Genomic DNA, 56,478 nt, shown 5'->3' on the forward strand with positions numbered 1-56,478 from the left:
CACATCCCTCGCCTTTTCGTTCTTCGCCGCTTCGTTCGCCATCGCGCCCGCCTCCGCGGCGCCCCCTGTGGCGAAGCCCGCCGTGGGCCCCGCGCCGGTGGCGGCGCCGGCTCGCCCCGCCGCGCCCGTCGTCGCCGCCGCGACCACCGACGATCCCCCGTCGATGATCGGCATCGCGTCGCTACAGACGGTGCCCGCCGCCGCCAAGCTCAAGCCGACCGACGCGGTGAAGCGCGTGCCGACGGCGGTGGCCCTCGAGGAGGTGGAGCAGTTGAGGCCCGTCATCACGAAGGCGGCCAAGCGCGTGGTCGCGGCAACGCGCTCCTGCAAGGCGCAAGATCTGAAGTTCGCGTGGCCCCTCGCCGGCGATGCCGCCAAGGTGTGGGCCACGAGCAACTACACGGACCTCGATAGCTCATCGGGCAAGAAGGACTACAAGGGTGGCGTCGGTCCGGCCGCGATCAACTACGACGGCCACCGCGGCTATGACATCTGCGTGGGTTCATTTCGCGAGATGGACACGAACGCGGTCCCCGCGCGCGCGGCCGCGCCGGGCAAGGTCATCGAGGTCGACGACGCACATTTCGATCGCAACACATCTTGCACGGGCACGTGGAACTACGTCCTCGTCGAACACGCGAACGGGTTCGTCTCGTACTACGGGCACATCAAGAAGGGCTCCGCCTCCGTCAAAGTGAACGACATGGTCACCACGGGTCAAGCGCTCGGCATCGTCGGCAGCGCCGGATGCTCCACGCACCCGCACCTCCACTTCGAAGTGCACGACTGCGACAACGCGTGGATTGAGCCGGCGCAACACGGCATGTGGCAGGTCGCCCCATCGTCTTACGAGAAGTCCGGCATCTTGGACGTCATGCTCCGCGCCACGGGAAACGAAAATGGCGGACTGAGCGTGGCATCCATCAAGGACCCGTCGCCGAACCCGACCACGGTGGCCAAGAATCAGTGGCTGCACGTGGGATTCTCGGCAGCCCTTCGTTCGGGTGACGAAGTGCACGTGCGCGTCACGACGATCGGCGGCGACATCAAGAACTCCTACTGGACGCCCGACGGACGCTACAGCCAACGCGTTGTCTACTTCGACAGCTACAAGATGGCGTCGGTGGGCCCTGCGTACATCTCCGTGTTCGTCAACGGTTCGCTCAAAGCGATCCGCATGGTCACGGTGCAGTAGCGACCGCATCGCGCGCCGGCCGAACGGTCCTCATTCGCCGCACGGCTCACGCCCATCCGCCTCCCCTGTCGCAGCGGAGCGGCCAGGGATCATCGCAAGAGCCTGCAGCTCGCACACGGAGCTCACGCGAGCGAATTCGCTCGTTCGGGGCGCAGCGCGCCCCGATGAGCTCAAGCTGCCCGTGCGGGCGCGATGAGCACCGCGGTCACTGAGGAAGAAGGACCGCGTCGACGACGTGAATGACGCCGTTGGAGCACGCGATATCCGCCTTCACGACTTTGGCGCCGTTGATCATGACGGCTCCTGCATTCTGGGAGATCTTCACGTCCGAGCCCTGGACCGTCTTTGCAGCGTTCAGCGCTACAACCTTGCCGGAGCTCACGCTGCCTGAGACGACGTGATAGGTCAGGATCCCCTGAAGCTTCGCTTTGTTCTCGGGCTTGAGGAGGCTCTCGAGTGTGCCCGCGGGCAACTTCGCAAACGCCTCATCGGTCGGAGCGAAGACCGTGAAAGGTCCCGGTCCCTTTAGCGTGTCCACGAGGTCGGCGGCCTTGAGCGCCGCGGCGAGGGTCTTGAACGAGCCGGCCCCGACCGCGGTGTCGACGATGTCTGACTTGCTCGAAACGGTCGCCGCCGTGTTCGACGTCGGCTCAGCGTTGGACGCGCCCCCGCAGGCAGCGACGAGAAGGGAGAGAAGAACGGACGGAACGGTGAAGAACTTGTTCATGAGAGCCTCCGCGAAGGGTGTGCCGGGTCTCTGGGTTTTGTACAACTTTTGTCAACTCTAGTCGTCCTCATTTCTGCCAATAGTTGAGCTGTAGTTTCGCCTATTGGCGCCGTTGACTAGTTTTTGTGCAGTTCTATAGTCCACCCGTGGCTCGCCCCCCGAGAACGCCTCCGTCGCGCGGAGCCAGAGCGCCTGCCCGTACCGCCGCTTCCGACACGGCCGGCGAGCGCCAGGCGCGCTACTCCATCCGTGTCACGTCGAGGCTCACGGCGATTGAGCTCGGCACCCTGCGCATGTGGGAGAGGCGCTACGGTTTTCCTCGACCCGAGCGCACAGACGGGGGGAGCCGGGTCTACTCCGAGTCCGACGTCGAGGCCCTGAAGCTCATCACCAGGGCGCTGGAGCAGGGCTACCGTCCCGGCGAGATCGTCGGAAAGCCACGCGAAGAGCTCTTGAAGCTGGTCGCCGTCGCGTCGCACGTCCCTTCCCGCAGCGGGGGCTCAACGCCGACTGTCGCCACGCTCCTCGCCGCGCTTGGTGGAGACGAGCTCGCGCTGCTGCGCGCTCAGCTGCGCCAAGCCGCGTTGACGCTCGGACCCAAGCGCTTCCTCGTTGAGGTGGCGCATCCACTTTGCCTCCGGATCGGCGAGCTTTGGGCTGACGGAAAGCTCGAAGTGCGTCACGAGCACATGGTGAGCGAGTGCTTGTTCAGTCAGCTTCGCGTGCTGGCTTCTGCCTATGAGGATCGCCCGGGCGCTCCCCGCGTCTTGCTCGCCACGTTGCCAAACGAGCGTCACGGCCTCGGTCTCGCCATGGCCGAGACCTACCTGGCGGCGAGCCAGGTCACCCCCATTCTGCTCGGCGTAGACACGCCAGCGGAGCAAATCGTCAAGGCCGCACGCGGTCACGATGTCGACGCCGTCGGCCTCTTGATCACCCAAGCGTCGGACCTAAAGGCAGCGAGAGGCCACGTTCGGTGGATGCTGGAGGAGCTTCCGCGACGCGTGAGCGTTTGGCTTGGGGGCGCTGGCGGAGCCGAGCTGGGGCTCCGTGACGCGTCCGTTCGCATCGTTGGCACTTGGGGCGAAATGGACGAGGCCATCTCGATGCTGATGCGGAGGGCAACATGACCGACACGTGGCATCCGCTCCGCAGCGCAGCGCCCTATGGGCAAGCGGTCCACCCGTGAGAAGGAAACTCGAACGCGAGCAGTTCGTGCCGCGGCCGAGGGCCGAGGTCTTCCCATTCTTCGCCGACGCCGCGAACCCCGAAAGGCTTACGCCGACCTCCCTACGCTTCCAGATCGAGACGGCGCTCCCCATCGACATGCGCGCCGGCGCGCTCATCGACTACAAGATCGCGCTGTTCGGCATCGGTCTCCACTGGCGCACGCTCATCGAGGTCTTCGAGCCGGAAGTGCGCTTCGTGGACGTCCAGCTCAAGGGACCCTATCGCCTTTGGCGTCACACCCACGAGTTCATCGAGGCGCCCGGCGGGACCCTCCTGCGCGATTCCGTGGAATACGAGGTCCCCTTTGGCCCGCTGGGTGATCTTGCGCGGCTGCTCTTCGTCGACCGGCAGCTCGCTTCGATCTTCGCTTTCCGACAGAGGGCCATCGAAGCGATCTTTGGCTCCAGCGACCGCCGAGGCGATGCCTCATCGAGGCGGACCTCGGCAACCGGGCAGGCATGAGAAGCGTCGAACCAGGCGGCGTCGCGCGGCGTCCTCGCGAGGGAACTGGCCATTGCCAAATCGGAAAGCGTCCCCACGTTCACCTCGTGGCGGCGACGCGAACGACCCTGCACCTTGCGGCCATCGTTACGTTTGCCGCTGGGTGCGCCGCCGTGGGCAACGTCGAAGAGGCAAAGCACACAACGACCAGCCGCCACGGCGCCTTTGAGGTGCGTCACTACGGCCCGCGCGTCGTCGCGGAAACGCGCGTGTCGGGGACGTTCGGCGACGCGGGCAACGACGCCTTTCGGCGCCTCTTCGGCTACATCTCTGGGAAGAATCGGACGCAGACCAAGATCGCAATGACGGCCCCCGTCGCGCAGCGCGACGCGGAGCCAAGCAGCAAGATCGCAATGACCGCGCCCGTCGGCCAGCGGCTCGACGGCGACGCGTGGGTCATCTCGTTCACGATGCCCGACGGCGAGAGCCTCGCCACGCTCCCTGAGCCCGAGGACCCCCGCGTCGTCTTGCGCGCCATCGGCCCGCGCGACGTAGCGGTCGTTCGATTCAGCGGTCGATGGACCGACGCAAACATCGACAAGCAGACCAACGCGCTCCGCGAGTGGCTCCCGACGCAAGGGCTCGTGGCTGAAAGCCCTCCGGAGGTGAATCGCTACGATCCACCGTTCGTTCCCTGGTTCCTGCGTCGCAACGAGGTATGGCTGACGGTGACGAAGCCCCGCTAGTACCTCGACCTATCGATTTTGATGCGTCGAGTACGGAAAACGAGAACGAGACTCCGGGACACCAACCTGTGGAATCGACGCAGGTTCGAGTTCGCCCCTCGCTCGTCGCGGGGCGAGTCGAATTCAGAGTGTCGGGGTTAGGTCGGCGACTTTGGTGCGGCCGATGAGCTCTGAGCCGAGCGAGGCAGCTAGTAGCGGCCTATTGAGCGGCGGCGGCGGCGCCCCGCAGGTGATGGACAAGCAGGACGAGGTCGGCGCCCGGATCGGGGATCACCGAATGAGGGACCCCCGGCGCCAGCGTGACGAACTTTCCGGGATCGATGTGCACGCGCGCCGCGCCGAGCACCACGGTCCCGGCCCCCGATGCCGCTTGGATGATCGCCGGCACGGGAGTCGCGTGCTCCGGCAGGTCCACGCCGTTCCGGAGGCGGATCGCGACGATCTTCACGTGGCCCGCCTCGAAGAGAACGTTCACCTGACGGTCGGCGCCCGGCACGAGAGCGGCGGGGATGGCGAGGGCGCGGAAGGGTTCGCTCGCGCCCGCGGCAGGGCTCACTGGGCTGGGCGAGCCGCCATGGTGTGAGGTTGGCGCGTTCGGCTCCGGTCGAGACGATGCGCAACCGACGAGAAAAAGCGCGCTCAACATCGGCGCGATCGATAGGCGGGCCATTCGCGGGGTCTCCTTCGCTGCGCGTGCAAGGTAACGCGGTTCGAGAAGGCCGGAAAGGCGGCGCTCAACTTGCGACCGTGCATCGCTCGTGCACGGTGACGTCATGTCATGCGCCACAAGCCTCGCTGCCGAGCCACGACCGCGCCGTGACCACGTCGCGTCCATCCCGCGCCTCAACGAGCGTCAACGTGGAGCACATAGTTCTGGCTGCCGTTCGAGTCATATTCAGAGCAGCCGAAGGCGCTGGTGACTTGGAACCAGAGCGCAAGGTCTCCCGCGGCCGTGAGCGGCACGCGCACCGGGCTGGTCGCCGCCCCGCCGATGGGGTTGAAGCCGGCGACGTGAAACGGCCGCGGTGTCCCACCGTTCGACATGGCGAAGCCGGTGATGGTCCATGCCGGGAGCCCGTTGGGCAGGCCCCCGCGGCAAGCCGGCAATCGGGCCGGGTCGTAGGAGAGTTCGAGCAAGTCGCCCGCGACCAATGCGCCGGCAACCTGAACCGGTCCGCTCGGACCGAAGGTCGCGTGAGCGCGAACTTGGGGCGGCGTCGGCGCACCGCCCGACACAGAGAAATGAAAGTTCTGTCCGTAGTTCGAGTCGTACGCGGAGCATCCGTAACGGTCGCTAACCTGGAACCACATGGCGAGATCACCGCCCGTCGGAACGTCGACCACGGGCAACTCGGAGACGGAACCGCCGCGGGCGTTGTGGCCCGCCACGTGGAACGACTGAGCTTCGCCGCCGTTCAGGCTCGCGTACCCCGTGATGACCCAAGCCGGCGAGCCGTCGTTGAAGCCGCTGCGGCAGGAGGGTAGTCGCTCCGGCGCATATTGAATCCGCACGCGTGAGCCTGCCTTGAGGGGCGCGGAAGCCGACTCCTTGTGGCTTCCATCGAACGTGAGGGTCGCTTCCGGGGCACGACCAAGGGCGCCCTCGGCGACAGCCGACGCTCCGTCGTCACCGCCGCAGGCGACGAGGGGCACCCACGCCGCAAGGAAACATGCCAAGCGTCCTTTCCGCATACGCTCAGGAGTGCACGACGCAGGCCAGCGGGCACGGCGCACGATTCTTTGGTGTTGCCCACCGATGCGAGGCAACCTCGGGCAGCGCTTGACGCGCCCGATCCACCGTCTAGTGCCACCCTCGACGGCACAGCCCGCAAAACACCTCCCAACCCGGCGGGCGGTGGAGCTGGCGGGACCGCGGCCAAGCCCGGGTGCGAGCGCGCGTGTTGCCACGCAGGGTCGAGGTCCGAGTCACGGCCGCGTCGCTCCGAAGCGGGGCGCGGTCACCCGAGGCTCGCGAAGATGCGACTCTTCTTCGCACCGTCGCGTTCGACGAGGCGAGCGAAGTAGGGCTCGACCTCATCGCGCGCAAGGAGATCACAGCGGACCGCCAAGCGAAGGCTGTAGCCCGCGAGCACGTCGGCGACGGTGAACGCAGGGCCGACCAAGTAGCCCTCCTTGGGGAGCCGTTTCGCGAGGACGCCGAGCTTGAAGCGGAGCGCGCGCTCGTGCAGGTCGAAGTATTCGGGGCCGACGATGCCGGCCTTGCTGATGGCGGCTTCCACGAGCCTACCCTCGACGAGCTCGCCGAATGCGGAGAGCCAGAAGAGGTATGCGGCACGCTCGGGCTCGCCGCGACCAACCCAGAGCTTCGGCGTGTCGAAGGCCTCTGCGAGCACGTGGCAGATGGCCGTACTCTCGAGGTACGTCGCGCCGCGAAATACGACGGTCGGCACTTGAGCGAAAGCGTTCAGGTCCGTGTACGGAGGCGAACGGTGCGCTCCGAAGCCGACGGGGCGTTCGTCCACGTCGAGGCCGAGCTCGGCCGCCACCCAGCGCACCTTGCCGCTGCGATCGTTGTCACCGAAACCGTAGAGCGTGATCGACTCGGACATGGAGACCTCGCGATGGGCGCGAGGGTAGCTCATTTGGCGAGACGCGGGCGCGGGCGGACTCTCAGTGCTTCCCGCAGACAAGCGCGTAGTGCGTACCGAAGCCCTTCACGGGGTGCTTCACGAGCTTCGCGCGTGCGCGGCGAACGAAGGCGGGGCAGCGCGTGCAGTAGTAGTAGTCGTCCTTGTCGTAGTCGGACTCGCGCATGGGGCGGGCCTCGTGCCAAAACCTCCACATAGAGGTCTCGAGATCCCCGGGGAGGCCAGTGGTCAGCTTCTTGGCTCCGAGCCACTGGAAGAACGAGTCGAAGGCCTCGATCTTCGTCTCGCCGCGAAACTGCTCCGAGGGCAACTTGTCACCGACAGCCTTCATCCACGCTGTGTAGTGACCGGGCAGAGCGCCGAAGAGCTTCGTGTAGCGCGAGGCGTTCTTCTCGAAGGGCCCGAAGAATGTCTTCGCCTTCGCCTCGAGGCGCGCGCACGCGTCGCGTAGCGCCGCTTGGAGTTCGGCCGAGTCCTTCCAGTAAACGTCGGGCCCCAGCGAGGTTCCATCGTTGAGCGTGTGCTCTCGCTCGCCCATGGCGCCGGGCCCCGCGAACGAGGGGAAGAGGTTCACGCGAAACCATGACGCACCGTGGAGTCCTTTTTGAAAGACCACGTGTTCGACAACGGACTTGGACGGTCGCTCGAAGCGCACAAGGGGGCCGGAACCGCCCGTCGTGTCGAGAAAGCGGTACGCCGGGTGGAGCTCGCTCATGGTCGCTCGAACGACCGACGCGAAGGAGGGCGAGGCGACCTTCTTGGACCTCGCATTCGAGGAGGCGCCCTCGGCCACAGGCTTCGTCGGGACGCGCGTCTTCCGTGCGGGGGCCTTCGTCTTCGCTTTGCGGGTCGCCATCCCCGTCTATGTACCATACACGCGCCCCGACGACCTCAACGGGCGCCCACCCGCGCTCGGCGCAGCGCCGCGAGCTGACGCAGCGAGATCACGTGTCCGAAGACCGCCAGCGGCACGAAGAACGCGGGCAGCCACACGAAAGGCCACCGGGCCACGATGGTGTTGGGCACGCCGGGCCAATCGAGGTGGAGCGGCCCCGGTATCGACGTGATGGCGATGGCGACGATGTTGACGAGCAGCGCGAGCGACGCGAGGTTCCAAGCCAAAAGGGCGCGCGCGCCCCATGTGCCACGTGCGACCAAGAGGGCTACCAGCGGCGCCGTGAGGCCTACGAGCACGTCGAAGTTGCGACCCTCGAAGGTCATCTGCTTGGGGAGCTCGCCGGCGACGCAGAGCGCCCACAGACCCAGCTCGATGGGAACGCGCATGGTGTGGAGGAGCACCGGCCACGTGAGTGGTGCGCCTCGGAGCGCGCGCCGAAAGGCCTCGGTGCGCGAGGCGACCACGACGAGGAAGAGCGCCGTCAGCGGCGCGAACACCAGGCGCGGCGGGCGCGCATCCCACGCCGTGAAGAAGCCCGTCGACGCGACGGCCGCCGTGACCGCGAGCCACAGAGCCATGCCGCCGCCGGCCCAGAGCGCCGATCGCGACGCCTCGGTGGCGCGCCCCCCTGCCCTTCGCGCCGCCGCACCGATTGCCAAGGAAACGAGCGCCACGAGCAAGAGAGCGAGAGCGACCGCGGAGACGCCGACGATGGAGACCATGCCCCGGGCCCGCAGCATCCGCCGTGCCCGAGCCATGCGTTCGGCCTGGCAGCGGTGAATCGCGCGCCGCGGCGCCGGAGCTGTACGGAATCCCTGACACCCTCGCCGGCCCCTGCCCGGTGTACCTTACAGCCCGTCACGCCTCGCTCGCGCAAACGCGCGCGCCATGCGCTGGCCTCGACCTTGCGAAGGAACTCTGGGTACTGGAGTGTTGGACCGGGTGTTGGACGACGCGTCACCAAGACGCCCCGCGCTGGGGAGCGTCGCTGCGCTGGAGGATTCGCGCCGGGCCGCCGAGCGCCGCGTCCGCATCGTGGCGTCGGAGTTTCTGAGAGCGCGCCCAGTCATCGTCCTCCCATTCCTGCTGTTCGCCGTGGCGACGTTCGCTTGGTTCGGCGTCGAGCGGCGCCAGCTCGCAGGGCTCTCATGCCTGGGCACCATCGCCATCGCGTTCTTCTTCCTCGAACGAGCCCGTGCCGCGCGGCAGTTGGTCGACGGCAGGGCTCTTGAGCGCTCGCTCTTCGCGACCCTCACGGCGCTGGGCCTGGCCTGCACCTTCACGGGGGGCCTCGCGAGCCCTGTATTGCCGATGCTCTTCGCCCCCTTGGGCGTCGGCTTCGCGGCGTTCGGCGCATCGCCCTTCAGCCGCCGGCTCCTCGCCTACCTGGGCGCGTTCGTGGCGCTATTTCTCGTAGCGCCGCTCGAGTCGTTCACGGTCCCCGACGTGCCGCGACGCTGGGTCCTCGCCGCCGCGGTCCTCGACGCGAGCTTGCTCTTGCGTGTGGGCGTCGCGAGCCTCACGGCCGCCCACGCGCGAGCCGGCGAGGCGCTCTTGCTCGCGGGCGATGAAGTGGCTCGCGCCGCCGAGAGCCGCACGCGTGACCTCGAAGAGCTGGGCTCGCGCGTAGCGCATGAACTGAAGAACCCTTTGGCGGCCATTCGGGCGCTGGTGGACGTCATGCGCGAGACGCGTGACGACCGCTTCGATCGACGCCTGGAGGTGACGCGGGGAGAGGTCGCACGCCTTCAGGAGATCATCGACGGTTACGGCGCGATGACGCGCCCGAGCACCGCGCTCGAACGAACCCCCGCATGCGTAGGCGAGTTGCTGGCGGGCCTCGTGGCGATCCTCGAGGCTCGCGCAGAGCGCGCGAGCGTCTCGCTGAGAGGCGTGCCCTCCGACGGCGTCACCTTCCACCTCGACGAGCGACGCTTCCGCGAGGCCGTCGTGAACCTTGTGCTCAATGCGCTCGACGCGACGCCAGCGGGCGGGACCGTGACGCTCTCGCACACGGTCGACGCCGGGGGGACGCTTTCCGTCGTGGTGGAGGACACGGGCTGCGGCATGGATGAGGCGACGCTCGCGAAGGTGGGGACGCCCTTTTTCTCGCGGCGCACGGGAGGCACAGGGCTGGGCGTCGCCATGGCTCGACGCGTAGCGGAACAACACGGCGGAGGGCTCGAGTTCGCGAGCCGCGTGGGACAAGGCACGACGGCGACGCTGAGGATTCCTCGAAACGGCGCGTAGCCCAGAATAGTCGCCGCTCGCGGTACGCTAGCCTCCCCGATGCCCACGGTTCTCATTTGCGACGACGACGCCGCCATCCGTTTCGCCCTCGGCGAAGCGCTCAGCGTGCTTCCAGTGGACGTGGTCTCCGTCGCCACGGGCCAGGAGGCCATCGCGCAAGCCGGCGACGCCGATGTCCTCATCACCGATCTGGTCATGCCCGAGATGGACGGCTTCGCGGTCCTCGGCGCGATCAGGAAGGTGGAGCCCGAGCTGCCGGTGATCATGCTCACGGCGCGCGGCAGCGAGCGGGTCGCCGTGCAGGCACTCAAGGAGGGGGCCTACGACTACCTCACGAAGCCTTTCGGCATCGACGAGCTGCGCGTAAGCGTGACGCGCGCTCTCGAAGCGCGCGCCCTACGTCGTTCCGCGTGCGAGCTCGCCGCGGCGCGCGTTCTCGGAAAACCCTTCGTCGGTCAAAGCCCCGCGTTCCGACACGTTCTCCGCGACGCGCAGCGCGTCGGTCGACGCGACGTCACCGTCCTCGTGCGCGGGGAGACAGGCACGGGCAAGGAGCTCCTCGCGTCGGTGCTTCACGCGGCGAGCTCTCGTCACAGAGGACCTTGCGTTCGCTTCAATTGCGCGGCCCTCAGCGAGAACCTCGCCGAGGCAGAGTTGTTCGGTCACGAGCGCGGCGCCTTCACGGGCGCCACCTCCGCTCGCCCTGGCTACTTCCGCCAAGCGCACGGGGGCACGCTGGTGCTCGACGAAGTCGGCGAGCTGCCGTTGTCCGTTCAAGGGAAGCTCCTTCGCGTCCTCCAAGAACGTGAGGTGCAGCCGCTCGGAGCGTTACGCCCCGTCGCCGTCGACGTGCGGGTCGTCGCGTGCACGCACCGCGATCTGCGCAGCGACGTAGTCACCGGCCGCTTTCGCGAGGACCTGCTTTACCGACTCGCCGTCGTTGAGCTCACGATGCCCCCGCTTCGTGAGCGAACCAGCGACATTCCTCTGCTCACGGAGGTCTTTCGACAGCGCTACGCCGCACGATTCGAACTAACCGACGTGACCTTTGCACCGGTGCTTCTGAGCGCGCTCGCATCGAGGCCGTGGCCCGGCAATGTGCGCGAGCTCGAGAACGCCGTGGCGCGACTCCTCGCGCTCGCGGAGCCGGGCAGCGTCCTCGATGAGCGCGCGCTCGGCATGCTCGAGGAGCACAAGGGCGGACCATCAAGCTCGATGGCGCGAGCGCCGGCCGATGCCAGCACGTTCCGCCAGCAGATGAGCGCCTTCGAACGGGGCGTCCTCGAACGCGCGCTCGAGGAGACGGGCGGCAACCAGTCGGAAGCCGCACGTCGTCTCGGGATCTCCCGCATGACGCTCATCGAGAAGATGAAGCGTCACGGTTTGCGGTAGGGCGCTTCGCAGCTCCCGCTTCTCGTCAGGCGCTCTTCCGAACCCGACGACGTCCTTCGCGGGGAGGCAATCGGCGCGGACGACGGCCTTGCCGGTCGCCTTCTCGGCGCCGACGCGAACGACGTAGATCTTGTATTCGCTGTCGGTCTCGAGCGTGCACGACTTGCCATCCTTTTGGATGAGCTTGTCGTATTCCTGACAGGCGGCGCCCGCCGAGCAGTCGCAGGCACCGGAAAAGAAGCCCTTCGCCATCTCGCCACAGGCAACGCCCTTGTCGGCGTACTTGTCGGGGACGCACGCGCCGCCGGGAGGCGTGGAGTCGTTGGTGCCGCAGGCGCGACGGCAAGAGTCAAACTTCACCTTGCTCGCGGTCTCGGCGCCCGACTTGCACTTGCCGAATTCGGAGTTGGTTGAGTCACCGAGCCAGCAGGACGCGAGAGCAAAGGCCTTGTCGGCGAAAATCCGGGTCCAGGCCATGGTTCCGAACTCTTTGCGGTACGCCTTGGCGGCGTCTGCGTTCTCGTCCACGAACGCGGCGAGCGAGTTGCAGCGCTCGAGCTCCGCTTGACGCGTGGTCACGCAAGAGCGTTCGGCGGCGGCGCTGACGCCACGGTCGGTGGACTTGAGCGCTTCTTTGAGCGACGGGACCAGATCGCCACACAGGCGCGCTTGAACCGTTGCGATGCAGCCGTCGACCTCCGCGGACTTCAGGCGCTCGAGCGCGTCGCCAGCGGCCTTGGCCCTCGTCCGGAAGTTGGCGACAGGAACGTCGGCGGCCGCGTAACACTGGTCCACCTTCGCCAAGGACTCCTTCTTCTTGGTCTCGCACGTCGTCATGCGCGACGCCTTCACCTTCTCCGCCTGGCCGTTGCACTCGGGAACGCTGAGGGCGCCCTCGTCGGCGTCCTCCTCCGAGTCGGCTTCGGAGGTGCTGCTGCAGGCGGCGAGCTGAAACACGGCCAGGGCGCCTAGCCCCAGGAGCTGAAACGAGCGGCGAAGCGCGGAGGAGGTCATGCCCTGGAGCAGAGCAACCTACATGCCGTGATGAACACGCAGAAAGCCCGTCAGTTTCGCGGGCCACCTGGATCGCCGATGCCCCTCCCTGGTGGCGGACCGCATGGGTCTTCCGGTGCGTAAAGGAGCGTGAACCCGGTCGCCGACGAGCCAGCGCGCTAGAAACGGTAGTTGCCGGCCACGCCGAGCACCGTCGCGCCAAACTTGTAGGTGCCGCCGTTCACGGCCTCCGACTCCGTCGGGTTTCCCTTCACGGGATTCACGCGCGGGATCTTCGCCGTCGCCGGATCAACCGACACCTCGCCCGCGAAGACCTGCGACACGACGGCGTCGAAGCGCCATGCCTCGCTGAGGTGAAAGCTCCCGCCGAGGCCGACGATGACCTTGTCGGCATCGAGGCCGACCGCCGAAAGGTACTCCTTCGGGATCGCCGTTGGCTCGTACATCACGCCGAGACGGCCCGAGATCGTTTTCTCCGACTCCGAGAGCGCGAAGCGCCGTTCGCCGCCGAGGCGGAACGAGTGCGTGTCTTGGTATCCCTTTGGGAGCGAAATGCCCGCGACGCTGAAGGGGCTCGGAAAGCCCGTGACGCCGATGAGCTTGATGTTCTCCGGTTCGAGGTCGATGGAGCGATGGCTCGACCAGAACTCGCGGACGTAAGCCGCCTCGATGCGAAGGTCGTCGTCGGGCCTTACCTCAACGCCGGCGCGAAGAATGAACGGAAGGTTAAACTTCACGCGTACGTCCTTGCCTTCTTGGCGCGCGTTGTCGAAGACGGGCGCGCTCGGCAAGCGAACGGACAACGTCCCCGGCGAGCGCACGAGGAACGGCAACTGCACCGAGAGACCGAGGTGCACGTGCTTGTCGGGCACGACGGTGGCGCCAAAGTTCGCGCTCGGAGCGAAGATGGGCCCGACCTTGAGCTGCGCCGTGGCGTCGTAGTTCGGATCTTCCGGTGCGCCGAGCAGCCGGTCGCCGGGGTTGGCGTTGAAGACCGTCTTCGCGACGAAGGAGCCGACGAGCGCCTGGAGGCCCGCGCCGATGCGGATCTCCTCCACGGGCTTCCACGCGAAATACCCCCCGACGATGGCGAGCGCCGAGCCCTCCAACGACAGGACCATGTACCGCTGCGGCGAGGGAGCGCCGCCGAGCTCTGCGGGCCAGCTCACGATGGGGCTGTTGGGCGCGTAGACCGAGATGGCCGCCGTGTATTCCTTCGACGGACCAAAGTTGAGGCTGCCGCCGATGAGCGGAATGGGCACCGGCAAGGTGGAACCACTCACCGTGGGCGAGCCGACGGTGCGAACGGCGCCGCTGCCGTCGACGACGCTCGTCTGCCGCGCGTAGTCAGCCGACAGGATCATCATCGACAGGTCGAGCATCGCGCTCGACTTTGCGTCGGCGAGCCCAGCGGGGTTCATCCAAGTCGCGTGGAGGTCGTCGGCACCGGCCACCATCGCGCCGCCGCGCCCGAGCGGGCGAACCCCGCGCTCGCTCAAGTACAGACCGCCCGCCTGCGCCGCCTTTGGCAAAGCAAACACGAGACTGAACAGCGCAAGGGACCGGAGCCCGGTCCCGAGAGTCCGGCTTCGCTTCACGGTGCCGTCCCGTTCTTGATGATCCGGTAGAACTGCTCGAGGCCGCGCTCCTTGTTGCCGAGGAACTCGTTCACCTCCGTCGCGACGGCGGCGAAGTCGCCTGGGTCTAGGCGACCAGCCTTCTGAGGATCGGCCCGGTTCACGTCACCGATGACGTCGACGATGACGTCGAAAGGCGTTCGCTTGAGCGCCCCGTTGGCCGCCTTGATGGGCGTCACGACATTGCGAAGGATGACGGTGAGCACCTGATTCGGGTCGATCTCGCGACTGCAGACGGGCGCGCCCTCCGCGTCACGGGCGCGCGCCGAGAGGCGTGACAACAGCGACGTCTGCGCGTCGGCGAGGCCCGTTTGCACAACGTTGCCGTTCTCGTCGCGGACCGAGTTCGCGAGGGCCTCGGCGAGGATGTGATAGAACGGCACCAGATCGTCGTCGTTTTGCAGGAGCTGCATGCCATCGGTAGCGGCGGCACGCATCGACGAGAGCGCTTCGTTTCGCGACGCTGGGTCCGTTAAGTAGAGGAGCAAGCCTTGGAGCTCCTTTCGCGCGCGTTCGTCCTTCCGGATCGTGTCGAGCACCGACATCGACGACGCGAAGACGGGGCTCTTGAGCGTGTCGTTCATCTTCTTGGTGAGCTCATCGCGAGCCCACGTGCATCGCTCGTAGGGAGCCACGAACGACTTTCCGCAGTGACTCCAGAGCTGGGCACGCAAGAGATCGATGAGCGTGGGCCCGAGCTTGGTCATGGCGGGGTTCTGGAAGGTCGCCGAAGCGCCGGTGCCGTTCACCTTCAAGAACTGATCGACGAGGGTCGAGCGCGCCGCCCGCCACTTCGCCAGTCGATCCTTGTCGGCGGGATCCTTGATGGCTTCCGCGAACGCGTCGTCGATGCCGGAGAGCGCCTGCAAGACGAGGTAGAGCGGCGTCACCTGCGGCGTGTCGCTGCCGTCGTTGCGCTTGCCCGTCGACTGGCCCTTCCGGTCCTTGAGCGCCACTTCTTTGGCGCGGCTCGCGCTAAAGAGCGACTCGGTGGCGTCGGCGAAGACGGTGATGCCACTGACGGGAGAGGTGGCCGCGCAGTTGCCGTCGCCGCCGAGCTTCGTGCAGTGCGGAATCGTCGCCGTTTGCAGCACGGTGGTGAGGTCGTGGAGCGCCTTGAAGATGCCGTGCGGCAAGGCTTCCGCGAGGAGCGGCTCGTACGACGAGATGTTGCTCTTGGAGCAATACGACGGGCTCTTGGGGTTCGAGCCGTCGCACTCCGGCGGCACGCCCTTTTCGCTCTGGTAGTGGCGATGAAGGACCTTGAAGAGCGCCACGATGAGGTCTTCACGGCCACGGTCGGTGAACGGCTTGATGATGGGCGCGAGGGCTTCGAAGGCGCCTGTGTTCTCGAGGGGGAAGAGCGCGTCGGGGTGACGCTCCTGGAGCCAGTCGCCGGCGGCGCAGCTCCGGAGGCCACGCACCTTGCCGTCGGACGCGGCGTCGGGCTGCGTCGGGTCGGGATCGTCGATGACGCGCTCGGGGCAGAGCAAGGTCCCGATGTGCGGGCCGACGAGATCCCGCAAGAACGTGTTGGTCGTCGCGTTCGCCGTGTCCTTCGCCTGGTCGAAGTAGACGATACGATTGAGCCACTCGGGCTTCGGGCGGAAGGTCTTCGCGTCGGGCGGATCCCAGAAGCCGGTCATGCCGCCGGAGAGCTCGATGGTGCTCACTGTGGCGGCGCCGATGCCGACGATCCCATTGCGGAGGATCGACGGGCGGAAGTAGAGCTGCGATTTTCCGACGATGGACCCGAGGTAGAAGCGCGCGAGGTCGTCGACCTTGAAGATCTCGCACTCCTTGTAGGTACCGATGAGCGGCAGATCGAGCTGGCCCGCCAAGGGAATGCCCTTCGCGTGGACGATGGAGCCGTCTTTGTTGCACATGGCGACGCCGGCGGCGTCGCTGACGATGTGCGCGAGGCGCTGAAAGATGCTGCGGTTCGTGCCCGTGTCGGCCTGCGCCCGGTCGGCGGGGGTCTTGGGCGACTCCACCTTGCCGGTCGTTTGGTTGAACGCCTCGCCGTTGAGGTTTGCGCGATCGTAGGTGATGCGATCCTTGTTCTTCATCATCGTGCCAACGACGTCACCGAGGCGGATGGTGGCCGGGTCGGCGAGGGCGTTGAGCAGGTCTTCGAGGAGCGCACGGTCCTTGGCGATCTCCGCCACGACGTCCAGGAGCTCGTCCCAAAAGAGCGACTTTTCCTTGAGCTTGGCCTGATCGTATTTGGTCCCGATCTCGCGGAACGCCAGCATCTCGCCGGTCACGCTCGCGAGCTTCGAGGTGTGGGCCGTCAGAAGGAGGCGCGAGAAGGCCAAGAGGTCGTCGGTGCCGCGATCACCGATCATCTGGCCTAGCGCGTGGACGAAGTCCATCATCGGCGCGGCGTTCACGTCGTAGGCGTCGAAGTCGACGGTGACGGGCTTCGTGCCGAGGTCCGACGGCGGCGGCTCATCGGCCCCGTGCGACAGCTTCCAAAGGTCCACGCGCCCCGGGTCCGCCGAGTAGCTCTTCGTCGCGGGCGTGCGCTTGCCGAACATCACGGTCATGCCGCCGAGGGCGTTCATGAGCGCGTCCTTGCTCGGATCGACGAGCGGGCGCATATCGCTCAAGAGCTGAGCGCCGGTGTTGTGGCTCGTGTCGACGTAGGCGTAGAGCGGCTGGTTCGCCACGACGGCGCGACCGAACTCGTCGCGCGGCGTCTTCGGGCCTGTAGCGGTCGGGAACGGCGTCGGGGCCGGGTTGCCATCCACCGTCACGAAGCGACCGAGCGCGTCGACATCGGGGAGGCCGTCTTTGTCCTTGTCGACGAAAGGCGCCGCGAGGGCACCAGCGAGCGCTGCGTAGCCGCGCCGGTCGCGCTTGACGATGAACTTGGGCGCGCCGCCGCCAAAGGCTGCATCTTGCACAAAGAAGAGCTCGGTCAAAAACTCGAGCGTCTCACGCGGCCGCGAGATGCGGTCGAAGCCAAGGGCAGCCTCACGGCTTAGCGTGAGCGGAGCCCGCGCCTCGGCTTTCGTGGTTCGCAGCTCCTCGTGGGCGACCTCGAGCAGCTTCGAGAAGGAGCCATAGGCCGCTCCCGGGACGCGCTTGCGCGAGCCATCGGCGTTGCGCGGCGGATCGGCCGCGTAGGGGTCGGAGTCGAACGAGACGAGCCGGAGCGTCTCGGAGGCGAGATCTCGAAACTTCGGATACGCGACGGCGGGCCGGACCACGCCGATGTCGATGTCGCTCGGCCGATAGCCGTCGCGGCCCGTGAAGCGAGCCACCGTCGCTTGCGCTTCGGGGCTGCGGCGAAAGAAGTCGAGGACCCGCGCTAGCGAGCGCGTCGACGCGGGCAACGTGTCGTCGTTGTAGAGGTCCGTCATGCGCGCGAACATGTCGGCCACCTCGAGGCCGAGAGCCCGCACCGCTTCGTCGCCCTGCGCCGGCTGGCAAGTCGCCTTGGGATCGCTCGCGCCGAGGTCGAGCACCGGGAGGTCGGCGTCGGGAATCGTGGCGTCGAGGGCTTCGATGAGCTCCGCGCGTCGACGCACGAGCGCCAGGATGCGAGCCTTGGCTTTCGCGCGCGTGGCGAGCTGCGCGTCGACGGGCACCGGGTTGCCGGCCTTGTCGCGCGCCGACTCGTCAGGCGCCGGTAGCGCCGCTTCGTTGAGCTCGTCGGCGAACTGGCCCGACTCCTTGTGGCACACACCGCGGAACGAGGCGCCCGTGAGGTCTTCTCGGAGGAGCTGCCCCGCCAAGCGATCGCAGAAGACCCCGAAGACCTCCTCGCCGATGGTGCCGCGCACCGGGGTGGGGCGCGACGTGGCGAAGTCTTGGCAGGCGCTCGCGATGGCGAGCAGGCCTACGAGGCCGAGCCTCCGACTTGTGGAGGCGGCGGGAGCACTAAGGAGAGAGCGTGCACGTGTACGGATCATGGGGCTTGGCAGGGCTTCGTAAGGACGCGGTCGAACTGCGGCTGCGCCGGCATGAGCCGTGTCGGCCGCCCGGTCAAGCGAATCAGGGCGGCGATGCGCGATTTTGTGTCTGACAACGCGCCTCTGCACCACCCCCTGCCCGAGGACGGCATGGTGGATTCGTGGTCGAAATCGTGTTGAGGTTCGCCCCATGTCGTCTGCCGAGCCCCTCCGCGCCCGTACGGCCGCCATCATTCTCGCCGCCGGCCAAGGCACTCGCATGAAGAGCGCCACGCTGCCCAAGGCCATGTTTCCGTTGGCCGGCCGGCCGCTGATCTACTTTCCCGTGGCCGCCGCGCTCGGGGCCGGCGCCCACGAGGTCGTGGTCGTCGTCGGCCATGGCCGCGCCGAGGTGGAGCGCTACCTCGCCGCCACCTTTGGCGAACGCGTGAAGACCGCGGTTCAAGCCCAACAACTGGGCACCGGCGACGCCGCCAAGGCGGGCATGACCCAGGTCGGTACCGACGTCGCGAACGTCGTCATCTTCGTCGGCGATGTGCCGCTCATCACCGAGCAAGACATCGCGCGCGTCCTCGCCGGCCTCGAGGCCTCGCCGGCCCCAAACATGGTGCTCGCGACGTGCACCGTCGACGCGCCCGCGGGCTATGGCCGCATCCTTCGCGACGGCCAGGGTCGCGTCGTGGCCATCAAAGAGGATCGTGATCTCAAGACCCCGGAAGAGCGCGCCATCCGCGAGATCAACCCGGCCATCTACGCCGCGCCGCGAGCCCCGCTCGCCGAAGCGCTCCTCGGCCTCACGACGAACAACGCGCAAGGCGAGTACTACCTGACCGACGTCGTCTCCACGTTCGCAAAGGCGGGCCGCGTCATCGCGCCGGTGGAGTCACCGGCGGACGTCTTGGCGGGCGTCAACGATCGAGCTCAGCTCGCGGAAGCCGAGGCGCAGCTTTATGCGCGCATCCATCGAGAGCATCGCCTCGCCGGCGCCACGCTCAAAGAGGGAGCGCGCGTGGACCACGGCGTCGTCCTCGGGCGCGACGTAGTCGTCGAGACGGGCTGCGTCCTGCGCGGCGCGACGCGCGTCGGCGACGGCGCGACGCTCGATGTCGGGTGCGTGCTCACCGACGTGGTCGTTGAGGCCGGCGCGGTGCTCAAGCCCTACAGCGTGGCGACCGGCTCAACGATCGGCGCGCGCGCCCAAGTGGGACCGTTTTCGCATATGCGACCCGACAGTGAGCTCGGCGAAGAGGCGCACATCGGAAACTTCGTCGAGATGAAGAAGACGAAGCTCGGCAAGGGGGCCAAGGCCAACCACCTCGCCTACCTCGGTGACGGCGTCGTCGGCGCGGGGGCCAACATCGGCGCGGGGACCATCTTCTGCAACTACGACGGCTTCAAGAAGCACACGACCACCATCGAGGAGGGCGCCTTCATCGGCAGCGACTCGCAGCTCGTGGCGCCCGTTCGCGTCGGCCGCGGCGCCTACGTCGCGACGGGCACCACGGTCACGAAGGACGTCCCCGACGGGGCCCTGGCCATCTCCCGCGTGAAGCAGGAGAACAAAGAGGGCTACGCCGAGCGGCTGAAGGCGCGCCTCAAGGCGGCGAGCGGCAAGTAAGCAATCTCCGCAGTTACGCCGGGTATGGATGAAGAGGGATCCACCCCGTTCGTGACTTTTCCGAGAACTATCGCGGGATTGGGTTGCCGCTCCGCGGCCGCGAGCTAGGGTGGGCTGGCCTAGGGTCAGGTAGGAGAATTCCCACATGTCGCGACCGCGTAAAGTTGGACCGTCGTTCGTTGCCGCCATCCCTCTCCTCGCGCTCTTCGGAGTCTCGGCAGCCATGGGCTGCTCCGGCACACGCGAGATGGACAGCGAGCAGGCGGCCTCGGCGCTGACCGTCTCCCCCGACCTCGTGATCAGCCAGGTCTACGGCGGCGGTGGCAACACGGGCGCGCAATACACCAACGACTTCGTCGAGCTGTTCAATCGCGGTGGCAGCTCCGTCTCGTTGTCGGGAAAGTCACTCCAGTACGCGTCGTCGTCCGGCAACTTCCAGAGCGGCGCAAACACCGTCGCGCTGCCGAACGCGACCGTGGCGCCCGGCGCGTACTTCTTGATCCAACTCGGCAAGGGCGCGGCCACCGCCGCGGCTCTCCCGACGCCGGACCACATCACGACGGGAACCGAAGCGCTGAACATCGCCGGCGCCAATGGCAAGCTCGTCGTCGTCGACTCCGCCGCCCTCCTGAACTGCGGCACCACGGGCAACTGCGCGAGCGGCGCCTGGATCGATCTCGTCGGCTACGGCACCGCCACGCAGGCCGAAGGCACGCCCGCTCCGGCCGCCGGCAACACAACGGCCGCCGTGCGCAAAGGTGCAGGCTGCACCGATACCGGCGTGAACAGCGCGGACTTCGAGTCGCTGGCGCCGAACCCGCGCAACAGCGCAACCACCGCCGTCGACTGCGGCAACCCACCCGTCGACGCGGGCCCCGCCCCCGACACGGGCTCGCCAACGCCTGACGGCGGGACGCCGTCGCTGGTGCTCCTCAACGAAGTGAAGATCAACCCGCCGGGCAACACCGACTCGCCGTGGGAGTACGCCGAGATTCTCTGCACGCCAAACGCGTCGCTCGACGGCTACTCCTTCGTCGCCTTCGAGGGCGACGGTGACTCGGCCACCGGCTCGCCGGGCACCGCCGACGTCGTCGTCGACCTCTCGGGACAGAACTGCGGAGCCAACGGCCTCGTTTACCTCAAGGCCGCCGCCGGCGGCGCTCCGGCGCTCTCGGCGCAGACGAAGGTGATCACGGTGCCCTTCCTCGACACCGGCTCGAGCCCCTTCGAGAACGCGACGACCTCCTTTGTCATCGTCAAGAGCGGCTCGCCGCTCGTTCAGGGTACCGACTACGACACCGACAACAACGGCGCCCTCGAGCTTCCCGGCTCGGGCTCCGTCATCGACGGCGTCGCGACCTTCGATCAGAGCGACGCCGCCGTCGACGTGACGTACGCGCCGCGCCTCACGGGCAACCTCCTGTCGGACGCCGCCACGCGCGTGCCCGGCGACGAGACGCCCATGAACCTCGGCTCTTGGTACTACGGCGATCTCAGCGGAACGACCGGCGACTCGGTGGCGTACGACCCGACGCGCACCGGCCCGAACTTCCCCAGCGACGGTCAGCTCACGCCGGGCGCTCCGAACGTGGGCACCGGCCCCATCATCTCCGCCGATGGCGGCATCATCACGCCGAGCGACGCCGGTGCGCCGAAGAGCGACGCTGGCAAGAAGGACTCGGGCGGAGCCCCCGTCGACGAAGAAGACGCAGGTTCGGCGGCCTCCGGCGACGGCGGAAAGAAGGACGCGGGCAAGGCCTCCACCACGCCCTCCGAGTCAGGCTCCGCTACGCCGCCCGCGGCCAGCGGCTGCTCCGCCACCGGCGGCGCCGAGACGTCGGGCCTCCTCGGCTACGTGGGCATGGCCCTCGCGGCGCTCTCGGCGCTGGGCCGTCGCCGCCGCAAGGGCTGAGTCTCAACTCACGCCCCCTCGCGCGTTGCCGCGCAGGCAACGCGGGCGATGCGTCAGGCGGACACGCCCTTCGAGGGTGCGTTCGCCTGAACCTGCTTCACGGCTTCGAACTCGTTCTCGAACGAGGCGAGCTGCTGCGTGACGATCTCGATGTTTCGATCGTTCTGGTCGCTCGGTTCGACGCGGCCTAGCTCGAGCATCTGCTTGCGGATCTCGACGAGGCCGTCGCAGATGCGACCCAGCCGCGCGAGCTCGACGGCGCCGCGGTCCTTGCCCGCGAAGTTCTCGCGGTACTCCGCGAAGAGCTCGTTGGCTGCCGTTCCGAGCATGCCGAGGATGTCACCCATGGGCGTGCCCTGACGCGCCTTGCGGACCTCCGTGAGCTCCTTTTCGTACATGCCGAGCTGCTCCTCGACGATGCCGATGTTCTTCACGTGGAACTCTTCCTTGAAGCCAGCGTCGCGCAGCTTGTGCATGTCGCCGCGGATGCGCCGCAGGTTGTCGATGACGCGCTGAAGCAAGGCGGGCCGTCGCGTGATGCGCGACTTGCCGGCGAAGTGATTCGCGTAGACCTCAAACTGAGCGTTGGCGAGGGCGCCGAAGGTGTTGGCGCGCTCCTCCTCGGTGCCCATGGTGAGGGTCTTTCCGATCTCGACGAGCTCGCGTTGGTATTGCGCGAGCGACGTCTGCACGACCTCGATGTCGCGGGCGAAGTCGGGGAGCGGCTTCTCTTTGTAGACGAGGGCCATGCGCTTGTCGCAGCCCTTGAGATCCTCGATGAGCTCAGCCAAGAGGCCCTGATCACGCGTCGCGCGGTTCTGGCCGGCGTAGTGGCGCCCGTATTGCGCGAAGGTGAAGTTCGCCGTGCTGGCGAGCTCGCCGAAGACCTCGATCTGCGGGCCGGCCTCCTTGGCGCGGACGATGGCGGCGCGCTCCGTTTGGTACAGGCTCAGCGACTCGCGCGCGCCGGCAAGGACCGCCACGAGATCGGCGCCGCGGATCGACGCCGGCAGCTGGTCGACTTGCGCCACCACCGCCTGCACGCGCCGCACGAGCGCGTCCATCAGGGCGAGATCGCGCGTGGCGCGAGACTGGCCCGAAAAATTGGTCTCGTATTCGGAGGTGATCTGATCGAGCTCGCGTTGGAGCTTCTCGGCATTAACGGCCATGGGCGCTTTATATCGCAGCAGCGGCGGCCATGTACGCGCGAATCGGGGAGGTCGTGGCGCGGTCGAGCTGAGCCGCCGGAAGGCGCCGGCTTGCCCCGCGGGAAGCGAGGCGCCCGGAAAAGCGTTTTGTTTGTCGCCGCGAGCAGAAATCCGGCATGGTCGGGGACCCGGGGGCGGCTCGCTCGGCGAATTTGCCGGTCAAAACGCCCCTTACGCGAAAGGTCGAACATGGACGCCATCCGGATTCGTGGAGGAGGGCCCCTTCGAGGGACGGTGCGCATCAGCGGCGCGAAAAACGCGGCGCTCCCGATTCTGTGCTCGACCCTGCTTTCCGACGGCGAGAGCCGCCTCCGGAACGTGCCAGCCCTCCGCGACATTGAGACCACGGCCGCGCTCTTGCGGTTCCTCGGACGCAACGTCGTCGTGCGGGCGCCGGAGGTGGTCGTGGGCGCCGGCAGCGATGTCAGGCCGGAAGCGCCCTACGAGCTCGTCAAGCAGATGCGCGCGAGCGTCCTGGTCTTGGGCCCCCTGCTCGCCCGCTTCGGTCGCGCCAAGGTGAGCCTCCCGGGCGGCTGCGCCATCGGGGCTCGCCCCATCGACCAGCACCTGAAGGGCCTCGAGGCCATGGGCGCCAACATCCGCCTCGAGCGCGGGTATGTCATCGCCGAGGGTCCGAACGGCGGCGGGCGGCTGCGCGGCGCCGAGATCATCTTCGACATCCCGACGGTGACGGGCACCGAGAACATCATGATGGCGGCGGCCCTCGCGAAGGGTCGCTCGACGCTCGTGAACTGCGCGCGTGAACCCGAGGTCGAAGAGCTAGGCCGCGTGCTCAACAAGATGGGCGCCGAAGTGACCGGCGCCGGCACCGACACCATTCACATCGTCGGCTGCGAACGCGGCGCCCTCGAGCCCTTCGACCACGCGATCATTCCCGATCGCATCGAGGCCGGGACGTACATGATCGCCGCCGCCATGATGCCGGGCGGCGACGTCCTCGTCGAAGGCGCCGAGATGGCCGACCTCGAGCCGTTGGTGCTCAAGATGCGCGCCGCCGGCGTGGAGATCAGCGCCGAAGGCCGCGCCATCCGCGTCGTGCGCAAGGGCGCGCTCCGCCCCGTCAACGTCACGACGGCGCCGCACCCCGGCTTCCCGACGGACATGCAGGCGCAGTTTCTGGTGCTCATGAGCCGCGCCGAAGGCGAGAGCGTCATCACCGAGACGATCTTCGAGAACCGCTTCATGCACGTGCCCGAGCTGGCGCGTATGGGCGCCAACGTCACGCTTCGCGGCAACACGGCCGTCGTGCAAGGCGTGCCGAAGCTCTACGGCGCGAGCGTCATGGCGACCGACCTCCGCGCGAGCGCGTCGCTGATCATCGCGGGCCTCGTCTCCGAAGGCGAAACGGAAGTGCGCCGCGTCTATCACCTGGACCGTGGCTACGAGCACATCGAAGCGAAGCTCGGCGGCCTCGGTGCTGAGATTCGCCGCGTCGCGGGCGCCGAGGCCTGAGCCGCGAACGCTCGCGCCGCGACTCGCCGTTCCAACGCGGCAACGCTACGAGCGGCGGCGAGTCTTCTTCGTCGCCGCGCCAGCCTTCTTGGATGGCTTCTTCGATGACCTCTTGGACGACGGTTTGGCCACGGCCGCCGTCGGCCGCGCGCTCGTGGTGGTCGCCTTGCGCGCCGCAGGCTCTATCCCCGCGAGTCGGAGGACATGCTCCCGCACGTCGGCGGGCCAACGCGCCGTGAGGCGAGCGAGCGCTCGGTCGTCTTTGGCGTAGAGAGCGCGCGAGGCCTCCTCGAAGCCCGGCAAGTCGCCGGCGAGGGACCACATGAAGCGGCCCGCCGCTTCGCGAGCGCGCCGCTCCTGCTCCGCCCCTGACGCGTCACGGCGAGCCTCTTGGACGAGGCGCCGCAGCGCGCCCGAGATCCCCTGCGGCTGGGCCTCGAGCCACTCCCAGTGGGCTGGCAAGAGCGACACCTCGCGGGAGACGACCCCGAGCTTGGGGCGGCCCGGGCCGACCTGCGCGCGAGCGGGTGCGACCCTTTCGATGACCTCGCCGACGGTGCCGGAAAAGTCGAAGTCAACCTGCCGGCCGGTCTCGTTCTCGAAGATGAGGATGGGCCCCTCCTCCCCTTCGTCGATGCGCGCCTTGGTCTTGGTGAGCACCGAGACCAAGTCGCCGGAGGCGATGCGAACCTTGCTGGCGAAGGAAGCGTAGCTGCGAGGCGTGTCCATACCGCGTTATTATTACCCGGGTAATTTAAGTCAATAGCTCCTGGGTATAATTAGCGGGGCGGGGCCGCCGCCCCGACCGTGACAAGCGGTCGAAGGCGACGAACGGCGGCGCGGCCAAGGCCGCGAATGCGCATCAGGTCTTCGACGCGGCGAAAGCCCCCGAGCCGCTGCCGCAGCTCGACGATGGCTCGTGCGCGCCGCGGGCCGATGCCCGGCAAGCGACGGAGCGCCGCTTCATCGGCAAGGTTGAGATCGACGAGCGGGGCCCCTGCGTCTTCGCCAAGGGAGGCTGGTACCGAGGCACTCGCGGTCGCGGCGAAGGCGCCCGCATCGGCCGGAGCGACAGCTGCGGCGATGGGAGCGGTCCCCGTCGGAGCGATGGTCGGCGGTGGCGCGCTTAATTCGGCGCGAGTCAACGTCGCCGCGGCAGCGTCAGTCGCCGGCATGAGCGCTGCGGCGGGTCCCGGTTGCGCGCCGAGGACACGCCCCATGACACCAAGTACGACGAGCGCGACGACGAGCCCCACGACGCGCGCGAGCGCGGCCTTGGGACCGATGAACGAAGCGAGGGCGCCGGCGATGCGCGCCGCCACGGTTGGCGACGCAGTCGTGAGAGCCAGCGGCTCGCGGGCTGGGAGGCCCCCGCGCGATGCGGAGGCCTCCCCTTGATCGTGTGCCCGCATGGCTCAGAACGGCAGCTCCTGAGGGGCCACAGCCGCGCGGCCGCCGAATTGCGCCGGCCCCGCCACGTCGTCGCGCGGATCGGGATCGCGCAGTTGAAGGGTGCCCGAGACGGGGACCGCCTCGAGCTTGACGGTGATGGAACCATCTCGATTGACGAAGCCGCGACCGATGCGCGTCCAGTAGGAGCGGCCTCCGCGCTCCGTGATCGAGTAGGCCACCTTGGGGAGTGCCTTGTTGTCCTGAGCCTTCGAATCCATCTGCGTGTCCATGATCGTGTCTCCTTCTGCAGCGGCGTCTTGCCGTGCTGGGAGAACCCTTCGCGAGGATTGTGCCGAGCCGCGCCGCGTGGAGTTCCAAGCGCTTGCGCGACGGCGCCCCTGTCCATGGCCGACTTGGGGTGTCCGTGGACAGGGGGCGTGCTCTTGAACGCCTTCGGCCTCGAGTTCAGCGTAGCCTCGGCCCATGCCGAAGACGCGATTCGTCCTCTCCGCGGTGCTGGTCCTTGGTGCGCTGGTGGGCGTTCACTGCGCCGGGGACGACGAGGCGCCCGTCGACGCTGGCGTACCCGACGTCACGCTCCCTGGCGCCGACGCCGGCCGCGATGCGAACGTCGCTGACACGACGGTCCCTGATGCTGGTCGCGATGCGGCAGAAGACGCGACCGTCGCCGACGCGGGGGCCGACGCTCCGGTAGAGGCTGCGGCGGACGCTGCCTCTGACGCGCCCGTCGACGCCCCCGCCGACGCTGCCCTCGACGCGGCGGCGGTGTTCGCCCCGCTCACGGGCGTGAGCAACTGGGAGGCGTTCGATCTGCGAACGCTTGCCACGACACCGTCGGGCCTCGAGGGCGCGCTCTTCGATGGCCGCTACGTCTACTACGTCCCGTACGGCAGCGGCTCAACCACTCCCAGCGGTCTCACGGTTCGCTACGACACGCAGGGCGCGTTCACGAGCGCGAGCTCCTGGGAGGAGTTCGATCTCTTCGCGCAGCTCGGCGCACGCGGGTACACCGGCGCCATCTACGACGGGCGCTACGTGATGTACCTGCCGACCAACAACAACGGCACCATGACGCGCGTCGTGCGCTACGACACGCAGGCCTCGTTCACGGCGCCCGCTTCGTGGGAGAGCTACGACCTCACGAACGGCGCGGGGCAATTCGTGGGCGCCGCGTTCGACGGTCGCTACATCTATGCGGCGCCGTACAACACGAACGTCGTCGCTCGCTTCGACACCACGATGGCCTTGTCCGCCGGGTGGACCTACTACGATCTCTCCTACGTTCGCGCTCCGCTCGGCTTCAGCGCACCGTCGTTCGACGGCCAGTACGTCTACTTCACGCCGCTCCAACCGGGCGCGAAGCTCGTGCGCTACGACACCAAGGCGGCGTTCCTCGCCGCCGCCAGCTGGGTGAGCGTCGACCTCGCCGCCCAGGACGTGCACGCGACGGGCTTCCAGAGCAGCTCCTTCGACGGCCGCCGCATCACGTTCGTCCCTTCCAACGATCCCACCGGCACGACCCTTCGCTACGACACCACGCAGCCGCTCGACGGCGGGCCCTACGAGCGCTTCGCCATTTCGTCGCTGCTCGACGGCGGGGCCGTTTCGTATTGCGGCTCCCAGTTCGACGGCAAGTACTTGTACTTCGCACCGCTGACTTCGCCCTTTGCGCGCCTCGACACCACCATGGCCATGGATGCGGCCGGCGCGTGGTCGCTGTTCGACGCCGTCGACGCCGGCCTGCTCGGCGACGCGGGCGTTGCCAAATTTTGCGGCGGTGCGTTCGACGGCGAGTACGTCTACTTCTCACCGTTCGGGCAGCCGATCGCGCTGCGCTTTCACGCCAAGACCCCGCGCTCATTGCCCCCGCGCCTAGGCTCGTTCCTCTGACTGCCTAGCTCGATGCCGGCACCCCCTGGAACGGTGAAGGGTGCTTCGCCGCGCGCCTGGTTTCGCGTCCTTCTCGGCGTGGGCGGGCTCGCCTTGCTCGGCGCGATCGTGAGGCACATCGGCGTCGAGTTGCTCATCCAGACGTTGTGGCCCGCGCTGCCATGGGTCGTGGCGCTCGCAGCCATCGAGCTCGTTCGCATCGCCTGCGCGACGAAGGCGAGCGTCTCTCGCCTTCGGACCGCTCGCGCAGCGCATTCCGCGCGGGCCGCTGTTTCGTGCGCACCTGCTCGGGCAGTCGCTCAGCGCCTTCGCGCCGGCGCCAACGGTGTGGAGCGAGACCATCAAGGCCACGCTCGTTGCGCCGTTCGTGGGCGCAGGACCGGCGGCCGCCGTTGGCTTCGTCAACCAGGCCGCCACCTTGATGTCGAACGGTCTGTTCACGCTTCCATGCGCGCTCGCGATCCTCGCGTTGCAGGGCGCGTCGCCCTGGTTCTGGGCGTGCGTCATCCATACCGTCGTGCTCTTTGCATCAGGCCTCGCCGTCCAAGCGGGGGCGCGCGCGCCTGGACTGGGCGGCTGGCTCATAAAGAGGTTCCCGCGCTTCGAGGAGCGCGCGAAGGCCTTCAGCGAGCACTCGCGTGGCATCGGCGTGGGGGCCCGCGGCCCGACGGCCATGTTGTTCGTGAGCCGATGCCTTCAGATGGCTCAATACGGGATCGCGGCGCACGCCGTCGGCATCCACGTTGGCGCGCTTCACGTCGTCGCCTCGGAGGGCGTGCACCTCGTCGCGATGGCCGTGGGCGTGCTGGTCCCAGGCGGGCTCGGCACGACGGAAGGCGCGTTCTCGCTCGCGGCAGACCTCCTCAACACCACCGCTGCGCGTGCGACGGCGACCGCGTTGCTCATGCGCTGCACGCAGCTCGTATGGGTGCTGATCGGCTCGAGCGTCGCGCTCTTCACGCGCGAACCGGCGACGGCCGCGACGAGCTGATCCCGAGTAGAACGCGAAGCGCGCCACGCAGTCCTCGACAGCCGACCTCGACGCCGCGCCGCCGCCCCATGCGGCAACACGCGACCTGCGCTCGCGGCGAGCATCCCCCACAATTCCGCGGCAATTTCGCTGGCGCTACCTTTGCTTCGCCGCCCCCATGGGCCCTTCTCGCTCGAGCTCTCGCACGTCGCGTCGACCGCGCTCCCCTTCTCTGCCGCCGTCTCTGCCGAGGCGGCCATCGGCCCCGCCTCCAGCCACCGAGGCCGGCGGCTGCGTGGTCGCCCCCGGCGGCGGCGGCGCGCACGGTTGTTCGAGCTGCACGGGCAGCGAAGCGCGGCCCCACGCAGAGCTGCAGCGGCTCATCCTCCGAGGTGACGTTGGGCGCTACGACGACGTGCGGCGACAGCTCTTGGACGTCTACGGCCGCTACATGCCGCAAGGCGCTCGGCACCACCCGATCCGCGTCTACGACCGCGCCTCCTGGGTGAGGCTACTCGTCATGTTGGGGACAAACCCCGACGCAGACATTCTCGGTCTCTTCTTTCCGATTCCCCAACAAGAGTGCTTCTACGGCATCCAGCCGAGCGTGCTCGTCCCCGAGGGCGCAACGCCGCACGTCGTCTTTCACGAGCTGGTCCACGCGTACACGCACGAGCGCTTCTGGGGAATGACCCAGGGCGACGCATCGCAAGACATCATGCCCGCCTTCGCTCGCACGTTCGCGTTCCGCGAGAGCTGGACCGAGGCGCTGACGCGCAAGGCCGGCCACGCGGCGAGCCAAGCGCTCGCCTACGACGACGACGTACGCCGCATCCGTCACATGGGCGGAAGCCCCGGCGACGCCGCCGAGCGGGCCGTCTTTCAAGGCGACGTGACGGCGCTCCTCGCCCACGTATCGAACAACCTCGACACCTCCGAGAACGCGCTCGGCGGCGCGCGCAACCTTTGGGAAGCGTGGAACGGAGGGCGCGAGGGGCCCTCGTTCGAGCGCGACCCGGGCATCCCGCGCGAGTGAGCGTGTCGGTCGCCACGCGCGAGTGAGGTCGTCTCAACGCTTGCGAGGCTTGAAGGGCACCACGTTCGACGCGCTCTTCTTGCTGGTCTTGCTCGTCGCCGTGTTTCCCTTCGGCTTGCCTCCTTTTGGCGCGGGCGGCGAAGAAGTCCGTCAGCGCGTTGGCCTTCTCGAAGAACGCCCGCTGGGCCGCCACCATCGCTTCCATTTGCGATTCAAGGCGCGCCTCGAGCGTCGCCATGAACTCCGGTCCCATGGCCTTCGAGAGCGGCGCGACGTGCTCGTGGTATGTCGCGAGCGTGGCCGTGCGGTCCGCCCCGCCGCTCACGACCTTCGTCGGGTACGTGAACGACGCGAGCTGTCGTCGATTCCCATGAGGAAGGCTACACTAGCGCGGAACCGACAAGACAGCCGACCCTGCGGCCCAATAGACCGCGCCGGCGGTCACGACGATCTGGGTGAGCGCGCTCTGCCCCAAGGCGATGGGCTCGAGGGCCCCCGTGCCGTCGATCGCCGTGCGGTAGACGGCCTCGTCGTCGCTCGAGGCGATCCAAACAAATGACCGCTCCGCGAAGACGCTCACGGCGCCGGGGACGGAGAGCAGGACCGTTGGTGCTCCGCCCGCGGCAGTCAGGCCCTTCAGGCGGTGGCGGCCCTGGGACGTGGGCCCCTCCGCAAGGTGACCCGCTCCACGTAGCTGCGGGTCAGCACCACTGGTGCGGCGGTAGAGCGCCGTGGGCCCGGCAACGTCGGCGGAGGCGTTGCGTAGAAGAGTTCAGCGCCCACGACGCCGACGGACGTGATGGGCGAGTCGTTTTGCGAATGCACGAGCGTTGCGGCGCCACCGGCGAGCGGCTGACGCCAAATCTCGCCATTGGACGGCAGGTAAAGGCTCGTCGCGTCTGCGCTCACCTGTCCGAGCGCCCCGATATCGGAGACCTTCGTCAGACACCGCCATCGAGCGGCTGCCGAAGAACTCGCCCTCCCTCGGCGATGTAGGCTCGGCGCCGATGACGGCGAAGCCCGCAACTCCGCTGCTCACGCGCCCCCCGACGGGCTTCGCGAGGCATCGTCCGCCGACGCACGACTCGGTGCCCTGGCAGGCCGCGTCAGCGGTGCACGCGCTGCTGCTCCCGTCAGCGATGCCCGCGTCGCCCGTCACCTGACCGAGCGCGTCGACAAGAGACGACGCGTCGCTCCCCGCGGTGCTTGCGTCTCCCGCGGTCGACGCCGAGGCGTCGCCGCTCCGACCGGGGTCACCCCCGCTCAGTCCGTCGGTGGCCGTGAGAAACGCGCAGGCCCCGACCGAGACGACCGAGACGCCGCAGGCGAGCATCATCACGACCGCCTGGAAGACCCTCGCCGCGCGCCTCATGGCCCCCGTCATTGATCTGGCCCGATGCCAGCGCCGATCTCGTAGTGAGCCTTGATTCGCGCCGCCGGTAGACATGGTCGTAGACCGCGATTTCGTCGATCTCGGTTCGCGCGAAACCCGACGTCGCGTCACGAAGGCCAATGTAAAACGACCCAGCGATGCCCCCACCCAGGTTGCTGTCGGCATCGACGCCGAGAAGCAGTCCGTTCTTGTACATCAGCAACTGCGCGCCAGTGAACACCGCGACGACGTGCTGAAAGCCTGTCACCGGCGTCGCAAAGACCAAATCCGTCGTGCGCGAAAGGGCGCCGGCGCGGCGCGCAAAGACCGCGTTGACCCCCGTGCCGGGCGTCGAGAGAAAGACGCTGAAGACGTCCGTCGGGGCGCCGCCGTCGGGCAGCGCGTCGCCCTTGCGAACCAAGTACCGCGGGTCGCCGACCAGGATGTCGTCGGGGATGCGAACCCGCTCGATCAAGGTCTCAGCCCCGTGAAGTTGAAGCGGGCCGAGGGCCGTTTTCTCAGGCACGGCCGTCGGTGTCCCCGCGTGGCGCCAGGGCCCGAACTGCGGCGTACCGATGAGCGTCGGCTGCAAACGGCCCGTCAGGTCGGTGACCGACGTCGCGCCGGGTGACTCTCCGAACGGAAGGTACAACGCCGGCTGATCGGAGAGCACGGCGGCCGCGTAGCGGCGTGGCGACGGCACCCGAACGTCCGGGATTGGCGCCGCATCCGGCGCGTCGTTCGGAGCTGCATCGGCGCGCGGCGCCTCGCCGTCGGCCCCCAGCGCGCTGCCGTCATCGAGCGAGCTGCCTGCGTCACGCAGCGGCGCCAGCCCCTCGTCGCCGCCGGCGAGCCCGCTCGCGTCGACCAGAACGAAGCGGCTGAGCCACCAGGCGAACGCGCGCGTGAGCACGCATCAGTGTGACAGGCGGTAGCACGGGCGTCAGGACCTGGGCGATCGCAAAGCCGCGCAAGTCGCGCCCGTCCATCGTCGCGCAGTGCTCGGCGAAAAAGTGCCCCGTCAGCGTGCCGCCTTGAGGAAACGACATCGACGCCTCGATGGCAAAGGCGGAAGGGGCGCCCGCCGCGAGCTCGACGGCCACGACGCGGAACGACACGTCGGTCGCCTTCGCGAGCGGCGTCGCCGGGAGGAGCGTTCCCGCAAAATCGAAGAACGCGGCGCGGACGCCGTCCTTGCTGGCAAGCGTGGCGCCTTCTTTGGGCACGGGCAGATCTTCCACCACGAGCGTGCGATCGGGCGACGGAGACTTCGACGTCGGGCAAGCCGCGTCGCCGCCATCGTGCGCCTCGAGGTGGAGCAGCGGAGACGCGCCGTCGCGGCGCACGAACCCAAACTGCGCACGCGTCAGCGACTCGGATTTCCCACCGAACGAGACCGTGAGTGCGGTCGTTCGGCACGCGCCCTCGCAGGCGCCGCTGGCGTCGGTTGCACCGCTGACTGCCGCATCAGAGACCGAAGCCGACCCGCCATCGCTGAGCGTGCCCACGCCGACGCTGCCAGTGCCGGTGGGCTCCGACGACGAGCATCCCGCGAGAAGGCGGAGCAAGATCGTCGCGCAGAAGAGCAGCGAAAGCTTCATGGGCGCTTGAGATAGCGGAAGCGTGGTCTCCCGCAAATGCCTCACCGGAGGCGCTTGCGCTTCGGGCTCTCGGAGGCGCGCGGGATCCAGCAAGAAAGTCCCGCTTTCCCCAGTCGACCGGCGCCCGTGTGGAACTTTTGCGGCAATCGCGTTGGCACGACGTTCGCTCGAGCGACGCGAGGAGAACGGTCATGAAGAAAGCCCTTTGGTTCCTCGTAGCGGCGATGGCGACGGTGGCGTGTGGCAACACGGGCGAGAGCGACGAGCCGAGCACGGGAACGACGGAGGGCGCGATCGTTCAGCGATGCGGCCGTGGCGGGCGCGCGGTCGTTCGTGAGCCCTCGCTCTCGAGCCTTCTTGACGAGGTCGAGACGCTGAAGCTGGCGACGGCGGCGCGCGATCCCGGGGCGCTGCCCACGGGGGCGCGAAACCAGAAGTACGTCTCGTCGCTCGAGCTTCACCAGGACGGCAAGTTCAAGGCGAAGCTCAACAACGGCACGCGGCTCAAGGGCACCTACCAAATCATGGCGCCTCGCTGCATGTCGAACTACGAAATCATCTCGCTCGATCCGGCGGGCGAAGAAGCCGAAGGCATCACGTTCAAGGTGTTCCGCGGCAAGGGCGCCGACTTCGAGCTGCCGACGCGCACCTACGGCTTCATCGGCGAGGGCTTCACGCCCTTCAACATGAAGGTCGACGGCTGGGAAGAACCGGCGGCGGAAGAGCAGTCATGCAACTGCGACGACCTCCCCAGGCCGCGCTGCATGGGCGCTTACGTCTGCGAAGACAACGCCTGCGTCTGGCGCTCCCCCGTAGGCGGCGCACGCTGCGGCGGATGAACTCTGGCGCGACCGACCCGATCGCGGCCAGCTTTCAGCCTCCCGCGAGCGCTTGGTCCATGGCCTGACAGAGGATCTCCGGCGGCTGAGCGCCGGAGACGCCGAGTCGATCGTTGAACACGAAGAAGGGCACGCCGCGGATGCCGCGGGACGCTTGCTCGGCGGCGGCCACCTGAATCTTCGCGAGCTCGCCCTCGTCGGTGAGGAGCGCGCGCACGGTCGCGTCGTCTTGCCCGTGGTCCTTCGCGAGGCTCACCAAGACATCGACGTCGCTGATGTCTTTGCCTTCGAGAAAATAGGCAGCGAAGAGAGCCTTCGCGAGCTTCGCCCTTTTTGATGCATCTTGCACATGCTCGAGGAGCACGTGAGCGCGCCGCGTGTTGGGCGTGCGCCGCACCTTCTTGAAGTCGAGCTCGATGCCGGCCGCGCGCGCCACCGACTCGACGCGCGCGAACATGGCCTCCGGGTCGGCGCCGTACTTGGTACGCAAACGCTCCCTCAAGTCCGCGCCTTCCGGCGGCGTCGTGGGGTCGAGGAGAAACGGCTGGAACACGACCTCCGCGGCGACGTCGGGACGTAGCGCGAGCGCCTTCTCGAGGTTCATCGTGCCGATGAAGCACCACGGGCAGATGACGTCGCTGACGACTTCGATGCGGAGCGCCTTGGCCATAGAGAGGATGATGGGGTCAACGGGGGAGCAAGGAAAGGCTGACAAGGGCGCTGCGGCGGACAGCGTGAACCGACGCGTCAGCGAAACAGAGCCTTCTGGGTCGCGCGGGCCATCGCACCGAGGTCTTTGACCTTGCCGAGGCGCGTTCGACCGCCCAAGAGCTCACGCACGAGCGTCGCCGACGACACCACGAGCGACGAGGCGCTCGCCTGGGCCACATCGCACAGCGCAGCCGTGCGCGGATCCGACACGACGTAGCTGCGGAAGAGCGCGTAAATCAAGTCCGGCGGGAGCAGGCCTTGAGGGCGACCGAGGCGAGCGACGAGCGTCCCGTCGAGCGCCGCCGCCTCCTGCGTCTCGTATTGATCGACGATGAAATCGAGCGGCTCACCGGCGAGCAGCTGCGTGAGCCAGGCCGAGCGGCGAAGACGCTTTTGAGCCTCCGTCTCTTTCGCGTCGAAGGGCGCCTCACGCCAGCGCACGTCGCCGAGCTGCGTGTGACGAAGGTGGCCGGCGAAGAGACGCGCGAGGTGTGCCCGTGCGCGGGATGACAACATGCCCTCCCCGTTGGCCTCCGCCGCGGCGCTCCACGCGAGAAAGAAGAAGGCGTTGTCGCTCTCGACGAGGAGGTCCCCCTCCTCGCGCCCCACGGAGTAGAGCGCGCACTCGTAGTCGTCGTGGACCGAGAGCGAAAAGACGTTGCCGCCGCCGTCGAGGGCGATGGGCACGAGGCCCGAGAAGAGCGCGCCCGCCGGCAGCGCCCCGACACTGCGCTGCGCTTGGAGCAAGAGGAGCTCCGCCGTGGCACCGGCGCCTTGGCCCGAGAGGGCGCTGACGGTGTCGACGTTGAAGTGGTCCAAGTACTTGGGGAGGCGGGCGCGCTCCAAGAGGGAGAGCGCCACCTTGAACGACCCCCGCGGCTTGACCCCCCAGAGGGCCGCGACCGACTTCGTGAGGCCCGCCTGCTTCGGCGCCTTGGCCCGCGCCGCCGCCGTGGGTGCGACCTTCAGGCGATGCTTGAGGTACGCGGGGAGCGTCTTCGTCGCGAACACTTCCGGCTCTTGCACCAAGAAGGGCGCGTCGCAGTGGAGCGCCGAGAGCGGCGTCCCCTGTTCGTTGCATTCGACAGCGCCCTTGAGGAAGAACTTCTTGGGCGCGCCCTTCGTCGCGTGATCGACCACCATGCGGACGACGGGCTTTGCGGCGGGGAAGATCTCGTCGCTCTTCTTCAGGGGCGCGAACATCTCCTCTTCGCCTTCAGGCTCCCCGCCCGCGTAGGTCGCGCGGCGGAAGAGGCTGCCATCGGGGTGAAACTCCACGCACGGCCCCTGGGTCGCGTCGTCCTTCACCATCGCCACGTACGCGAGCGCGCCGTTCTTCTTCCACCCGCACCAGAGGCCCTGCGCTCCACCCTTCGCGTCGAGGGTCCCGTATTGCCAGAGGGGCGCGACCCAGCGCGCGCCTTCGGGGACATTGGCAGGGCGCTTCGGCGTCTTCTGCATCGCGCCACGATAGAGCCCACGGTGGAGAGGGGGGCCGAATTTCGAAAGCGAGACGCGCCCTTTGCAGCGACTCGCCACGAGGACCGAGCCGGTCTAAGATCAGCCCTTCTGCCGGGTTGGGCCCTTTTCGCCCGGCCGCCCTGGAGCACAAAAGCCATGGCCCGAATCGTCGACGCCGGATCGGAAATCTTGAGCGCGGTGCGAGAAGCCCACAGCCTAAGCCGCAGGGATCTCTTGCAGGCCGTGCCGGCCGTCGCCACCTTCGGCGCGACGCTCCTCGGCGCCGGCGCCGCCGCTGCGGCTCCCGCGAAGGACGAGAAGCAACTGAACCTCGCCGCGTCGCCGCCCGCGGGCTTCGTGCCCTTCGCGGCGCCGGGCCGGGTGGTCAAGGTCGAGAAGCCCGGCTCGCTGCAGGCGAACCAGCTCTACCCCAAGCCAGAAGACGCGAAGGCGATGCTCACGAAGGCGCTGATGGAGTTCACCGGGGAGCCGGATCTCGTCAAGGCCGTGGGCCGCTTCGTGCACAAAGACGACAAGGTCTGCGTCAAGCTCAACGGCATCGCCAAAGAGAACATGGGCACCAACAAGGAGCTCGTGATTCCCTTTTTGGAGGCGCTCATCGCCGCTGGCGTGCCGGCGCAGAACATCACCGTCTTGGAGCAATACCGAAACTTCCTCCAGGGCACGCGCGTCAGCGATCGCAACGTCCCCGCCGGCGTGAAGACAGCGGTGCACCTCAACGAAGACGCCACCATGCCGGAGCGCATGATCCAAGGCACCGGCGTCCGCACGAGTTCGTTCGCGTCCTCACCGAAGCGACAGCCGTCATCAACTTCTCGCTGGTCAAGGATCACTCGATCTGCGGCTACACCGGCGCCATGAAGAACATGACGCACGGCTGCACCGTGAACCCGCACGACTTCCACGTGCACCACGCGAGCCCGCAGATCGCGCTCCTCTACGCGCAGGACGTCATCAAGAGCCGCGTCCGCCTGCACATCACCGACGCCTTCAAGGTCATGGCGCACGGCGGCCCCTTGTGGAAGCAGCCGCAATACGTGTCGAGCTACGAGTCGATCTTCGTGGCCACCGATCCGGTGGCGATGGACACGCTCGGCTGGGAGATCGTCGAAGCGCGGCGCGCCGAGAAGAAGCTCCGCTCGCTCACGAAGGAAGGCCGCGAGCCCGCCTACCTGAAGGCGGCGGCGGATCTGGGCCTCGGCGTCTACGAGCGGGCGCAGATCAAGCTCCAAGAGTTCAAGCTCAGCTAGACCCCCTAGTAGAGCCCCGAGTGCGCCCCGTGACCGAGGACGAAGAGACCCCGACGATCACGCCGATCGCGGCGCACGAGCCTCGGCCCATCCGCAAGGGCGACGCGTGCCTCGTCGTGATCTACGGCACCGATCTGGGGCGCCGCGTGCCGCTCGCGCAGTCATCGTTTGAGATCGGTCGGGCGTCGCGCTCCGATCTTCCCATCGATCAAGAGAGCGTGAGCCGGCATCACGCGCGCATCACCAAGTCCGCGGAGGGGACGTTCCGCATCCTCGATTTGGGGTCGACCAACGGCACGTACGTGAACGACGTGGCCGTCTCGGAGGCAAAGCTCAAAGACGCCGATCAGATCAAGATCGGCCGCTCGATCCTGAAGTTCATGACCGGCGACAACGTCGAGACCGCATACCACGAAGAGATCTACCGGCTCATGACCGTCGACGGTCTGACGCAGCTCTTCAACAAGCGCTTCTTTAACGAGGCCCTCGAGCGGGAGTTCAACCGGGCGCGCCGTTACGAGCGGCCGCTGTCGCTCGTGGTCTTCGACATCGACCACTTCAAGCTCAAAAACGACCAGTTCGGTCACGTCGCCGGCGACGCGGTGCTCCGGCAGTTGGCGATGCTGATTCAGCCGAAGCTGCGGCGCGACGACATCTTCGCGCGCATCGGCGGCGAGGAGTTCGCGGTGCTCCTCCCCGAGCTCCCGCTCGATGCGGCCTACGCCACCGGCGTTCGGCTCAAGGTCCTCGTGGAGACGGGCCGCTTCTCCTTCGACGAGGTCGACATCGGCTGCACGATCAGCGTGGGCGTGGCCTGCTTGGACGACAAGACCGAGTCACCGACGGATCTCTTCCGCGCCGCCGACTCGGCGCTCTATCGCGCCAAAGAAGAGGGGCGCAACGCCGTCCGCGCCTACGGCGCCGTCTCACCTCCGACGACTTGAATCGCGACCTGGCTAGCGGTTCGCCAAGAGCGCGTACAGGCGCTCGATGACGACGCCGACGAGCACGCTGATGAGGATCACCCAGTGGAGCGCCAAACGCCTGGCCGCAGGCACGGCGGCCCCGGCGGCGGCGACCGCGGCTGGCTTTGGGACGAGGACCTCGGCCGGTGAGCCGTCCGCACCGGCGCGCGTCGACACGGGAGCGACGAGGGTCAACGAAGTGATGGAGACCGGCGTGACGGGCGTGACAGGCGCCAGGCTCGGACTGCGCATGGCCCCCGGCGGCGGCAGCGACGACTGCGCCCCGTGGACTTTCTGCCAAGAGACGAGCTCTTTGACCATGTCTTCGGCCGTGTCGAAGCGATCCGCCGCCTTCTTCTGCAGGGCGCGCTCGACGATGGCGGCGAGGCCCGCGTCGATCTCGGGCCTAATTTCGCGGAGCGGCACCGGCGCCTCGAGCAGCACGGAGCCGTAGAGCTCGGCGCGAGACTTCTTGTCGAAGGGCTTCCGCCCCGTGAGCGCGTGGTACATGCACGCGCCAACCGAATACACGTCGGCGCGGCCGTCGACCTTGTCGCCGCGAGCTTGTTCGGGCGCCATGTACGAGAGGGTGCCGAGGATCGCTCCCGCCATCGTGAGGCCCTCGACGTTCTCACGCGTGAGCTTCGCGACGCCGAAATCGAGCACCTTCACGAAGTCGCGCATGGCCGTCGTGTCGATGAGGATGATGTTGTCGGGCTTCACGTCGCGATGAATGATTCGCTCGGCGTGGGCGGCGCCAAGCGCCGAGAGCACCTGCGCGCCCACGAAGGCGACGCGAGGCAGTTCCATCACGCCCGCCGCCTGGATGGCTTGCCGGAGCGAGACGCCCGTGAGCAGCTCCATCACGAGAAACGGCGGGCCATCGTCGACACTCTGCAAGTCGCTGACGCTGACGATGTTGGGGTGCCCTAGGGCGGCGGCGGCGAGGGCTTCGCGCCGAAAGCGCTCGAGCAGCGTCGGCTCGAGCGACAGGTGCGAATGCAGGACCTTGAGGGCGACGCGGCGTCCGAGGTCCGACTGGATCGCCTCGTAGACGGCGCCCATGCCGCCGGTGCCGATGCGGCGCACGAGCTGATAGCGATTTCCGAGGACTTCGCCGCTTCGATCCGCGCCACCGCCTGACATGACTGGATCGCAGCATACTCGCGTCCGAGCCCGAGTTGGCGTCTCGTTCGAGGGGCCGTCTCTTGCCGCCGGCGCCAGGATTTCGTACGGCACCGCATGCCCAGGACGAAGACCGATGCGGCGCTCGAGGCCGCGGAGCTTGAGTACCAAGACGATCCGGAGCGCGCGGAGCTGGTGCGACGCACGCGGCGCTTCAAGTCGAGCTGGATCGAGCTCGCGGAGGCGCTGATGCAGGCCCAACGAGACCATTCGTGGAAGCGTTGGGGCTACGACTCCTTCGACGACTACACCAAGGGCGAGCTGCACCTTCGGCCCGAGACGGTCCAGAAGCTCGTCGGCTCGTTCGTGTTCCTGAAGAAGCGGGCGCCCGAGGTCCTCTCGCGCGACGGGCTCCAAGCCCACATCCCGAGCTACCAGGCCGTGGACTTCTTGCGGCGCGCCGAGTCGGAGGACCGCGCGCCCGCCGAGGCCATGGGCGAGCTTCGGAAGAAGGTGCTCGAAGACGGCGCCACGCTGCCGACGGTCACGAAGAAGTTCGGAGATGTGGTCTTCCCCATCGACGCGACGGAGCGCAAATCACGCGACGCGGCGGGCCTAAGAAACGTGGCCACCCGCCTCCGCGAGCTCTTGGCCGACACGCGCGCCGTGCCCCGCCGCCTCGCCGACGAGGTGACCGAATCGCTCTCTCGCCTGCTCGAGGAGCTCGGGGCCGAAGAAGAGCGCGCCGCATGAGCGGAGCCGGGCCCGGCGCTCGGCATCCGTGGTAGACGCTTCTGGTGATCGAGGTCGAGCACCTCCGCAAGGTGTACCGCGTGCCCGTGCGCGGTGCTGGTCTTGTCCAGGCGGCCGTGTCGCTCTTTCGGCGCCGCTTCGACAACGTCGTCGCCGTCGACGACGTCTCGTTTCGCGTCGAGGCCGGTGAGTGCGTGGGCTTCTTGGGCCCGAACGGCGCCGGCAAGACCACGACGCTCAAGATCCTCTCGGGTCTCTTGCACCCCACGGCGGGGAGCGTCCGCGTGGCTGGACACGTGCCTGGCGACCGCGATCACGCCTACCTGCGGCGGATCATGCTCGTCCTGGGGCAAAAGCAGCAGCTCATCTGGGATCTGCCGCCGGCCGACACCTTCGAGCTGAACCGCGTCGTCTACGACATCGACGACGCGAGCTACAAGAAGACCCTCGCGGAGCTCACCGAGCTCTTGGGCCTCGCCGAACTTCTCACGAAGCCAACGCGGCAGCTCTCCTTGGGCGAGCGCATGAAATGCGAGCTCACGGCGGCCCTCTTGCACCGGCCCAACGTGCTCTTCCTCGACGAGCCGACCATCGGCCTCGACGTCTCGATGCAGGCCACGCTGCGCGACTTCATTCGCGACTATTGCAAGCGGCACGGCGCGACGTTGCTCTTAACCAGCCACTACATGGACGACGTGGCGGCGCTCTGCTCGCGCGTCGTCGTCATCGACAAGGGGCGCCTCGCGTACCAAGGTACGCTCGAAGCCCTCGCCCACCGCGTCAAGCCGCTCAAGCGCATGGTGCTGCGGCTCTCCCGCGTGGCCTCACCCGAGGTCGCCGCCACGCTCGGGACCGTCGTCAGTCACGGTGACGCCGAGCTCGTCATCGACGTACCTCGCGACGTCGTTAGCGAGGCGGTGGCGCGCGCGTTGGCGCAGCTCTCGGTGACCGATCTCATCGTCCTCGATCCGCCGCTCGAGGACGTGATGCGCGAGCTCTTCGCCTCGAACGCGGCGCCCAAAGCGGAGCCGCCGCCGTGAGCCGCGCCGCTGTCGTCGGGGCGATCCTCCGCGTGGGCTTCAAGGAGGCGATCGCCTACCGAGCTGAGCTCTTCGTGTGGATCTTGTCGACGACGATGCCGCTCGTCATGCTCGCGCTCTTCTCCGCCGTGGCGCGCGACGCTCCGCTCGGACCCTACGGCGAACACGAGTTCTTGGCGTATTTTTTGGCGACGTTCATCGTGCGTCAGGTCACGGGGTCCTGGGCCGCCTGGCAGATCAACGTCGACGTGCGGCAAGGAACGCTCGCGACGAAGCTCCTCCGCCCGGTGCATCCACTCCTCACCTACGGCCTCGAGACGCTCGCGTCGATCCCGGTGCGCTTTGCCCTCGCCGTGCCCGTCGCGCTGGTGGCGCTCCTCGTCTTGGCGCGCGATCGGCTCACCACGAATCCCTGGCTCTGGCTCTGCCTCCCCGTTTCCCTCCTCGGCGCGTGGCTCATCACGCTCCTCATCAACTTCGCCGTCGGTTGCCTCGCCTTCTTCGTCGATTCGAGCGCGCGGGTGATGGACATCTACCTGGCCGCGTATTTCGTCTTCAGCGGCTACTTGATCCCCGTGGATCTGTTTCCCGCGCGCTTCAAGGGCGCGCTCGACCTCCTGCCGTTCCGCTACCAAATCGGCCTCCCCGTCGACATTCTGACGGCCCGCTACGATCTTTCGCCGAGCGCGGTCCTGGGTCCGCTCGCGCTCCAGTGGCTCTGGGTCGCGATTGTCGGTGGGCTTGCCACGGTGAGTTGGCGGCGCGGCATCAAGCACTTTGGGGCCTTCGGCGGATGAAGACGCTGTCGGTGTGGTCGTCGCTGCTGTCGTATGCGCGCCTCCTCGCGTTGCAGCTGAAGACGAGCGCCTTGCTCGCGCTGCAATACCGCGTGGACTTTGCGCTCGACGCGCTCGTGGAGGTGGTCTGGGCCGTGAGCGCGCTGGTGCCGCTGCTCGTCATCTTCGAGACGCGGAACACCATCGCGGGCTGGGCCTTCGCCGAGGCGCTCTTGGTGGTCGGTTGGTTCACGATGCTTCAAGGCGTTATCGAGGGCGCCATCAACCCGAGCCTGTTGTCGATCGTGGAGCACGTTCGCAATGGCACCCTCGACTTCTTGTTGATCAAGCCGAAAGACGCCCAGTTTTTGCTGTCGACGTCGCGCTTTTCGCCGTGGAAGTGCGCCAACGTGATCACGGCCTTCGTGATCTTCGGCGTGGCGCTGCGCCGCATCGAGCGAACGCCGACGGCCGTCGACATCGCCTTCGCGACGATGCTCTTCGTGGCCGCCGTGGCGATTCTGTATTCGATCACGCTCTTGTCCGTGAGCGCGTCGTTCTTCGTCGTGCGCATCGATAACCTCACGTACCTGTTCTCGTCGCTCTTCGACGTGGCCCGGTGGCCGAGCAGCGTCTTCCGTGGCGCGCTTCGCTTCGTCTTCACGTTCATCATTCCCTTTGGCTTGATGACGACGTACCCGGCGGAGGCGCTCCTCGGCCGCTTGCCGGTGATGCGCCTCGCGGTGGCGCTCACCATCGCGCTCGCGTTTGTGATTGGCTCACGCGTCGTGCTCCGCCGCTCGATCCGGCACTACACGTCGGCGAGCAGCTAGTGCTCCGGCGGGCACCCGTCCTTGCGCCTCGCCTCGATGCCTGAGAAAATTGCGCTCCCGCGAGACCATTGGGGACTTGTCCGGTGCGGGTTCCGTTCTTGCGTGTCGGCTGGGCATCGGCGACCCTCGCTCACCGACCATCCCTTGTCAGGAGCTCCCATGAACCATCGTCTCTTTGCGCGCCTCGCCGCGCCTTTGCTCGTCGCCCTCACCTGTTACGCCGGATGTTCATCCGACGAGGAGACGGCAAAGAAGCCCCTGTCGACGGCCGACAGCGGCGCTTCGGGGGACGCGGGCGCGACCACCCAAGACTCGGGGGGCACGACCCCAACGGACTCGGGCACCACGGTGACCGACTCGGCGACGGTGGACACCGGCAGCGGCGGCGGCAAGGCCGCGCAGTGCCAAGCCTATTGCGCGTGCATGAACACGACGTGCAACGCCAAGATGCCCGCCAACTGCCAGACGGCCTGCGAAGCGCAGACGAACTGGGACCTCTCGTGCCGGACCACGCACTGCGGCCTCGCGGGCGGGGCTGGCCAAGCGGGCACGCACTGCCCGCACGCGGCCGGCGAGAACACCTGCCTGTAGCGGAGGCGGGGGGCCCTCCGCCAGCACACGGGAGGGAAGGCCCGAGCGAGCCGAGCGTTCAAATCTCAATGAAGCGAAGCCGGGCACGTGCGGCGCTGGCTAGCTTCGAGAGGTCCCGGATGTCCCCGGTCACCACGTCGGCGTGCCGATCGATGGCCAGCTCGACGACGGCCGCGTCGACGACGTCGTTCGTCTTCGACGAGGCGAGGAGCCGGCCCGCGGCATGAGCGGTGGCTTCGTCGAATGCGACGACCTCGCAACCGGCGAGCAAGCGCCGCAGCTGCACCTGCTTCGCCGAACGACTCACCTGGGCGACCACTGGCGCGGGAACGGCGACGGAGAGACCAAGCTCAAGCCGCACACGATGCTCCGCCCACATTCGGCGGTCGTTGCGCTCTGCTGCAACAAGAGCGCCCGCGTCGTAGACAACGCTCCTCAAGGACGCCGCCTCGCGCGCCCGCTGGTCCGCCCCTTCCGATGCTCCTTCGCACCCGACGCGACCCGCCTGCGCGCCGCTGCGAGCTCCTCCTCGGAGAACGCACCGTGCTCAGCTTCCCACTCCGCAACGGCGACGAGGCCCTCGCGAAGACGAATCGCCTGGCGCGCCGCCGCGGTCAGCCAAGCAGACACACTGACCTGGTCCTCGGCCGCGGCCCGGATGACCTTCGCGTGAACGTCACGATCGACGGTGATGGCCAGCTTGGAAGCGGGAGCGCCACGAGGCATGGCTAAACAATACTACCGTGGTATGACTGTTTCAAGTCGCGCGGCGGCGCCGGCGAAGCGCAAGCAAGGCAAGCGCGAGCTCCGGTCCGGGCCCGCTAGACGTTCCCGCGACAGTGCAGCCATCGCTTGCGTTCGTCGACTCCGTCGCGAGCGACGCGTCAGCGACCGGCCCGACGGGCGGCGCCGGCGGGTGACTTGCACCGTCGAGATCGCCCCGACCAACGGCTTGGCTCCCATCCACGGCGGAGCTCTGCGCGTCGTTGACGGTCGCGGCATCAAGCGTCGCGCCATCGCTGCCAGCCCCCGCTTCCGCGCCTGGACCGGCGTCTTCGAGCGCTCCTGGCGCGTCGGATGAGGCATCGGCGGAGTCTAAGCCGGCATCCGTTGACGCGTCGGGGGCTGGAGCGCCACACACTTGGGCGACGCAAAAGGTAGACGCACAGTCACCGTCCACGGAACACGCCTCGCCGTCTCCGGCGAAAGTGATGGCCCTCGTGAAGGCGCGCGGTGCGCCGGCGTCATCGTCGTATCGAAAGTAGGCCTCAACGAAGCCGCGCTCACCATTGCCGGAGACGACTCGACCGAGAATCCGTGAGTCGATGGGAGCTCCGGCCTGCGCTGAAGACGTCACCGGCAAAGCGGAGCCACGACGAATCCGCTCCCATCGCTCGCGCAACAGACCCGCGTCGTCGGCGTCTTCGGTCACGGCAACAACGCTCACGGAATCGAATGCCGCCAGCGTGCCCGCGCCTGTAAACGCCGCGCCGGCTAGTGAAGCAAAATCGGTGGGCCGGAGTTGAACGTAACGCGCAGGAACTCCCAATTGACCGAGCGCGACCAACTCGATGTTTCCGGAGGAGTCGCGCGCCGGAATGACGGGGGACTGGCAGGACGATCCAGGAAGGGTGGCGACTCCGCTGACCGCGCCGGTCTTCGCGCCTACCCGGCCCACGAGCCCAACACACTGGCTCACGGAGTAAATGACGAAGTCGTCGGCAAGAGCACCAAGGCTCAGGAGGCTTCCGATCTTTGGAACGCTCAATGGCACCGCGTCGAGCCACGCGCCCTCGCGGAGGCGCGCAGCTTTTCCGCCGGCAGCCACCAGCGTTGTGCCGCCGGTCGTAGCCAGCCTCGGCGTGGCGGCCATCCCGAAGATCAACGGAGCGGTATCGACGAGCGTTCCGTCGGCCTCGACCCGACGCACACTGGCACTCGTCCCGTTGAACCACGCTGCGAGGAAGTGGCTGCCGTCGTGAATCACCTGAGGCGGATCGGCGCCCGGGGTAGCGGCGCCAAGCAGCGTGGCGGACGACTGCGTCGGCACGCCTAGACGGTCCACGGGAAGTGCGAACGCAGCGCCCCGGCTGTCAACCCACACGACGAGACCCCCGTTCGGGCCGTACGCGAGCCCGAGCGGTCCTTGGCTCGCAGCGTGCACGATGACTTCCGTGGGTCCGCTGGCCACGCCCGTCGTCGTCGAAACGCGAAACAAGGACGGATAGGCGAGCACGGCAAACTCGGGACCACTCCCTGCTCCGCCGTAGAGTTGGCCCGCAGGCAAAGCGATGGGCGTCGAGTCCAAGGCCGCGCCGGTCGTAGCGTCGAAACGCGAAAGGCTCACGTTGCCATCCGCGTCCATTTGGAGGAAGCCAAACTGTCCCGTCGCCGCGATGGGCAAGCGCTTAGCGCCACGGAGGGCGGGCGCGAGGTCGATGGTATCGCCCGTCGCGGCGGCCACACGTTTGCTCCGCAACACCTGTTGGTCGACTCCCGTCACCAGGAATCGCTCCCCGTCGAAAGGGACGAGGCCCGGTTGAACGTCGACGAGACCGAGGGACACAGGCGCCGGATCCATCGTTGCAAACGTTCCAGCCGAAAAGCGCTGGTAGAAGCCTTCGCGGACGCCCGCCGGGGAAACCTCGCTCCAAGCGACGAGGACGGCGCCGCCGCCCACGCCAACCGCGCGCACCCCTGTTGCGGGAACCAGGCTCTTCACCGTGGTCACGTTGAGGTCCGCGTCGACCCGCTTCAACTCGCCCGCTAGGGAAACGAAGAATGGCGACACGCCGTCGTAGCCGAGCGGAGGATACGCGCAGGCGCCAGAATCCACTTGTCCGGCCCGGAGGAGTTCACCGTCGGATTCGCGGATGCGCGCGACATACCCAGCGCAACCTCGCTCGACCATGACCACGTAGGATGTGCCGTCGAACACGATGCTCGGCGGCGCGAACGATTGGCCCGACGCTACCTCGCGGGCCAAGACGCGGCGGGGGACCTCAAGGCGGGCACCGTCGGCAGCCCGCACGCGCGAGGCAAACAGATCACCGCTGCTGTCGCTGAACGCCACGAGATACGTAGCGGTACCGCGGGCCACCGTCGCACTCTCGAGGTACGCCGCCAACGCGACGTCCGGCACCTCAAGCGCCTGGCCGACGGAGATCGTCGGATCAAGAACCGCGGGATAGCTACTGCTAGCGAGCAGAAGCTCCGGTACGCGAAGGACGATGGTCGTCCCATCCCATTGCGTGTCGACCGATGTCTTGCGCCCTTCACGGTCGATCCAAACACCGTTCGTGATCGTCACCCGGCGAGAGCCCGCTCCCAAGACAAGGCCGTCGGCGCTGCGTCTAGGCTCGACAGCCAAGGTGCCCGCCACGCGGACGCGAAGCACGAGATCACCGGCCTCGTGCGGACGCGACGGAAACCGCCACGACTGCTCCACCCCAGACCAGCGATTGCGAATGTGCTCCTCAAAGGAGGAGAACTCGCGAATGGCCACACCGTCCTCGGTTAAACGCACACGGCGCGCGGGCGCCGCCTGAAGTGCCAGCGTCAGGGCACCGGCGGGAAAGCTAAGTTCGACGCCGTCCCGGTGTACGGTCGCCATATGCAGCCGGCCGTGCGCCGTAGCCACGTCGTTCACCGAACGAAACGCGAGCGCGCGCTCCGTTCGTTGGGCTAGCTCTAGCGCGACGACCTTGGCTACGGGTGCCTTGATCCCTTGGGCCTCGGTCGTGGAGCGGCATGCTAGGTCAGTGACAGCGGCGACGAAGACGCCGAGGCTAATGAACGCTGCGCGGCGGTGGCGGCCTGAACCGCGCCTCCGACGGCTGAAGAGCGCCACGCTTGCGAGGAGCCCGGACCAGAACGGCAGCGACCGCGAGCCTCGACCGACGGTGCATCCGCCGCCGGCCGTGTGCGAACCCTGACGCGAGACCGCGGGCGCACCGGACGGAGGCACACCGCACGGTGTTGCCGAATCCTGACACGGCGGCGCGGTCGCCGGCTCTTCGGCGGACGCGTCGAGCGAGACCGGGGTCGCGACAATAGCGCTCTCGTATGGGGCGTCCCCGATACCAGCATCGGGGCTAGCGGCGTCGGGCGCGGGAAGCGTGGCGTCGGACGCAGCGTCACCGGAGCCAGCCTCAGGGGACCCCGCATCAGCGGCGCCGCAGCCGGGCGCGTCGCAACACGCGCCGTTCACGCAGAGGATCGAACCGCACTCCTCCGCAACGGTGCACGCGTCACCGGGCTGACCGAAGGTGACCAGCCTCGCGTAGACGCGCGAATTGTTGACGGGAGGCTCGTGCTCAAACGCTTCGTACGCAACGAGGGCGCGACCAAATGGCAAGACTCCGACGCGCGCCGATGAGAGCGGTCTCGACGAAGTCGACACCGCCACCACCAGTGGCGCACCGAGCGTCGCGAGGTCCGATGCGCGAAGCCGGTGCAGCAGAACCTCACCGGACGGCGAGATGGACGAGTAGAAGACGTTGCGACCGTCGGTCGCCACGTTGTCGGGCGCCACGCCGTCGGGGATCGCGACGCCCGAAGGATCGAGGTTGGCTTGATCGGTCGGTCGGATGCGGTAGCCGCGAGAGGGACTGAAGTACCCGGGAGTGAGCAGGAGGTAGTTCCCCGCCGCGAAGAGGAGAGCCGGCGGTGCCGCGTTGAGGTTGCTGATGGGCGCCGACAGCACGTCGATGAGGCCGAGCGCCCCATCCGCCGCAACGGTTCGCGCGAGCCACTCAAAGTTGCCGCCGTAGTGCTGAAAGACGACGAGAAATGAGCTCCCGTCGCTCGCAACGACTTGCTTGTGTGGAAAGACGCCCGTGATGGAGCTGTGGGCTGACAGTAGCGCCCCTGAGCCGTCGAACCGCTGGCCGACCCCGCCCGGCTCCAAGGCCAGTCCAACGCGATTGGAGAGCGTCGCTAGCGACTCGGCGCAGTAGTAGGTCGGCTCCTGCGAAAGGAGGCCCCCGGTGGCAGCGGGAATTCTGCTGATGTCGCCACACCCCCTGCCTGCTGTAACGAGAAAATCTTCACCGTCGAACACGGCTAGGTTTGCTCGAATCCCGCCCGAAACGACGAACGGTACGGAGTCGAGGCGCGCCCCGGTAGGCCCGAAGCGTGTCCCCAGCACACCGGTCGCCTCGCCCACGACCGCCGCACGCGGATCGGACCACGCGACTAAGAAAGTCTCCTTGCCGGCCGCGACGAGCGGGCGTGTTTGGGCTTCGGTGCGGAGGGCCAGTGAAATGGGCGCAGCATCAAGCCACATTCCGTCGCTGACGCGCATGCGCCTAATTGCGGAGTGCCCGAGGGCCACAAGGGTCGAACCGTCGACCGTCAACCCGCGAACGGCGAAGCCCGGAGACAGGGGGGCGGCATCCAGGCGCGTGCCCGTCGCGCCTTCAAGGCGCAGCACTCCCGAGCCCGCCGTGCCGCTGCACGCCATCACGAAACGCCCCATGGTTCCCGTGAGCTCCACGTACCGACCGCAGTCGGGAAGCACGAGGGAGCCGCGTCGAGCAAGCTGCCTGTTGCCGGGTCCACGCGTCGCACCTGCAGGGTCGTGTCGGGAGCGCGCCACGCAACTCAGAATCGCGTTCCATGAAAGGCGACGCGTGGGGTGGCTGGCGGGCCGCCGTCGCTGGGTCCGAGAGCAAAGGGCATCGCGTCGACGAGCTGCCCGGTCGCGGCATCGTAGCGCTGCGCGACCGCTTCGCGATCGACGCCGTTCGACCGAAATCGGGTCCACACGACGAGCGCCGTCGAAGCGCCGAGCGCGGCGTGTACCTCGTCATACCCTTGGAACAGCGTGCCAAGGAATGTTGGCCCGGTCCCTTCCAGCGTTAGATCGGTACCGAAGCGGTAGGCGTAGATGCCCCAGCCCTGGTCAACGATTGTGTGGGGGATGAACGAGAAGCGCGTGCCGTCGAAGAGCCAATTGACGCCGAGTTGGGACGCGTAGACACCGAGATCCTTGCCGCCACCGTCGAGCAAGGTGCCGTCGGCTTCGCGCAAGCGCGACGCACGCATCGTGGACCCCGCCCTCCAAGCCATCGCGAAGTGCGTGCCGTCGAAGGCGACGCCGACATCGCTGCCGGCCGCCAATTCGCGATTCGGCGCGAGCGGAGCCCCATCGCTTTTGCGCAGGCGCATCCCGTAGATGCGCCCGCCGCCGTCGCGCGAGGTCACGAGGTAGCTGGTGGCACCGGCGGTGAGTCGGAGCTCCGCCAACGGAACACTCTCGGGCGCCGGCACGTCGACCTCCAGGTCAGTGCCGATATCGTGACGTGCGTAGCGAAGGACTCGACCGTCGCGAACCACCGTGCCGTAGCCCTCCCACCCCACGGCGTTTGGCGCTGGCCTCGCGAAGTCGTGAGCGGGCCTCGGGCCGGCCGAGGTTTGGATCGCTGCGCCGCGTCGCGACGACGTCACGTCCTTCTGGTCCCCGTCCAGACACGCGACGCCGGTCAGCACAGTCGTGACCGCAGCAACCGCCCCAAAGAGCCGCTTCACCATGCCCCCCCCCGTATCGAGCGCGCGTCCGACGCGGCCAGCCGGAGTCTAGCGGAATTCCAGTGAAGCGACCCGATTGGCCGGTGTCACCTTCGAGGAAGCAGCCACAGTCTTTCTTCGACCCCCGCGCGCAGATCTTCGACGATCCGGAAAACGCGGGATCGGAGATACGATTTCTGTTCATGGGACTCTCCGCGGCGAGACGCACCCTCGTCGTCGTGCATGTCGAGCGCGGAGAACACCTGCGCGTCATCAGTGCGCGAGAGGCAACAAGGGCGAACGGCGCCGCGTGGAAGAAGGGTGACCCGATGAAGAAGGAATACACACTCGGCAAGGCCCGGCCGAACGCATACGCAAAGCGGATTGGCGATGCAGGCGCACAGTCCTCTTAGAGCGGTTTCTCAAGGCCGAGCACTTCGTCCGGCTGGACGAAGACGTCGCCAACGCGTTTGAAGACGATGCAGCCGTGAACGAGGCTCTTCGCTTGTGCTCCGTGCGACGGCGCTCGTGACACGGCGCCCCGAAGGCCCGGCTCGGCGCCGTGGGCGCAAGTCGGCTCTCCCCCCGCCCCTCGCCCCTCTACGGCGCGACGCGCGCGACGTCCACCGCCGGCAGCACCACGAGCGCTTGCGCGACCTTTGAAAGGTCGGCCTCGTCGACGGTGACGTTGCGGCCATTGTTGGCGTCGTTCTGCACCACGACCTTGTAGCCACCCTCGGGCGCTTGCACGGTCGTCTCGGCGAAGGCCACCGCGCCGCTCGGCGTGTCCACAAGCGCCTGCGCGCGCGCGTTGCCGATGAGCTTTGTCTTCGAGACCGACACCGACGCCTGCGCGATCAACAGGCCGTCGCCGACTTGCGCCGTCTTGAGATCGATCAGCGTGGGGCGGAGCTGCGTGCCGCGGATCTCGGAGTTTTCGATGCTGACGCCGGCGGAGCGATACACCCCGACGCCGACGAGCGCGTTGTTCTCGATGAGCGACGTGCCGCCGATGGACAACGTGCGCGCGCCTTCGAGCCGTTGCGCCCAGATGCCCCGTTCGCCGTTGGCGCGAACGATGACGCCATCGAGCGCCGCGGTGGTGCCCTTGCCATCGACGAGCAAGCCCACCGCTTGGTTTCGTTCGATGGCCACCTTCGAGAGCGTTAGGCGAGCGCCCTCCTGAACCACGAGGCCCGCGCCGCCCGAAAGCGAGGGGCTGTTGCTTTCGGTCACCTCTCCGCCGGTCCATTCGACCATGGCGCCACGAAGCTGAACGCCAACGGCGGAACCGCGAACGCGAACGTCTGTGTAGACATGCTTCTCGGCGGCGCCGCAGTTGTCGCAGCTCGCGGCGAGGCCCGTCTTGGCGGACTTCTCGATCGTCACGTCCTTGATGACGACAGGTCCGCCGCGAACGGCCACGCCGAGGCCCAAGGACTCGAGCACCGAGAGGCCACACAGCGCAGAGCCGTCGCCACCGACGAGCGAGATGGCCGGCTTGTCGGCCGTCGCCCCGGTCAAGATGGCGCGCTGGTTCTTGGCGCTCGCCAAGGTGACCCCCCGCGGCACCACAAAGCTGCCCTTGTACGTCTTGCTCACGACCACCACGCACGCCCCCGGCGCGGCCGTAGAAAGGGCCTCCTCCAAGGCCGAGCCGTCATCGCCGCCGGCGACAATCTCGGTGCAACGAAGCGCGTCGGGCGCGTCGGGCGGCGACTGCTTGAAGCCCTCGCACCCCGTCACCAGGAAGCTGGCGAGGCCGAGCAGCGCGCTTCGAAAGAGCCGGCGGGACGGGGTTGAAGGGGCGGGGCGCATGGAGGGCTCCCCAGTATACGGCGCCGAGTCCGTGGGGCTTCCCTCCTCGGATCAATTAACGGGCGGGACCCCCGACCTTTCGAAGAATTCGAGCATCTCACGGGCCGTTTGGCGGGCCGAGGCGAGGTCGCCGGCTGGATGGCTGCGGACCATCCAGACGTGCGCGTAGGGGACCGTGCAGACCTCGAGGGCGCGGCCCATCTGGCACGCCGTGCGACGGCAAACGGCGTTCACGGGTGAACGCGTCACCCCCGCGTCTTCGGTGCAGCCGCTCACGCGGCTCCACGTCCGAACGGTCTCCGACAGGGGGCGCGTCCGGAAGGGCCCGCCGCCGTCGGGCGGGATCACGTCGTCGCCGATGCCATTAACAAGGAGGACGCTCACGGGCTCGCGGGGCTCGCAGGGGTGCACGCCAAGCACGGCGCCCACACTGGCCACCGCCCCGACACGCTCCGGATGGGCGCAGGCGAACGCCTGCCCAAGAAAGCCACCGTTGGAGAACCCGGTCACGTAGAGGCGTTCGTCGTCGATGCATGCACGCTCGCGAAGGTCATCGGCGATGGCCAAGAGGAGCCCAACGTCGTCGAGTTTGCTCTTCGCCGCTTCACCACAACAGTCGCCCCCGTTGAAGCTCTTGCGAACGCCCTCGGGCGCCACCGTCACCCAGTTTTTCGTACCGAACACCTCGGCGAGATGCGTGTGACGCAAAAACTCGTTCGTCGACGAGCCGAAGGGGTGGACCGTAAAGAGGATCTGTGCTGGCGCGTCGTACCGGTTCATTGGCAAGCGCGCTTCGTAGCGCTGTTCGCCTTCGGGCCGCGACACGGTGCCGTGGAACTCGCGTGGTGCATCACGCCGCTCGCAGCCGGGCGCGCGCGCGCGCTTGGGCGCCGCCGCGTCGAGGGCCGCGGCGTCGACGGGCGCGGCCTCGGGCGCTGCATCCGCGATAGCCTTCGGCGACGAGGGTGCCGGCGTGACGACGGTCGACGATGCGTCGCCGCGGCCCGCGTCACGCTGTTCGCAGCCTCCACACGCCGCCATCGAGAGCGTCGTTCCCAGGAACACCAGGGCGGCGACGATCGGCTGCGCAAAGGCAATTTTCACACTTGCGAATCTATCCGATGGGCCCGGAAGACGACGAATTCGGCGATCGTGTCGCTCGAAAGTCGCTCTAGAGTTCGGCCGTGGAGCTCGTCCGCCTCTCCGTCCTCCCGCTCTCCGTGCCCTTGCTCGAACCGTTCGCCATCGCGACGGGGACCATGCACGAGACGCGCTCGGTCCTCGTCGAAGCGCACGTTCACCACGACGGAAAGGTTCACGTCGGCATCGGCGAGGCGGCGGCGCTGCCGCCCGTGACCGAATGCGACCAACCGGAGCTGCTGCAGTTTGGCCGAGCGGCCGCGGAGGCGTGCTGTCCGCTTCTCCTCTCGACCGTCGAGGCGCTCGCGGCGGACCTCAAGGCTCGCGTCCCCTCGCCGGAGCTCCGGGGCGGCGTGGAGGCCGCGGTCCTCGACGCGTGGGCGAGGCACCTCGGGGTGGCGACCTTTGAGCTGCTCGGGGCCGGCGCGACTTCGGCGGCCACTTCAGCTCTAACCTCGGAAGCGCCCACGCTCGCGTTCGTGACCGACATCACCTTGCCCATCGGCGAGGCGCAGCACATGGCCAAGCTCGCGCGCCGGTACCGGGAAGCGGGCTTTTCGTCCTTCAAGGTCAAGGTCGGCCGCGCCCTCGACGACGACGTCCGAGCCCTCGAGGCCATCGCCTCGAGCGTGCCCGATGCGCGCTTTCGCATCGACGCCAACGGCGGCTACGCGCTCGCGGAGGCGCAGGCGCTCGTGAAGGCGACGGCGCACCTCACGCTCGAGTGTTTCGAGCAGCCTTGCGCCCGCGGCGCCGAGGACGACATGGCGCGCCTGCAGCGCGAGGTCCCCTTCCCCGTCGTGGCCGACGAGTCGCTCCGGAGCGACGACGATCTGACGCGCATCCTGGCTTCGCGCTGCGCCCGCGGCGCGAACCTGAAGCTCGCCAAGCTCGGCGGCTTGGTCGCCGCGCGCGACGTCGGGCGCCGTGCGCAAGCCGCGGGGCTCCACGTGATGACCGGCGCCATGGTGGAGACGCGCCTCGGCCTGTCGGCGATGCTGCACGTGGCCGCGTCGCTCGGGACCGTCACGTGGATCGACCTCGACACGCAAATGCTCTTGGCGGAAGAGGCCTTCGTCGGCGGCTACGATGGCGACGGCCCGCAGATGACGCTGCGACGGGGCGTCGGCTTGAACGTGGAGAGGATCGCGCGATGAGAGACTTGCGGATCGACGAGGCCGCTTGGAGCGCGGCCAACGCGGCGCGCCGGGCCGAATGGCGCACCGTCATCGACGACCTCCTCGAAGACGGCGACTTCGCGTCCCGACTCCAAGGGCGATACGGCCTCGTGACCGTGGCGACCGACGACGTGCACTTCGAGTTCCTCGACGACGACGGCTTCGTCGTCGAGACGATCTCGCTCCCGGTGCCACTCTTGCGCCCGCGCATCGACGAATACCTCGCGGTCATTCGTCGCCTCGATGAAGGCGCCGGGCACCGCGAGTCTTCGTGGATCGAGTCCGTCGACATGGCCAAGAAGGTCATCCACGACGGCGCCGCCCGCGCCCTCATCGCTGCGGCCCCGAGCTTCGCAGCCGATCACGACACGGGGCGCCTCCTATTTTCCCTCGTCGTGTCTCTCCTCGTCGACACGACGAAGCTCGCCCACGCGCACGGTCACCGGCGCGCTTGAGCGCGGGTCTCAACGGGGGTCGCCGGCGGCACGGGGAGATCGTCCGCCGCGCGGTAGGCGGCATCGCGGGCATCGCGGCCCGCGTCTTTGAGCTGCGCCTCTTTCCACGTCTTGCCCGGCGGTGACGCGTCGAGCCAGTGGTAACTCTGATCGCGCACGTCGACATGAACGTATTGCGTCTTGGGATGCGTGTAGATGCCGACACCGACGCGCGGCAGCTTGCGAAGGTACGACGCCAACGTGCGCGCCGGGACGCCCACGAGCTGGAAGTCGATGGCCTCGCCGGTCGTGTGATAGCCGCCGCGGCCGCGGCGATCTTTCGGGCGGATCGTCGAGACGAGCGTGATCTGCCGAACGCCGAGCTCGTAGGCCGCCTTCGCGACGATCTGAACGACGCGTGCCGCCAGCGGCGCGGGCTCGCCGTAGCCGGCGGTCCGACGGAACGCGTCGACGCCCGCGTCGTCGAGGGCCCCGCTCGGTGAGTAGAGGCCGACGAGGGCCTCGGCGCCGGTGTTGATGTTGCGCACGAGGAGCGGCGGCAGCGCCCCGGCCGTCGTCGGAGGCCTCGCCGGGGCGACCGGCGACGCGACCGGCTCCGCCGTCGCTCCGAGCGCCGGCGCCGCAACGGTGACCGACGGCGTGGCGGGCCTCGCGATCGCGAGCACCTGCGCCGACGCCTCCTTCACGTGACCGGGCGTCAGCGCCGCGAAGGAGATGGCGAGCGCCATGGGCCTGGCCGAACGCATCAGCGCTTGAGCATAGCGCGGACCGAGACAAAGTCGTTGGCCCTCAAAAGATTGTGATATGACGCGGACATGCGCGTTCGTTCGTGTTTATCCATGGCGTGTTTGTGCCTCGGAGCCCTGGCCCTCGTTGCGTGCGACGACAAGAAAGCCGCGACCGACAAGCCTGCCGCCAGCGCGACCGCGAGTGCCGCAGCGAGCGCGGCGCCCAAGCCGGCGACCCCGAGCGCCACGGTGACCGCGTCGGCGAGCGCCGCACCGGCCGCCGCCAAGTCTCTCGCGGAGCGCTTGAAGTGCGACGCCCTGCTTCCCGAGACGCCGCGCAACGCGGCCGGCTTGCTCAACTACAAGCTCACCCAGCAGGCCACGTGCCCCGAGTGCGGGCCGACCTGTTCCATGGTGAAGCCCGACAAGCCGTTCGAAGGCGTCGCCGTCTCCTACACCTGCAACGCGCCCTACGAGAAGGCGTCCGCTGACAAGCAGATCGACGAGCTTAAGAAGGCGCTCAAGAAGCCCGTCGCGGTCACCCTCGGTCGCGGCGGCGTCATGGGCGAGAAAGACGCCGGCGCCTTCTACTCAGCCACGGCCTTCGACGACGACAGCGACTGCAAGATCGTCGTCGACTGGATGCGCGGCGACAAGAAGCTCGTCGAGCCGCTCTTGAAGCTGGCGCTTGCGTCGGTGAAGCAAGCCGACCTCGCGGCCGCGAAGAAGTAGCGCGCCGGTCCAGCAACGGCCGTCGCGCTCGGCGGGACGAGGCGCATCGTTCGAACGAAAGGCGCTCGCGCCGGTGGTATGCTCCGCCGCCATGAGCGCACCGACCGACGGCAAGGGACCCGGCCTCCCTCACATCGACATCAACGAGTACGGCGGCAAGAAGGACGGCGAGCGCCAGTCCATGAACCGGCGCCTCTTCATGCAGCTCGTCGTCTTCGACGTGCCGCCGGGCAAGTCGCAGGCAGAGACCGGCGCGGAGCTCGTGCGGACCATGACGGAGCGAAAGCTCCCTGGCGTGGTCTACGCCGACGCCATGAGCCCGCGCGGCTTTGGTCTCCTCACCTTCGGCGAGGATCCGGCGCGATTTGTCCGCGAGGTGCGGCCGCTCTTCGACACCGGGTCGCTCCGCGACGCCGCGCTGCGAAACGACTGGGCCATGATCGGACGCACCTACTCGACGGGCCACGAGCCGGATCTCGACTTTTGGCTCACCAAGCGCCCCATCGAGAACGTGATGAACGAAGCGTACCCATGGCACGTTTGGTATCCGCTCCGGCGCACCGGCGCGTTCGCGAAGCTCGATCACCACGAGCAGGCAACGATCTTGCGTGAGCACGCGCAGATCGGCATGGCCTACGGTCAACAAGAGCTCGCCCACGACGTGCGCCTCGCTTGCCACGGGCTCGACGCCAAGGACAACGAGTTCGTCATCGGCCTCGTCGGCAAAGAGCTCTATCCGCTGAGCCACCTCGTCCAGGCGATGCGCAAGACGCGGCAGACCTCCGAGTTCATCGGCCAGATGGGCCCGTTCTTCGTCGGCCACGCCATCGGCCGCTCGAGCGTCAGCTAAAAGAATCGCGGGCCGAAGCCGATGGGCGCGTAGACGAGGCGGTTGTCGTTCGACGGCGTGGCGAAGTAGTAGCCGAGGCCCGCCGACACGAGCCACTGGCCGTAGTGTCGACTCGTCACGGCATACGAGATGTCGAAGACGGGGCTGAAG

The 56,478-nt window shown here is 67.9% G+C and carries 53 protein-coding genes and 1 pseudogene (1 of these 54 only partly in view); 27 read left to right on the forward strand and 27 right to left on the reverse strand.

Translation table 11 applies throughout. The annotated features are described in order from the left end of the window. Positions 1 to 1,195, forward strand: a 1,195-nt coding sequence (locus tag IPG50_31055; GenBank protein MBK6696594.1) for a M23 family metallopeptidase, incomplete at its 5' end; no start/stop codon positions are given. 205 nt (positions 1,196 to 1,400) lie between these two features. On the opposite strand, the gene IPG50_31060 is transcribed toward IPG50_31055, so the two are convergent. Then, positions 1,401 to 1,922, reverse strand: coding sequence for a fasciclin domain-containing protein (locus tag IPG50_31060; protein ID MBK6696595.1), 522 nt, complete (start codon positions 1,920 to 1,922; stop codon positions 1,401 to 1,403). 146 nt (positions 1,923 to 2,068) lie between these two features. Between IPG50_31060 and IPG50_31065 the strand changes: the two genes are divergently transcribed. From IPG50_31065 to IPG50_31075, 3 genes are read left to right on the forward strand one after another with little or no spacing between them, the layout of a single operon-like run. Then, positions 2,069 to 3,052, forward strand: coding sequence for a MerR family transcriptional regulator (locus tag IPG50_31065; protein MBK6696596.1), 984 nt, complete (start codon positions 2,069 to 2,071; stop codon positions 3,050 to 3,052). Positions 3,053 to 3,107: 55 nt separating this feature from the next. After that, entirely contained in the window at positions 3,108 to 3,614 is a 507-nt protein-coding gene (locus IPG50_31070) for an SRPBCC family protein (protein ID MBK6696597.1), read from the forward strand. Next, complete coding sequence (locus tag IPG50_31075) at positions 3,611 to 4,339, forward strand: heme-binding protein (GenBank protein MBK6696598.1); 729 nt, start codon at positions 3,611 to 3,613, stop codon at positions 4,337 to 4,339. The genes IPG50_31070 and IPG50_31075 overlap by 4 nt, the downstream gene beginning before the upstream one ends. A gap of 199 nt (positions 4,340 to 4,538) precedes the next feature. On the opposite strand, the gene IPG50_31080 is transcribed toward IPG50_31075, so the two are convergent. The 5 genes from IPG50_31080 to IPG50_31100 all read right to left on the reverse strand — a co-directional run bounded on the left by IPG50_31080 (position 4,539) and on the right by IPG50_31100 (position 8,568). Next, positions 4,539 to 4,895 (reverse strand): AraC family ligand binding domain-containing protein, encoded by a 357-nt coding sequence (locus IPG50_31080; GenBank protein MBK6696599.1) that lies wholly within the window; start codon positions 4,893 to 4,895, stop codon positions 4,539 to 4,541. 287 nt (positions 4,896 to 5,182) lie between these two features. Next, positions 5,183 to 6,031 (reverse strand): hypothetical protein, encoded by an 849-nt coding sequence (locus tag IPG50_31085; protein ID MBK6696600.1) that lies wholly within the window; start codon positions 6,029 to 6,031, stop codon positions 5,183 to 5,185. A gap of 266 nt (positions 6,032 to 6,297) precedes the next feature. Beyond that, on the reverse strand, positions 6,298 to 6,909 hold the full coding sequence (locus IPG50_31090) for a glutathione S-transferase family protein (protein MBK6696601.1): 612 nt from the start codon (positions 6,907 to 6,909) through the stop codon (positions 6,298 to 6,300). Positions 6,910 to 6,970: 61 nt separating this feature from the next. Beyond that, a complete protein-coding gene (locus IPG50_31095) occupies positions 6,971 to 7,804 on the reverse strand; it encodes a hypothetical protein (protein ID MBK6696602.1) in 834 nt (277 codons plus the stop codon). Between the two features lie 35 nt (positions 7,805 to 7,839). Then, a complete protein-coding gene (locus IPG50_31100; GenBank protein MBK6696603.1) occupies positions 7,840 to 8,568 on the reverse strand; it encodes a hypothetical protein in 729 nt (242 codons plus the stop codon). 211 nt (positions 8,569 to 8,779) lie between these two features. Here IPG50_31100 and IPG50_31105 point away from each other — a divergent pair, with 211 nt between their 5' ends. Further along, complete coding sequence (locus IPG50_31105) at positions 8,780 to 10,096, forward strand: HAMP domain-containing histidine kinase (protein MBK6696604.1); 1,317 nt, start codon at positions 8,780 to 8,782, stop codon at positions 10,094 to 10,096. A gap of 39 nt (positions 10,097 to 10,135) precedes the next feature. Then, the gene (locus tag IPG50_31110) at positions 10,136 to 11,488 is read left to right on the forward strand and encodes a sigma-54-dependent Fis family transcriptional regulator (GenBank protein MBK6696605.1); all 1,353 of its coding nucleotides are present in this window, start codon (positions 10,136 to 10,138) and stop codon (positions 11,486 to 11,488) included. A gap of 1,172 nt (positions 11,489 to 12,660) precedes the next feature. Here IPG50_31110 and IPG50_31115 read toward each other — a convergent pair. Both IPG50_31115 and IPG50_31120 read right to left on the reverse strand, forming a co-directional pair. Beyond that, positions 12,661 to 14,100, reverse strand: coding sequence for an outer membrane protein transport protein (locus tag IPG50_31115; protein ID MBK6696606.1), 1,440 nt, complete (start codon positions 14,098 to 14,100; stop codon positions 12,661 to 12,663). After that, complete coding sequence (locus tag IPG50_31120; GenBank protein ID MBK6696607.1) at positions 14,097 to 18,059, reverse strand: hypothetical protein; 3,963 nt, start codon at positions 18,057 to 18,059, stop codon at positions 14,097 to 14,099. The genes IPG50_31115 and IPG50_31120 overlap by 4 nt, the downstream gene beginning before the upstream one ends. Before the next feature lie 190 nt (positions 18,060 to 18,249). On the opposite strand from IPG50_31120, the gene glmU reads away from it, so the two are divergent. Both glmU and IPG50_31130 read left to right on the forward strand, forming a co-directional pair. Beyond that, a complete protein-coding gene (gene glmU, locus IPG50_31125) occupies positions 18,250 to 19,677 on the forward strand; it encodes a bifunctional UDP-N-acetylglucosamine diphosphorylase/glucosamine-1-phosphate N-acetyltransferase GlmU (protein ID MBK6696608.1) in 1,428 nt (475 codons plus the stop codon). Positions 19,678 to 19,822: 145 nt separating this feature from the next. After that, complete coding sequence (locus IPG50_31130) at positions 19,823 to 21,589, forward strand: lamin tail domain-containing protein (GenBank protein ID MBK6696609.1); 1,767 nt, start codon at positions 19,823 to 19,825, stop codon at positions 21,587 to 21,589. Between the two features lie 53 nt (positions 21,590 to 21,642). On the opposite strand, the gene IPG50_31135 is transcribed toward IPG50_31130, so the two are convergent. Beyond that, entirely contained in the window at positions 21,643 to 22,758 is a 1,116-nt protein-coding gene (locus IPG50_31135; GenBank protein MBK6696610.1) for a hypothetical protein, read from the reverse strand. Positions 22,759 to 22,986: 228 nt separating this feature from the next. Here IPG50_31135 and murA point away from each other — a divergent pair, with 228 nt between their 5' ends. Then, positions 22,987 to 24,270 carry a UDP-N-acetylglucosamine 1-carboxyvinyltransferase gene (murA, locus tag IPG50_31140; protein ID MBK6696611.1) on the forward strand — a complete coding sequence of 428 codons (1,284 nt, stop codon included), beginning with the start codon at positions 22,987 to 22,989 and terminating at the stop codon, positions 24,268 to 24,270. Positions 24,271 to 24,315: 45 nt separating this feature from the next. On the opposite strand, the gene IPG50_31145 is transcribed toward murA, so the two are convergent. From IPG50_31145 to IPG50_31155, 3 genes are read right to left on the reverse strand one after another with little or no spacing between them, the layout of a single operon-like run. Continuing rightward, complete coding sequence (locus IPG50_31145; GenBank protein MBK6696612.1) at positions 24,316 to 24,999, reverse strand: DUF2239 family protein; 684 nt, start codon at positions 24,997 to 24,999, stop codon at positions 24,316 to 24,318. 50 nt (positions 25,000 to 25,049) lie between these two features. Beyond that, on the reverse strand, positions 25,050 to 25,682 hold the full coding sequence (locus tag IPG50_31150) for a helix-hairpin-helix domain-containing protein (protein ID MBK6696613.1): 633 nt from the start codon (positions 25,680 to 25,682) through the stop codon (positions 25,050 to 25,052). Positions 25,683 to 25,685: 3 nt separating this feature from the next. Then, a complete protein-coding gene (locus tag IPG50_31155; protein ID MBK6696614.1) occupies positions 25,686 to 25,952 on the reverse strand; it encodes a hypothetical protein in 267 nt (88 codons plus the stop codon). A gap of 193 nt (positions 25,953 to 26,145) precedes the next feature. Here IPG50_31155 and IPG50_31160 point away from each other — a divergent pair, with 193 nt between their 5' ends. The 4 genes from IPG50_31160 to IPG50_31175 all read left to right on the forward strand — a co-directional run bounded on the left by IPG50_31160 (position 26,146) and on the right by IPG50_31175 (position 29,953). After that, a complete protein-coding gene (locus tag IPG50_31160; GenBank protein ID MBK6696615.1) occupies positions 26,146 to 27,573 on the forward strand; it encodes a hypothetical protein in 1,428 nt (475 codons plus the stop codon). Between the two features lie 253 nt (positions 27,574 to 27,826). Beyond that, positions 27,827 to 28,564, forward strand: a complete 738-nt coding sequence (locus tag IPG50_31165; protein MBK6696616.1) for a flippase-like domain-containing protein — start codon at positions 27,827 to 27,829, stop codon at positions 28,562 to 28,564. A 274-nt stretch (positions 28,565 to 28,838) separates the two neighbouring features. Then, a complete protein-coding gene (locus IPG50_31170) occupies positions 28,839 to 29,579 on the forward strand; it encodes a hypothetical protein (GenBank protein MBK6696617.1) in 741 nt (246 codons plus the stop codon). 236 nt (positions 29,580 to 29,815) lie between these two features. Next, positions 29,816 to 29,953, forward strand: coding sequence for a hypothetical protein (locus IPG50_31175; GenBank protein ID MBK6696618.1), 138 nt, complete (start codon positions 29,816 to 29,818; stop codon positions 29,951 to 29,953). An 11-nt stretch (positions 29,954 to 29,964) separates the two neighbouring features. Here IPG50_31175 and IPG50_31180 read toward each other — a convergent pair whose 3' ends face one another. Together IPG50_31180 and IPG50_31185 are read right to left on the reverse strand one after the other, a co-directional pair. Next, positions 29,965 to 30,159: a hypothetical protein gene (locus tag IPG50_31180; GenBank protein MBK6696619.1), complete on the reverse strand. Its 195-nt coding sequence runs from the start codon at positions 30,157 to 30,159 to the stop codon at positions 29,965 to 29,967. Between the two features lie 56 nt (positions 30,160 to 30,215). Then, positions 30,216 to 30,488: a hypothetical protein gene (locus tag IPG50_31185; GenBank protein ID MBK6696620.1), complete on the reverse strand. Its 273-nt coding sequence runs from the start codon at positions 30,486 to 30,488 to the stop codon at positions 30,216 to 30,218. Between the two features lie 98 nt (positions 30,489 to 30,586). Between IPG50_31185 and IPG50_31190 the strand changes: the two genes are divergently transcribed. After that, on the forward strand, positions 30,587 to 30,742 hold the full coding sequence (locus IPG50_31190) for a hypothetical protein (protein ID MBK6696621.1): 156 nt from the start codon (positions 30,587 to 30,589) through the stop codon (positions 30,740 to 30,742). 90 nt (positions 30,743 to 30,832) lie between these two features. Here the strand turns inward: IPG50_31190 and IPG50_31195 are convergent, their stop codons facing one another. Further along, positions 30,833 to 31,864, reverse strand: coding sequence for a hypothetical protein (locus tag IPG50_31195; protein MBK6696622.1), 1,032 nt, complete (start codon positions 31,862 to 31,864; stop codon positions 30,833 to 30,835). Further along, positions 31,767 to 32,552 carry a hypothetical protein gene (locus IPG50_31200; GenBank protein ID MBK6696623.1) on the reverse strand — a complete coding sequence of 262 codons (786 nt, stop codon included), beginning with the start codon at positions 32,550 to 32,552 and terminating at the stop codon, positions 31,767 to 31,769. Before IPG50_31200 ends, IPG50_31195 begins: the two co-directional genes overlap by 98 nt. A 191-nt stretch (positions 32,553 to 32,743) precedes the next feature. Between IPG50_31200 and IPG50_31205 the strand changes: the two genes are divergently transcribed. Next, entirely contained in the window at positions 32,744 to 33,391 is a 648-nt protein-coding gene (locus IPG50_31205) for a hypothetical protein (GenBank protein MBK6696624.1), read from the forward strand. Positions 33,392 to 33,425: 34 nt separating this feature from the next. On the opposite strand, the gene IPG50_31210 is transcribed toward IPG50_31205, so the two are convergent. Beyond that, the gene (locus tag IPG50_31210; GenBank protein MBK6696625.1) at positions 33,426 to 34,106 is read right to left on the reverse strand and encodes a DsbA family oxidoreductase; all 681 of its coding nucleotides are present in this window, start codon (positions 34,104 to 34,106) and stop codon (positions 33,426 to 33,428) included. A gap of 32 nt (positions 34,107 to 34,138) precedes the next feature. Then, the gene (locus tag IPG50_31215) at positions 34,139 to 35,563 is read right to left on the reverse strand and encodes a hypothetical protein (protein ID MBK6696626.1); all 1,425 of its coding nucleotides are present in this window, start codon (positions 35,561 to 35,563) and stop codon (positions 34,139 to 34,141) included. A gap of 116 nt (positions 35,564 to 35,679) precedes the next feature. Between IPG50_31215 and IPG50_31220 the strand changes: the two genes are divergently transcribed. Together IPG50_31220 and IPG50_31225 are read left to right on the forward strand one after the other, a co-directional pair. Beyond that, complete coding sequence (locus tag IPG50_31220; GenBank protein MBK6696627.1) at positions 35,680 to 36,834, forward strand: DUF362 domain-containing protein; 1,155 nt, start codon at positions 35,680 to 35,682, stop codon at positions 36,832 to 36,834. A gap of 29 nt (positions 36,835 to 36,863) precedes the next feature. After that, positions 36,864 to 37,778, forward strand: coding sequence for a GGDEF domain-containing protein (locus IPG50_31225; GenBank protein MBK6696628.1), 915 nt, complete (start codon positions 36,864 to 36,866; stop codon positions 37,776 to 37,778). A 12-nt stretch (positions 37,779 to 37,790) separates the two neighbouring features. Here the strand turns inward: IPG50_31225 and IPG50_31230 are convergent, their stop codons facing one another. Then, positions 37,791 to 38,945, reverse strand: a complete 1,155-nt coding sequence (locus tag IPG50_31230; protein MBK6696629.1) for a serine/threonine protein kinase — start codon at positions 38,943 to 38,945, stop codon at positions 37,791 to 37,793. Positions 38,946 to 39,041: 96 nt separating this feature from the next. Here IPG50_31230 and IPG50_31235 point away from each other — a divergent pair, with 96 nt between their 5' ends. From IPG50_31235 to IPG50_31255, 5 genes are all read left to right on the forward strand, one after another. Beyond that, on the forward strand, positions 39,042 to 39,677 hold the full coding sequence (locus tag IPG50_31235) for a hypothetical protein (protein MBK6696630.1): 636 nt from the start codon (positions 39,042 to 39,044) through the stop codon (positions 39,675 to 39,677). 44 nt (positions 39,678 to 39,721) lie between these two features. Then, positions 39,722 to 40,717, forward strand: a complete 996-nt coding sequence (locus IPG50_31240; protein MBK6696631.1) for an ATP-binding cassette domain-containing protein — start codon at positions 39,722 to 39,724, stop codon at positions 40,715 to 40,717. 95 nt (positions 40,718 to 40,812) lie between these two features. Next, positions 40,813 to 41,514 (forward strand): ABC-2 family transporter protein, encoded by a 702-nt coding sequence (locus IPG50_31245; protein ID MBK6696632.1) that lies wholly within the window; start codon positions 40,813 to 40,815, stop codon positions 41,512 to 41,514. After that, the gene (locus IPG50_31250; protein ID MBK6696633.1) at positions 41,511 to 42,326 is read left to right on the forward strand and encodes an ABC-2 family transporter protein; all 816 of its coding nucleotides are present in this window, start codon (positions 41,511 to 41,513) and stop codon (positions 42,324 to 42,326) included. Before IPG50_31245 ends, IPG50_31250 begins: the two co-directional genes overlap by 4 nt. Before the next feature lie 159 nt (positions 42,327 to 42,485). Continuing rightward, on the forward strand, positions 42,486 to 42,917 hold the full coding sequence (locus IPG50_31255; protein MBK6696634.1) for a hypothetical protein: 432 nt from the start codon (positions 42,486 to 42,488) through the stop codon (positions 42,915 to 42,917). 58 nt (positions 42,918 to 42,975) lie between these two features. Here IPG50_31255 and IPG50_31260 read toward each other — a convergent pair whose 3' ends face one another. From IPG50_31260 to IPG50_31275, 4 genes are all read right to left on the reverse strand, one after another. Beyond that, complete coding sequence (locus IPG50_31260) at positions 42,976 to 43,356, reverse strand: PIN domain-containing protein (protein ID MBK6696635.1); 381 nt, start codon at positions 43,354 to 43,356, stop codon at positions 42,976 to 42,978. Next, complete coding sequence (locus IPG50_31265; protein ID MBK6696636.1) at positions 43,353 to 43,643, reverse strand: hypothetical protein; 291 nt, start codon at positions 43,641 to 43,643, stop codon at positions 43,353 to 43,355. Before IPG50_31265 ends, IPG50_31260 begins: the two co-directional genes overlap by 4 nt. A 31-nt stretch (positions 43,644 to 43,674) precedes the next feature. After that, positions 43,675 to 48,438, reverse strand: coding sequence for a hypothetical protein (locus IPG50_31270; protein ID MBK6696637.1), 4,764 nt, complete (start codon positions 48,436 to 48,438; stop codon positions 43,675 to 43,677). An 83-nt stretch (positions 48,439 to 48,521) separates the two neighbouring features. After that, the gene (locus IPG50_31275; GenBank protein MBK6696638.1) at positions 48,522 to 49,451 is read right to left on the reverse strand and encodes a hypothetical protein; all 930 of its coding nucleotides are present in this window, start codon (positions 49,449 to 49,451) and stop codon (positions 48,522 to 48,524) included. Between the two features lie 73 nt (positions 49,452 to 49,524). Between IPG50_31275 and IPG50_31280 the strand changes: the two are divergent. Then, positions 49,525 to 49,840: pseudogene (locus IPG50_31280) on the forward strand (BrnT family toxin). 187 nt (positions 49,841 to 50,027) lie between these two features. Here IPG50_31280 and IPG50_31285 read toward each other — a convergent pair. Further along, complete coding sequence (locus IPG50_31285) at positions 50,028 to 51,245, reverse strand: hypothetical protein (protein MBK6696639.1); 1,218 nt, start codon at positions 51,243 to 51,245, stop codon at positions 50,028 to 50,030. 51 nt (positions 51,246 to 51,296) lie between these two features. Then, positions 51,297 to 52,349 (reverse strand): alpha/beta fold hydrolase, encoded by a 1,053-nt coding sequence (locus IPG50_31290; protein ID MBK6696640.1) that lies wholly within the window; start codon positions 52,347 to 52,349, stop codon positions 51,297 to 51,299. Positions 52,350 to 52,429: 80 nt separating this feature from the next. Here IPG50_31290 and IPG50_31295 point away from each other — a divergent pair, with 80 nt between their 5' ends. Further along, the gene (locus IPG50_31295) at positions 52,430 to 53,542 is read left to right on the forward strand and encodes a hypothetical protein (GenBank protein MBK6696641.1); all 1,113 of its coding nucleotides are present in this window, start codon (positions 52,430 to 52,432) and stop codon (positions 53,540 to 53,542) included. Continuing rightward, complete coding sequence (locus tag IPG50_31300; GenBank protein MBK6696642.1) at positions 53,539 to 54,018, forward strand: UPF0262 family protein; 480 nt, start codon at positions 53,539 to 53,541, stop codon at positions 54,016 to 54,018. The genes IPG50_31295 and IPG50_31300 overlap by 4 nt, the downstream gene beginning before the upstream one ends. On the opposite strand, the gene IPG50_31305 is transcribed toward IPG50_31300, so the two are convergent. Continuing rightward, a complete protein-coding gene (locus IPG50_31305) occupies positions 54,003 to 54,764 on the reverse strand; it encodes a DUF882 domain-containing protein (GenBank protein MBK6696643.1) in 762 nt (253 codons plus the stop codon). The two genes, IPG50_31300 and IPG50_31305, sit on opposite strands and share 16 nt — an antisense overlap. 69 nt (positions 54,765 to 54,833) lie before the next feature. Here IPG50_31305 and IPG50_31310 point away from each other — a divergent pair, with 69 nt between their 5' ends. Both IPG50_31310 and IPG50_31315 read left to right on the forward strand, forming a co-directional pair. Beyond that, positions 54,834 to 55,478, forward strand: coding sequence for a hypothetical protein (locus IPG50_31310; GenBank protein ID MBK6696644.1), 645 nt, complete (start codon positions 54,834 to 54,836; stop codon positions 55,476 to 55,478). 91 nt (positions 55,479 to 55,569) lie between these two features. Further along, entirely contained in the window at positions 55,570 to 56,328 is a 759-nt protein-coding gene (locus IPG50_31315; protein MBK6696645.1) for a chlorite dismutase family protein, read from the forward strand. Here IPG50_31315 and IPG50_31320 read toward each other — a convergent pair. After that, positions 56,325 to 56,478: the final stretch of a PEGA domain-containing protein gene (locus IPG50_31320; protein MBK6696646.1), read on the reverse strand. 974 nt of this gene lie beyond the right edge of the window; only the last 154 of its 1,128 coding nucleotides appear in the window; the start codon falls outside the window, past its right edge; it ends in the stop codon at positions 56,325 to 56,327. The genes IPG50_31315 and IPG50_31320 overlap by 4 nt on opposite strands.

The sequence above is a fragment of the Myxococcales bacterium genome (assembly GCA_016703425.1).
Classification (GTDB): domain Bacteria; phylum Myxococcota_A; class Polyangia; order Polyangiales; family Polyangiaceae; genus JADJCA01.

What these genes read in the sequence shown, in the direction of transcription:
- IPG50_31310 (MBK6696644.1), top strand. Translation starts at nt 54,834, where the DNA reads ATGCGCGTTCGTTCGTGTTTATCCATGGCGTGTTTGTGCCTCGGAGCC.
- IPG50_31120 (MBK6696607.1), bottom strand. Translation starts at nt 18,059, where the DNA reads ATGATCCGTACACGTGCACGCTCTCTCCTTAGTGCTCCCGCCGCCTCC.
- IPG50_31100 (MBK6696603.1), bottom strand. Translation starts at nt 8,568, where the DNA reads ATGGTCTCCATCGTCGGCGTCTCCGCGGTCGCTCTCGCTCTCTTGCTC.
- IPG50_31060 (MBK6696595.1), bottom strand. Translation starts at nt 1,922, where the DNA reads ATGAACAAGTTCTTCACCGTTCCGTCCGTTCTTCTCTCCCTTCTCGTC.
- IPG50_31215 (MBK6696626.1), bottom strand. Translation starts at nt 35,563, where the DNA reads ATGCAGAAGACGCCGAAGCGCCCTGCCAATGTCCCCGAAGGCGCGCGC.
- IPG50_31315 (MBK6696645.1), top strand. Translation starts at nt 55,570, where the DNA reads ATGAGCGCACCGACCGACGGCAAGGGACCCGGCCTCCCTCACATCGAC.
- IPG50_31255 (MBK6696634.1), top strand. Translation starts at nt 42,486, where the DNA reads ATGAACCATCGTCTCTTTGCGCGCCTCGCCGCGCCTTTGCTCGTCGCC.
- IPG50_31205 (MBK6696624.1), top strand. Translation starts at nt 32,744, where the DNA reads ATGAAGAAAGCCCTTTGGTTCCTCGTAGCGGCGATGGCGACGGTGGCG.
- IPG50_31150 (MBK6696613.1), bottom strand. Translation starts at nt 25,682, where the DNA reads ATGCGGGCACACGATCAAGGGGAGGCCTCCGCATCGCGCGGGGGCCTC.
- IPG50_31145 (MBK6696612.1), bottom strand. Translation starts at nt 24,999, where the DNA reads ATGGACACGCCTCGCAGCTACGCTTCCTTCGCCAGCAAGGTTCGCATC.
- IPG50_31155 (MBK6696614.1), bottom strand. Translation starts at nt 25,952, where the DNA reads ATGGACACGCAGATGGATTCGAAGGCTCAGGACAACAAGGCACTCCCC.
- IPG50_31190 (MBK6696621.1), top strand. Translation starts at nt 30,587, where the DNA reads ATGACGGCGAAGCCCGCAACTCCGCTGCTCACGCGCCCCCCGACGGGC.
- IPG50_31200 (MBK6696623.1), bottom strand. Translation starts at nt 32,552, where the DNA reads ATGAAGCTTTCGCTGCTCTTCTGCGCGACGATCTTGCTCCGCCTTCTC.
- IPG50_31305 (MBK6696643.1), bottom strand. Translation starts at nt 54,764, where the DNA reads ATGCGTTCGGCCAGGCCCATGGCGCTCGCCATCTCCTTCGCGGCGCTG.
- IPG50_31130 (MBK6696609.1), top strand. Translation starts at nt 19,823, where the DNA reads ATGTCGCGACCGCGTAAAGTTGGACCGTCGTTCGTTGCCGCCATCCCT.
- IPG50_31235 (MBK6696630.1), top strand. Translation starts at nt 39,042, where the DNA reads ATGCCCAGGACGAAGACCGATGCGGCGCTCGAGGCCGCGGAGCTTGAG.
- IPG50_31265 (MBK6696636.1), bottom strand. Translation starts at nt 43,643, where the DNA reads ATGCCTCGTGGCGCTCCCGCTTCCAAGCTGGCCATCACCGTCGATCGT.
- IPG50_31275 (MBK6696638.1), bottom strand. Translation starts at nt 49,451, where the DNA reads ATGGTGAAGCGGCTCTTTGGGGCGGTTGCTGCGGTCACGACTGTGCTG.
- IPG50_31090 (MBK6696601.1), bottom strand. Translation starts at nt 6,909, where the DNA reads ATGTCCGAGTCGATCACGCTCTACGGTTTCGGTGACAACGATCGCAGC.
- IPG50_31300 (MBK6696642.1), top strand. Translation starts at nt 53,539, where the DNA reads ATGAGAGACTTGCGGATCGACGAGGCCGCTTGGAGCGCGGCCAACGCG.
- IPG50_31095 (MBK6696602.1), bottom strand. Translation starts at nt 7,804, where the DNA reads ATGGCGACCCGCAAAGCGAAGACGAAGGCCCCCGCACGGAAGACGCGC.
- glmU (MBK6696608.1), top strand. Translation starts at nt 18,250, where the DNA reads ATGTCGTCTGCCGAGCCCCTCCGCGCCCGTACGGCCGCCATCATTCTC.
- IPG50_31110 (MBK6696605.1), top strand. Translation starts at nt 10,136, where the DNA reads ATGCCCACGGTTCTCATTTGCGACGACGACGCCGCCATCCGTTTCGCC.
- IPG50_31245 (MBK6696632.1), top strand. Translation starts at nt 40,813, where the DNA reads ATGCCGCTCGTCATGCTCGCGCTCTTCTCCGCCGTGGCGCGCGACGCT.
- IPG50_31160 (MBK6696615.1), top strand. Translation starts at nt 26,146, where the DNA reads ATGCCGAAGACGCGATTCGTCCTCTCCGCGGTGCTGGTCCTTGGTGCG.
- IPG50_31175 (MBK6696618.1), top strand. Translation starts at nt 29,816, where the DNA reads ATGAACTCCGGTCCCATGGCCTTCGAGAGCGGCGCGACGTGCTCGTGG.
- IPG50_31285 (MBK6696639.1), bottom strand. Translation starts at nt 51,245, where the DNA reads ATGCGCCCCGCCCCTTCAACCCCGTCCCGCCGGCTCTTTCGAAGCGCG.
- IPG50_31075 (MBK6696598.1), top strand. Translation starts at nt 3,611, where the DNA reads ATGAGAAGCGTCGAACCAGGCGGCGTCGCGCGGCGTCCTCGCGAGGGA.
- IPG50_31135 (MBK6696610.1), bottom strand. Translation starts at nt 22,758, where the DNA reads ATGGCCGTTAATGCCGAGAAGCTCCAACGCGAGCTCGATCAGATCACC.
- IPG50_31085 (MBK6696600.1), bottom strand. Translation starts at nt 6,031, where the DNA reads ATGCGGAAAGGACGCTTGGCATGTTTCCTTGCGGCGTGGGTGCCCCTC.
- IPG50_31250 (MBK6696633.1), top strand. Translation starts at nt 41,511, where the DNA reads ATGAAGACGCTGTCGGTGTGGTCGTCGCTGCTGTCGTATGCGCGCCTC.
- murA (MBK6696611.1), top strand. Translation starts at nt 22,987, where the DNA reads ATGGACGCCATCCGGATTCGTGGAGGAGGGCCCCTTCGAGGGACGGTG.
- IPG50_31230 (MBK6696629.1), bottom strand. Translation starts at nt 38,945, where the DNA reads ATGTCAGGCGGTGGCGCGGATCGAAGCGGCGAAGTCCTCGGAAATCGC.